At 65.0% G+C, this 57,671-nt stretch carries 49 protein-coding genes and 3 pseudogenes (2 of these 52 only partly in view); 24 read left to right on the top strand and 28 right to left on the bottom strand.

Features of this window, described 5'->3' with window-relative positions; all coding sequences use genetic code 11:
• Positions 1-438, bottom strand: partial view of an EF-hand domain-containing protein gene (locus ACQP2U_RS22390; RefSeq protein WP_433709273.1) — the 5' portion only. The gene continues 252 nt to the left of window position 1, outside the view; only the first 438 of its 690 coding nucleotides appear in the window; its start codon is at positions 436-438; its stop codon lies off the left edge, out of view.
• A 416-nt stretch (positions 439-854) separates the two neighbouring features.
• On the opposite strand from ACQP2U_RS22390, the gene lipB reads away from it, so the two are divergent.
• The 5 genes and pseudogenes from lipB to ACQP2U_RS22365 all read left to right on the top strand — a co-directional run.
• On the top strand, positions 855-1,496 hold the full coding sequence (gene lipB / locus ACQP2U_RS22385; protein ID WP_433709272.1) for a lipoyl(octanoyl) transferase LipB: 642 nt from the start codon (positions 855-857) through the stop codon (positions 1,494-1,496).
• Positions 1,497-1,971: 475 nt separating this feature from the next.
• Complete coding sequence (locus ACQP2U_RS22380) at positions 1,972-3,123, top strand: PucR family transcriptional regulator (protein WP_433709271.1); 1,152 nt, start codon at positions 1,972-1,974, stop codon at positions 3,121-3,123.
• Between the two features lie 135 nt (positions 3,124-3,258).
• Complete coding sequence (locus ACQP2U_RS22375) at positions 3,259-5,268, top strand: fatty acid desaturase (RefSeq protein WP_433709270.1); 2,010 nt, start codon at positions 3,259-3,261, stop codon at positions 5,266-5,268.
• A gap of 400 nt (positions 5,269-5,668) precedes the next feature.
• Entirely contained in the window at positions 5,669-7,015 is a 1,347-nt protein-coding gene (locus ACQP2U_RS22370) for an aldehyde dehydrogenase family protein (protein WP_433716553.1), read from the top strand.
• A 283-nt stretch (positions 7,016-7,298) separates the two neighbouring features.
• Positions 7,299-7,924 (top strand): annotated as a pseudogene (locus tag ACQP2U_RS22365) (FAD-binding protein); the annotation flags it as partial.
• A gap of 96 nt (positions 7,925-8,020) precedes the next feature.
• Here ACQP2U_RS22365 and ACQP2U_RS22360 read toward each other — a convergent pair.
• Complete coding sequence (locus tag ACQP2U_RS22360; RefSeq protein ID WP_433709269.1) at positions 8,021-8,746, bottom strand: TetR/AcrR family transcriptional regulator; 726 nt, start codon at positions 8,744-8,746, stop codon at positions 8,021-8,023.
• A gap of 96 nt (positions 8,747-8,842) precedes the next feature.
• Here ACQP2U_RS22360 and ACQP2U_RS22355 point away from each other — a divergent pair, with 96 nt between their 5' ends.
• Positions 8,843-9,967, top strand: a complete 1,125-nt coding sequence (locus ACQP2U_RS22355) for an FAD-dependent oxidoreductase (RefSeq protein ID WP_433709268.1) — start codon at positions 8,843-8,845, stop codon at positions 9,965-9,967.
• Positions 9,968-10,381: 414 nt separating this feature from the next.
• Here the strand turns inward: ACQP2U_RS22355 and ACQP2U_RS22350 are convergent, their stop codons facing one another.
• From ACQP2U_RS22350 to ACQP2U_RS22335, 4 genes are read right to left on the bottom strand one after another with little or no spacing between them, the layout of a single operon-like run.
• Complete coding sequence (locus ACQP2U_RS22350; protein WP_433709267.1) at positions 10,382-10,801, bottom strand: hypothetical protein; 420 nt, start codon at positions 10,799-10,801, stop codon at positions 10,382-10,384.
• Positions 10,798-12,945 carry an integrase gene (locus tag ACQP2U_RS22345; protein WP_433709266.1) on the bottom strand — a complete coding sequence of 716 codons (2,148 nt, stop codon included), beginning with the start codon at positions 12,943-12,945 and terminating at the stop codon, positions 10,798-10,800. Before ACQP2U_RS22345 ends, ACQP2U_RS22350 begins: the two co-directional genes overlap by 4 nt.
• Positions 12,942-14,741: a hypothetical protein gene (locus ACQP2U_RS22340; protein ID WP_433709265.1), complete on the bottom strand. Its 1,800-nt coding sequence runs from the start codon at positions 14,739-14,741 to the stop codon at positions 12,942-12,944. Before ACQP2U_RS22340 ends, ACQP2U_RS22345 begins: the two co-directional genes overlap by 4 nt.
• Positions 14,738-16,240 carry a site-specific integrase gene (locus ACQP2U_RS22335; RefSeq protein WP_433709264.1) on the bottom strand — a complete coding sequence of 501 codons (1,503 nt, stop codon included), beginning with the start codon at positions 16,238-16,240 and terminating at the stop codon, positions 14,738-14,740. The genes ACQP2U_RS22340 and ACQP2U_RS22335 overlap by 4 nt, the downstream gene beginning before the upstream one ends.
• Before the next feature lie 143 nt (positions 16,241-16,383).
• Here ACQP2U_RS22335 and ACQP2U_RS22330 point away from each other — a divergent pair, with 143 nt between their 5' ends.
• Together ACQP2U_RS22330 and ACQP2U_RS22325 are read left to right on the top strand one after the other, a co-directional pair.
• A complete protein-coding gene (locus ACQP2U_RS22330) occupies positions 16,384-16,893 on the top strand; it encodes a hypothetical protein (protein WP_433709263.1) in 510 nt (169 codons plus the stop codon).
• Positions 16,894-16,933: 40 nt separating this feature from the next.
• The gene (locus ACQP2U_RS22325; RefSeq protein WP_433709262.1) at positions 16,934-17,161 is read left to right on the top strand and encodes a hypothetical protein; all 228 of its coding nucleotides are present in this window, start codon (positions 16,934-16,936) and stop codon (positions 17,159-17,161) included.
• A 462-nt stretch (positions 17,162-17,623) separates the two neighbouring features.
• Here ACQP2U_RS22325 and ACQP2U_RS22320 read toward each other — a convergent pair whose 3' ends face one another.
• Positions 17,624-17,800, bottom strand: coding sequence for a hydroxyisourate hydrolase (locus tag ACQP2U_RS22320; RefSeq protein WP_433709261.1), 177 nt, complete (start codon positions 17,798-17,800; stop codon positions 17,624-17,626).
• A 164-nt stretch (positions 17,801-17,964) separates the two neighbouring features.
• Between ACQP2U_RS22320 and ACQP2U_RS22315 the strand changes: the two genes are divergently transcribed.
• Positions 17,965-18,654, top strand: a complete 690-nt coding sequence (locus ACQP2U_RS22315; protein WP_433709260.1) for a hypothetical protein — start codon at positions 17,965-17,967, stop codon at positions 18,652-18,654.
• Positions 18,655-18,659: 5 nt separating this feature from the next.
• Complete coding sequence (locus ACQP2U_RS22310) at positions 18,660-19,175, top strand: HAD domain-containing protein (protein WP_433709259.1); 516 nt, start codon at positions 18,660-18,662, stop codon at positions 19,173-19,175.
• A gap of 3 nt (positions 19,176-19,178) precedes the next feature.
• On the opposite strand, the gene ACQP2U_RS22305 is transcribed toward ACQP2U_RS22310, so the two are convergent.
• The 3 genes and pseudogenes from ACQP2U_RS22305 to ACQP2U_RS22295 all read right to left on the bottom strand — a co-directional run bounded on the left by ACQP2U_RS22305 (position 19,179) and on the right by ACQP2U_RS22295 (position 21,307).
• Positions 19,179-19,241 carry a hydroxyisourate hydrolase gene (locus ACQP2U_RS22305; RefSeq protein WP_433716552.1) on the bottom strand — a complete coding sequence of 21 codons (63 nt, stop codon included), beginning with the start codon at positions 19,239-19,241 and terminating at the stop codon, positions 19,179-19,181.
• 84 nt (positions 19,242-19,325) lie between these two features.
• Positions 19,326-20,031, bottom strand: a pseudogene (locus ACQP2U_RS22300) (SDR family oxidoreductase).
• Between the two features lie 31 nt (positions 20,032-20,062).
• On the bottom strand, positions 20,063-21,307 hold the full coding sequence (locus tag ACQP2U_RS22295; protein WP_433709258.1) for an NADH:flavin oxidoreductase/NADH oxidase family protein: 1,245 nt from the start codon (positions 21,305-21,307) through the stop codon (positions 20,063-20,065).
• A gap of 222 nt (positions 21,308-21,529) precedes the next feature.
• Between ACQP2U_RS22295 and ACQP2U_RS22290 the strand changes: the two genes are divergently transcribed.
• On the top strand, positions 21,530-22,114 hold the full coding sequence (locus ACQP2U_RS22290; protein WP_433709257.1) for a TetR/AcrR family transcriptional regulator: 585 nt from the start codon (positions 21,530-21,532) through the stop codon (positions 22,112-22,114).
• Positions 22,115-22,167: 53 nt separating this feature from the next.
• On the opposite strand, the gene ACQP2U_RS22285 is transcribed toward ACQP2U_RS22290, so the two are convergent.
• The 3 genes from ACQP2U_RS22285 to ACQP2U_RS22275 are packed head-to-tail and all read right to left on the bottom strand — an operon-like array spanning position 22,168 to position 25,616.
• On the bottom strand, positions 22,168-23,685 hold the full coding sequence (locus tag ACQP2U_RS22285; protein WP_433709256.1) for a class I adenylate-forming enzyme family protein: 1,518 nt from the start codon (positions 23,683-23,685) through the stop codon (positions 22,168-22,170).
• Between the two features lie 11 nt (positions 23,686-23,696).
• Positions 23,697-24,644, bottom strand: coding sequence for an alpha/beta hydrolase (locus ACQP2U_RS22280; RefSeq protein ID WP_433709255.1), 948 nt, complete (start codon positions 24,642-24,644; stop codon positions 23,697-23,699).
• Between the two features lie 6 nt (positions 24,645-24,650).
• Entirely contained in the window at positions 24,651-25,616 is a 966-nt protein-coding gene (locus ACQP2U_RS22275; protein WP_433709254.1) for an enoyl-CoA hydratase/isomerase family protein, read from the bottom strand.
• Between the two features lie 164 nt (positions 25,617-25,780).
• Here ACQP2U_RS22275 and ACQP2U_RS22270 point away from each other — a divergent pair, with 164 nt between their 5' ends.
• Positions 25,781-26,485 (top strand): TetR/AcrR family transcriptional regulator, encoded by a 705-nt coding sequence (locus ACQP2U_RS22270; protein WP_433709253.1) that lies wholly within the window; start codon positions 25,781-25,783, stop codon positions 26,483-26,485.
• On the opposite strand, the gene ACQP2U_RS22265 is transcribed toward ACQP2U_RS22270, so the two are convergent.
• Together ACQP2U_RS22265 and ACQP2U_RS22260 are read right to left on the bottom strand one after the other, a co-directional pair.
• Entirely contained in the window at positions 26,457-27,047 is a 591-nt protein-coding gene (locus ACQP2U_RS22265; protein ID WP_433709252.1) for a hypothetical protein, read from the bottom strand. The genes ACQP2U_RS22270 and ACQP2U_RS22265 overlap by 29 nt on opposite strands.
• Before the next feature lie 13 nt (positions 27,048-27,060).
• A complete protein-coding gene (locus tag ACQP2U_RS22260) occupies positions 27,061-27,966 on the bottom strand; it encodes an SDR family oxidoreductase (RefSeq protein ID WP_433709251.1) in 906 nt (301 codons plus the stop codon).
• Positions 27,967-28,135: 169 nt separating this feature from the next.
• On the opposite strand from ACQP2U_RS22260, the pseudogene ACQP2U_RS22255 reads away from it, so the two are divergent.
• A pseudogene (locus ACQP2U_RS22255) lies at positions 28,136-28,319 on the top strand (helix-turn-helix domain-containing protein); the annotation flags it as partial.
• 21 nt (positions 28,320-28,340) lie between these two features.
• On the opposite strand, the gene ACQP2U_RS22250 reads toward ACQP2U_RS22255, so the two are convergent.
• From ACQP2U_RS22250 to ACQP2U_RS22235, 4 genes are all read right to left on the bottom strand, one after another.
• Positions 28,341-28,664 (bottom strand): zinc-binding dehydrogenase, encoded by a 324-nt coding sequence (locus ACQP2U_RS22250; protein ID WP_433716551.1) that lies wholly within the window; start codon positions 28,662-28,664, stop codon positions 28,341-28,343.
• Between the two features lie 54 nt (positions 28,665-28,718).
• A complete protein-coding gene (locus ACQP2U_RS22245; protein WP_433709250.1) occupies positions 28,719-29,333 on the bottom strand; it encodes an NADP-dependent oxidoreductase in 615 nt (204 codons plus the stop codon).
• A gap of 801 nt (positions 29,334-30,134) precedes the next feature.
• Positions 30,135-31,712 (bottom strand): GMC family oxidoreductase, encoded by a 1,578-nt coding sequence (locus ACQP2U_RS22240; protein WP_433709249.1) that lies wholly within the window; start codon positions 31,710-31,712, stop codon positions 30,135-30,137.
• A 13-nt stretch (positions 31,713-31,725) separates the two neighbouring features.
• The gene (locus ACQP2U_RS22235) at positions 31,726-33,435 is read right to left on the bottom strand and encodes an aldehyde dehydrogenase family protein (protein WP_433709248.1); all 1,710 of its coding nucleotides are present in this window, start codon (positions 33,433-33,435) and stop codon (positions 31,726-31,728) included.
• Positions 33,436-33,531: 96 nt separating this feature from the next.
• Here ACQP2U_RS22235 and ACQP2U_RS22230 point away from each other — a divergent pair, with 96 nt between their 5' ends.
• The 6 genes from ACQP2U_RS22230 to ACQP2U_RS22205 all read left to right on the top strand — a co-directional run bounded on the left by ACQP2U_RS22230 (position 33,532) and on the right by ACQP2U_RS22205 (position 39,769).
• Complete coding sequence (locus ACQP2U_RS22230; protein WP_433709247.1) at positions 33,532-34,746, top strand: PucR family transcriptional regulator; 1,215 nt, start codon at positions 33,532-33,534, stop codon at positions 34,744-34,746.
• A gap of 113 nt (positions 34,747-34,859) precedes the next feature.
• Positions 34,860-34,982: a hypothetical protein gene (locus ACQP2U_RS22225; protein WP_433709246.1), complete on the top strand. Its 123-nt coding sequence runs from the start codon at positions 34,860-34,862 to the stop codon at positions 34,980-34,982.
• Between the two features lie 313 nt (positions 34,983-35,295).
• Positions 35,296-36,171: an SDR family NAD(P)-dependent oxidoreductase gene (locus ACQP2U_RS22220; RefSeq protein ID WP_433709245.1), complete on the top strand. Its 876-nt coding sequence runs from the start codon at positions 35,296-35,298 to the stop codon at positions 36,169-36,171.
• Complete coding sequence (locus ACQP2U_RS22215; RefSeq protein ID WP_433709244.1) at positions 36,161-37,639, top strand: amidase; 1,479 nt, start codon at positions 36,161-36,163, stop codon at positions 37,637-37,639. The genes ACQP2U_RS22220 and ACQP2U_RS22215 overlap by 11 nt, the downstream gene beginning before the upstream one ends.
• Before the next feature lie 70 nt (positions 37,640-37,709).
• Entirely contained in the window at positions 37,710-38,366 is a 657-nt protein-coding gene (locus ACQP2U_RS22210; RefSeq protein WP_433709243.1) for a winged helix-turn-helix transcriptional regulator, read from the top strand.
• A 569-nt stretch (positions 38,367-38,935) separates the two neighbouring features.
• On the top strand, positions 38,936-39,769 hold the full coding sequence (locus ACQP2U_RS22205) for an alpha/beta fold hydrolase (protein ID WP_433709242.1): 834 nt from the start codon (positions 38,936-38,938) through the stop codon (positions 39,767-39,769).
• A gap of 221 nt (positions 39,770-39,990) precedes the next feature.
• Here ACQP2U_RS22205 and ACQP2U_RS22200 read toward each other — a convergent pair whose 3' ends face one another.
• Positions 39,991-41,271, bottom strand: a complete 1,281-nt coding sequence (locus ACQP2U_RS22200; protein WP_433709241.1) for a family 2 encapsulin nanocompartment cargo protein terpene cyclase — start codon at positions 41,269-41,271, stop codon at positions 39,991-39,993.
• A gap of 574 nt (positions 41,272-41,845) precedes the next feature.
• Between ACQP2U_RS22200 and ACQP2U_RS22195 the strand changes: the two genes are divergently transcribed.
• Genes ACQP2U_RS22195 through ACQP2U_RS22180 form a run of 4 tightly spaced genes read left to right on the top strand, consistent with a single transcriptional unit; the run spans position 41,846 to position 44,003 of the window.
• The gene (locus ACQP2U_RS22195; protein WP_433709240.1) at positions 41,846-42,229 is read left to right on the top strand and encodes a hypothetical protein; all 384 of its coding nucleotides are present in this window, start codon (positions 41,846-41,848) and stop codon (positions 42,227-42,229) included.
• Entirely contained in the window at positions 42,195-42,476 is a 282-nt protein-coding gene (locus tag ACQP2U_RS22190; RefSeq protein ID WP_433709239.1) for a hypothetical protein, read from the top strand. The genes ACQP2U_RS22195 and ACQP2U_RS22190 overlap by 35 nt, the downstream gene beginning before the upstream one ends.
• Positions 42,460-42,729 (top strand): YciI family protein, encoded by a 270-nt coding sequence (locus tag ACQP2U_RS22185; RefSeq protein WP_433709238.1) that lies wholly within the window; start codon positions 42,460-42,462, stop codon positions 42,727-42,729. The genes ACQP2U_RS22190 and ACQP2U_RS22185 overlap by 17 nt, the downstream gene beginning before the upstream one ends.
• A 32-nt stretch (positions 42,730-42,761) precedes the next feature.
• Positions 42,762-44,003: an RNA polymerase sigma factor gene (locus ACQP2U_RS22180; protein ID WP_433709237.1), complete on the top strand. Its 1,242-nt coding sequence runs from the start codon at positions 42,762-42,764 to the stop codon at positions 44,001-44,003.
• Between the two features lie 188 nt (positions 44,004-44,191).
• On the opposite strand, the gene ACQP2U_RS22175 is transcribed toward ACQP2U_RS22180, so the two are convergent.
• The 7 genes from ACQP2U_RS22175 to ACQP2U_RS22145 form a co-directional block, all read right to left on the bottom strand.
• Positions 44,192-44,812, bottom strand: coding sequence for a hypothetical protein (locus ACQP2U_RS22175; protein ID WP_433709236.1), 621 nt, complete (start codon positions 44,810-44,812; stop codon positions 44,192-44,194).
• Between the two features lie 121 nt (positions 44,813-44,933).
• Complete coding sequence (locus ACQP2U_RS22170; protein ID WP_433709235.1) at positions 44,934-46,469, bottom strand: MFS transporter; 1,536 nt, start codon at positions 46,467-46,469, stop codon at positions 44,934-44,936.
• A 29-nt stretch (positions 46,470-46,498) separates the two neighbouring features.
• Positions 46,499-48,826 (bottom strand): hypothetical protein, encoded by a 2,328-nt coding sequence (locus ACQP2U_RS22165; protein ID WP_433709234.1) that lies wholly within the window; start codon positions 48,824-48,826, stop codon positions 46,499-46,501.
• A 582-nt stretch (positions 48,827-49,408) separates the two neighbouring features.
• On the bottom strand, positions 49,409-50,101 hold the full coding sequence (locus ACQP2U_RS22160) for a response regulator (protein ID WP_433709233.1): 693 nt from the start codon (positions 50,099-50,101) through the stop codon (positions 49,409-49,411).
• The gene (locus ACQP2U_RS22155; protein WP_433709232.1) at positions 50,098-51,333 is read right to left on the bottom strand and encodes a sensor histidine kinase; all 1,236 of its coding nucleotides are present in this window, start codon (positions 51,331-51,333) and stop codon (positions 50,098-50,100) included. The genes ACQP2U_RS22160 and ACQP2U_RS22155 overlap by 4 nt, the downstream gene beginning before the upstream one ends.
• A 91-nt stretch (positions 51,334-51,424) precedes the next feature.
• The gene (locus ACQP2U_RS22150) at positions 51,425-53,647 is read right to left on the bottom strand and encodes an MMPL family transporter (RefSeq protein ID WP_433716550.1); all 2,223 of its coding nucleotides are present in this window, start codon (positions 53,645-53,647) and stop codon (positions 51,425-51,427) included.
• Positions 53,648-53,931: 284 nt separating this feature from the next.
• On the bottom strand, positions 53,932-54,552 hold the full coding sequence (locus ACQP2U_RS22145) for a glycosyltransferase (RefSeq protein WP_433709231.1): 621 nt from the start codon (positions 54,550-54,552) through the stop codon (positions 53,932-53,934).
• 46 nt (positions 54,553-54,598) lie between these two features.
• On the opposite strand from ACQP2U_RS22145, the gene ACQP2U_RS22140 reads away from it, so the two are divergent.
• Complete coding sequence (locus ACQP2U_RS22140; protein WP_433709230.1) at positions 54,599-54,913, top strand: CU044_2847 family protein; 315 nt, start codon at positions 54,599-54,601, stop codon at positions 54,911-54,913.
• Positions 54,914-54,916: 3 nt separating this feature from the next.
• On the opposite strand, the gene ACQP2U_RS22135 is transcribed toward ACQP2U_RS22140, so the two are convergent.
• Positions 54,917-57,671, bottom strand: partial view of an NB-ARC domain-containing protein gene (locus tag ACQP2U_RS22135; RefSeq protein ID WP_433709229.1) — the 3' portion only. 1,385 nt of this gene lie beyond the right edge of the window; the window shows 2,755 of its 4,140 coding nt (coding positions 1,386-4,140); its start codon lies beyond the right edge, outside the window; it ends in the stop codon at positions 54,917-54,919.

The raw sequence follows: 57,671 nt of genomic DNA, 5'->3' as shown, positions 1-57,671 counted from the left end.
CGGCCGATAGCCCTGTTCGAATGATTCCTCAGTGACCAGCAGACCCTCCGCGAAAGCCTGCTTGTACTCGGATAGATCGACCGATCCGTCGATGTCTACATCGCCCGCCGATGCCAGGCGCCCCCACAACTGCAGGCTCAGTTGCAGCAACTGTTGCGCGGCAGGCGAATCCGGTTCGTGGCCGAACTCCGCGGCTACCGCGCGCGCCGAACTGTCGAAATCGCTGCGCTCGATCCGGCCGTCTCCGTCGAAGTCGAACGTCTCGAACCGCCGCTCCAGCTTGTGCATCAAGAACTCACTGATCTCCATGGCCTGCCCCATCCACTCGAATCCGATCGTGACATCGTCGGCACCGTGACCGGTCGGCCACCAGCGGAATTCTCCGCTGATCCCGACCGCGCCACGCCACGAATCCCGATTCCCGGCTCTCAACGACAACGCCGTTATTCCAAAGGCTTGCCGCTGTAGACAGTGACGACTCACCGGCCGGTCTTCGCATCGGGTAGCACCACGTGGTCGTATAGGCAGTGGGTGTGCAACCGGCCGACCGGTGATCACGCCGGTAGGACCGCGGTCTATAGATGAACATTGAGTCAGACGCGCGATCGCCGCCCGGCTGCACAGCGGATCGCTGGAACGCCCCGCGCGGCGGCATAGAGCGTTCGAAGTAACTCGCAGTGCTGGTTGCGCATCGTTTGGTGGCGGTTCGTGGGTATGGGCCGGCTTTCCGTTGCGATAGCGCAGCAGTTGCCCGGATCGGGACTGTGGCGGGTGGCGGCGTGGTCGATCTGGTGTCGCATCAAGGTCGGCGACACCGGTTTTCGGGTATGCATCTAGAACAGAGAGGGCCGAGTGTGAGCGAGGGTGAGCTGGAATGGGTTGATCTGGGCGAGGTCCCATATCTCGAGGCCGTTGCGCAGATGGAAACCTGGGTTCGAGAGCGGCGGGAGGGGCTGATTGCGGATCGGCTGGTATTGCTCACTCATCCCGCAGTGATCACCTATGGTGTCCGGACCCCCCGTCATGAATTGCCGCTGCAGACCGAGATTCCTCTGGTCGAGGTGAACAGAGGGGGGCAAGCGACCTACCACGGACCTGGGCAGCTGATGGGTTATCTGGTGGTCGATCTCCGTCAGCGCGGCCCCGGGGATATCGTGCGCTGGCTGGAGCAAGGCTTGATCAGCGCCTTGGATTCGCTTGGCCTGCGGGCTGTTCGGCGTGACACGCCGGCCAAGGCCCAGAGCCTGGTCGGAGTCTGGACGTTGGAGCACAAGAAGGTTGCCTCGATCGGTATGCGGATTCGCGGCGGCGTGACGAGCCATGGGTTTGCTCTGAATATCGCCCCGGACCTGACCGCGTTTTCGGCATTCACGGCCTGCGGGCTGCCTGACGTGACGATGACCTCAATCGCGGAAATGGCCACTGCCATGGGAATGCCCACCCCTTCAGAAGAGGCGGTGCGAGCGGCCGTAGCCGCAGCGCTCGGAGCAGTTTGACGTTGGCAAACCGGTGCAACAGGGTGTCCTACGTATCCGAGGTCATGCCGGTGCGGACGTGGCCGGTGAACGGGATGGGTGAGGTCGCCAGTAGAGGGTTTGGCTACCGAGACGAACCTGAATACCGGAGAACTCCTGACCGGGCTAGATGGCCGGCGATTGTTGGTCGATCGGATCTTGGTGGGTGGTCATGGACCCGCTCATGCGGCTGCCGAGATGGATGTGTCGCGGCAGTGCGCATATCCGATTGGTGGCACGGTTTCTTGGTGAGGGTCCGGCCGGACCAGCAGACAGGTCCTCGCGCCCCAGCCACGGGACAACTCTGTTGCTGCGTCGATCGTGAACGGTCGGCCGTTGCGGTTCGGTCGAAGGTTAGGGTGCAGATATGGTGGCGCTGGAGCCGGCTTACGGTGCGGAGGCTGGAAGGGGTATTGCTGCGTCTTTATTGGCGAATGTGTCCAGCCTGGCCGACGACATGCTGAGGTACATAGTCGAGCGGATACCGGAGGTCGCTGGGGATGCTGAGCTTCGCGGCCTGACCTTGGGATCGTGCTCGTCGAATCTCGAAGCGGTACTTTCGATGGTTCGCCATGGGATCGATGTAGCGGCGGCGGAGGCGCCGGTAACGGCGCTGGAACACGCGCGAACAATGGCATCACGGGGGCACAGCGTGGATGTGATGCTGCGGTTCTATCGGTTGGGACATGAGTACTTCACCGAGAAGCTTTTCGAATCGCTCACTGAACGGCTCGACGACCCCGCCGTCGCGTTGCGGACGTTTGTCGATCTCGAGCGGTACGGGTTTCGATACATCGACCGCATCTCGAGTCTTGTGGCTGACGAGTACGTCGCTGAGCTCGACCGACGCCAGAACCAGGCAAGGGCCGAGCGCGCCGATGTCGTGCGGGCCTTGCTCGCTGGGGAACGTGTCGACATCGCTCGGGCCGAACGTGTGCTCGGCCACCGGCTCACCGGTCGGCAGATCGCCTTCGTGTGCTGGGTCGACGACCGTGGCGTCGACCTCGAGGGATTCGCTCGGCAGGTTGGAAGGTTCCTTGGGGTGGGTCACTCGCTCGTCATGGCGGACGGTCCACTCGCGGTGTGGGGATGGGCATCGATCACGGGGGAGGTGAGGACTTCGCTCACGGGCATGGCGACGGAGTTTCCCGGCGAAAGTAAAAACGTTCACATCGCGGTGGGCTCGCCCTATCCGGGGGCTGCCGGCTTCCGTACCTCCCACCTGGAGGCTCTACGCACTCGCCGGGTCGTCGAACTGTCCGGTCGCGTGGCGCCATCGATTACTCAGTTCAGCGATGTCGCGTTGGTGGATGCCATCTCGCGCGACCTGGATGCGGCGCGAGCCTTCGTCGCCGCTCAGCTCGGCGCTCTCGCACGCGATGACGCGAAAGAGCGCGGCGAGCGCGCCGCACTCCTGGCTGTGCTCGACGCGCAAGGGAGTCTGGTGATCGCAGCACGCACCTTGGGAATCCACCGGAACACGGTCCTGCAGAGGGTGCGTCGTGCCGAAGAGCGCAGGGGCCGGCCCGCAACCGCCAAGATCGCCGAACTGCACGCCGCCCTCCTCGTCTGTGACGTGCTGGGGGCCTCGGTTTTGCGCGAGTCATAGCCGCACTGACGGCAGCTCGAGTGCGTCCGGATGTGCTCGCAGCACACCGGAGAGGGCTGAGATGGCCTTGTTGACCAATACCAGCCGTTTATACGTTGTGAGGCATCTCATCCCGAAGCGCGAAGGAGGAGTCCGATGTCGACGACGACTCGACACCCCCAACCCCCAGTAGCCGCCTCGCAGCACGCCTTGCCTGATCCGGGCGAGCAGGTTCCTCCGCTGTCGTGGCCGATAGTCGGCATCTTCACAGGTGCGCTTGCGCTCTTCGGTGCCTCGACCTGGGCAGCGCTCACCGACGCTTTGCCTGCGATCGCCACCATCGCCGCGAGCTCCGTGGCAATTTTCGTCCTGTTCACCGTGTTGCACGATGCCTCGCATTACTCGATCAGTTCCCATCGCTGGGTCAACGTGGCCTTCGGTCGCGTGGCAATGTTCTTCGTCTCGCCGCTGATCTCATTCAAGTCGTTCGCGTTCATCCATATCGAGCACCACCGCAACACCAATGACGGTGAGTTCGATCCCGATCACTTCGTCAGCGCGGCACCCTGGTGGCAGCTGCCGATCCGTTTCCCGGCAATGGACCTGCCGTATATCGGTTTCTTGGTGCGTAACCTGCGCCGGCGCCCACGCGCCGAGGTCCTGGAAACGGCGGCGTTGATGACCTTTTCGGTGACGGTGATCGTGGCGGCCGCTTTCGCCGGACAGCTGTGGACGCTCGCGGTGATCTGCCTGATTCCCGGGCGGGTGGCGATGTTCGTGCTCGCGTGGTGGTTCGACTGGCTACCCCACCACGACCTGGAAGACACCCAGCGCGAGAACCGCTATCGCGCGACCCGCAACCGCGTCGGCTCGGAGTGGATCCTGACTCCCCTGCTCTTGTCGCAGAACTACCACCTGGTCCACCACTTGCATCCCTCCATTCCCTTCTACCGCTACGTCGCGGTCTGGCGACGCAATGAGGCCGCCTACCTAGAGCGCGACTCGGCAATAGGCACCGTCTTCGGGCAGCAGCTCGATGCCACGCAGTACCGCGAGTGGAAACGCCTCAACGGCAAATTAGCCGCTCTGCTCCCGGTCCGAATGCCGCGTTCCTCCACGGCACGCCATGCCAGCGCCCACCTGATCCCCGTCACAAGCGTCGAGCCCCTGACTCCGGACAGTGTCAAAGTCACTTTCGACGTTCCCGATCACCTCAGCGACCAGTTCCAATTCCAGGCGGGCCAACACCTGACCGTTCGACACCGCATCGGTGGGCGGGAGGTGCGGCGAAACTACTCGATCTGCACCTCGGCCACATCAGGAGAACTGGCGATCGGAGTACGGCACATCGCGGGCGGGATGTTCTCGACCTTCGCGGTCGAAACGCTGCGAGCCGGTGACGTCCTGGAGCTGATGACGCCCACAGGTAGCTTCGGCGCACCCCTTGATCCACTCGCTCGGCGCGACTATGTCGCGGTGGCGGCAGGGAGCGGCATCACGCCCATCCTGTCCATCATGCGCACCACGATGGAGATCGAGACCGAGAGTCGCTTCATCCTCTTCTACGGCAACAGAACCGCAGAGTCGACCATGTTCGCTTCCGAACTCGATGAGCTCGAATCTCGATATGCAGACCGGTTACGCGTATTCCACATCCGCTCAGGCGAGGCGCACCACCCCGCCGCTGTTCGTGGCCGTATCGACCTGGCGAGGGTTCAACAGTTGCTCGCCATCGACGTCACTTCGATCGACCGGTGGTACCTGTGCGGCCCGAGCGATCTCGTCACGACAATGCGCGAGGACCTCGCGTCTGAAGGAGTGCCGACCGAGCGGATACACCTGGAACTGTTCCGCGGCACGAACCGATCCACACACGTCGATGCCTTCCGCGAGTCCGAAGTGACCATCACTCTGTCGGGCGCGCATCACACCGTGGAACTCGCCGCGGGCGAGACCGTCCTCGAATCCGCGCTGAGAAGCAACATCGATGCGCCGTATGCCTGTCTTGGCGGCGCCTGTGGCACTTGCAAAGCCAGAATCACAACAGGAGCGGTATCGATGGAGCAAAATTTCGCGCTTACCCCAGCCGAGATCGACGCCGGCTTCGTACTGACCTGTCAGTCTCATCCCACCACCCCGACGGTCGCAGTCGACTACGACAGCTGAGCCCAACACATGCGCGAACTCCGGCATAAGACCGCACTCGTCACCATCGCCTCGATGGGCATCGGATCGCCAGGGCGCTAGCGGCCTTGCTCACTCGCCAATGGTCTCGGTGGCCCACCCGCCCGCGAACGCCCCAACCCGTGATCACCGGGCTCGGGATCATCGTCGGTCCCCTTCGTCTCGGTAGCCAAAACCATCTACTGGAGACCTCATCCATTCCCGGTCACCGAAAACCCTGCACGACAAAAACTTTCGCGCCAGCGCCGCGGGCACGGAACTACTTCTCGAACACGGCCTGATTCCATCGCCGAAGGCGTGACGGAGCTTCTCAGAGGTAACGAAGATGTCCATACCGACTACCGCACCAGCGGTCTCCACTGTGCCCGACATCCCCGATGCGATGGCACGGGTTCGCCGCGAGTTCGCCTCGGGCCGGACCCGAAACCGCACCTGGCGTGCGGAGCAGTTGCGGAACGTGATCCGGCTGCTCGATGAGCAGGAGGATCAGATCGTAGCCGCGCTGGCCAGTGATCTTGGACGCAGCCGGGCCGAAGCCTGGATGGGCGACATATCGTCCACCAGGGGTGAGGCCGTGTTCGCCCTGAGACACCTGCGCCGGTGGATGCGCCGACGTCGGCAGCCCCTGCCGCTGGTGCAGTATCCGGGTTCGGCCTGGGTGCAGTACGAGCCGCTCGGCGTCGTTCTGGTCATCGGCCCGTGGAATTACCCAGTGTACCTGACTCTTTCGCCGCTGGTGGCCGCGCTGGCCGCGGGCAACTGCGCGATACTCGAGCCGTCCGAGTTGGCGCCGGCCACGTCGGCCCTGCTGGCTCGGCTGGTTCCGGAATACCTGGACTCCGAGGCGGTCGTCGTGGTCGAGGGTGACGCCCCGGTGACCCAGGAGCTGCTGGCGCAGGGTTTCGACCACGTACTGTTCACCGGCGGCGACCAAATCGGCAGGAAGATCATGGCCGCGGCCGCGGCGACGCTGACTCCGGTGACCTTGGAGCTCGGCGGTAAAAGCCCGGTAATCGTGACCGCCGACGCCGACATCGCTATCGCGGCCCGCCGGATCGCCTGGGTCAAGTGTGTGAACTCGGGACAGACCTGCATCGCGCCGGACTACGTGCTGGCCGATCACCGTATCCGGGATCGGCTGGTGGACGAGATCGTAGCGGCGATCGAGCAATTCGAGGGGGAGGGGGGCGCAGACGGCCGCCGGATCGTCAACGAGCGCCAATTCGCGCGACTGGCGACCTATCTCGCGCAGACGCGCGGCACGATCGCGCTGGGCGGACGGGTCACCGAGGCGTCGTTGTCGATCGAGCCGACCGTGATCGTCGACCCGGATCCCGACGATGCGGTCATGCAGGAGGAGATCTTCGGACCTATTCTGCCGGTGTTGTCGTACGAAAGCCTCGACGATGCGATCTCGTTCGTGAATTCCCGGCCGAAACCGCTTGCCGGGTACTACTTTACGAAATCGGCGGCGGTGAGCGAGCGCCTGGTGGACGAGATCCCGTCCGGCGGTGCGGTGATCAACCATGTCGCCATGCACTGCCTGGTGCCGCAGCTACCGTTCGGAGGTGTCGGCGCCAGTGGTATGGGCGCCTACCACGGCCGCTGGGGGTTCGAAGCGCTCAGTCACCGGAAAGCGGTGTTGCGCAAGACCTTCCACCCGGATCTGCAGCTGATCTATCCCCCATACAGCAAACGGGCGCTGCAGATCCTACGAAAGATCTTCTAGCTACTTGCCCCTGAAAATTCGCCCTGGGAAGGGATCATCTCTGAGATTCCGAGACTCCCGCCGATGACCGGAACCCAAACCGACAATCCTCTTGCCGCTGTTCGGGCTGATCCTGTCCCCGGCTCCTGATACCCACAGCGGTAGAAATCGCTGGGCGTGTGCGGGACAGGCTACAAGTGAAAGATCCGTGACCGCCTACCGTCGCGAGACCATCGGTTCGAATCCCTCCGACTTCCGGATGACCTCGCCTCGCCTGAATGCGATCCTGAAAGGTAAAGTGCCCATGACTTTCGATTACGACGTCATAGTCGTCGGCTCGGGCTTCGGTGGCAGCGTGAGCGCGCTGCGCCTGACCGAGAAAGGTTACCGCGTCGGTGTTTTCGAGGCCGGCCGCCGGTTCGCCGACGACGAGTTCCCGCAAACTCGTGGCGTATCCGGCGCTACCTATGGGCACCGGCGCTGGGCTGCTACGGAATTCAGCGGATGACGCTACTCGAGGACACTTTTGTGCTGGCCGGAGCCGGGGTGGGCGGCGGCTCCCTGATATACGCAAACACCCTGTACGAGCCGCCGGATACCTTCTTCGCCGACGGCCGGTGGGCGCATATTACCGACTGGAAGGCCGAGCTGGCAGCACATTACGACCAGGCGAAGCGCATGCTGGGTGTCACTGTCAATCCGGCGATCACGCCTGCGGACCGCGTCATCGCGGCGGTCGCGGAGGACATGGGAATCGCCGACACTTACCAGCGCACACCGGTGGGTGTGTTCTTCGGCGGGCCCGGGCGCCGGCCGGGCGAGGATGTACCCGACCCGTTCTTCGGCGGCGCCGGGCCGGACCGGCGCGCCTGCACCCACTGCGGCGAATGTATGACCGGCTGCCGGCACAACGCCAAGAACACACTGGTGATTCACCGACTTTGTCCGAGGAGGATCTCGATCGCGGTCGGCTGGATCGAGCTGTCGTTCCGGTAGTCGATCCTTGTGGCCACCGCGCGCCGTGGGTCAATCGAATGCGGGCCGCAGATTGTTCATGAGTAGGCCAAGGGTGAACTCGAACCGGTCGGGTCCGGTGCCGGAGATCAGCTCGGCGGCATGACGTCGAGTCAGCGGGAATTTCTCGGCGGGCAGGGCGGTGAAGCGGTCCAACAACTCCTCGTGGCTGAGCACCCATTCCTGATCCTGGCGTCGGCGCCGTCGCTGAACCAGCGACTGTTCGAGCGCATAGGCGATGACGTAGAGGGAGAGCGCATCGCGGGCCCATCCGGCCGTCCTCGGCTCGATGCCACCCGCGAGCAGGATCGCCAGGATTCCTTCGCCGACGCGCAGCGTCTCGAGATTGGTCGGCACCGTGGCCAGCGCGGCACGCGAGACGCCGGGGTATTTCAGGTACTGGTCGCGGATCTGCGTGTACACCCCGAGTAGCTGCTCGCGCCATCCGGCCGGGTCCGGTTGGGGGAGCACGACTTCGGCGTAGAGTCTGCCGATCAGCAGCTCGTCGAGGTCGTCCTTGTTGACGATGTGTGCGTACAGCGACGACGGACCGGTGTCGAGCACGGCGGCGACCCGCCGGATGGTCAGGGCGTCATACCCGTCGGTGGCGACGACTTCCAGGGCAGCATCGGTGATCCGTTCGACGGTGATCGGCTTCTTGCGCGGTGCCGGTGCGGCGGCCTCCGCTGCGGGTTGGGCGTGGCGAGCGGCGCGGCGTTGGCGGGGAGCGGCGGGCATGCCGGAACTCTACCTTGACACGATCTAAGTTCGTTAGATAGAACTTAGATCGCTATAACGAACTTAGTTCGATATCGATGTTCGCGGAGGTGTGCGATGCGAGTTGCCGTTGTCGGAGCCGGTCTGGGAGGTCTGGCGCTCGCACAGGGCTTTCGTGGTGCCGGGATCGAGGCCGACGTGTTCGAACGCGACCCGGGGATTGTCGCGCGGTTCCAGGGCTATCGGCTCGTGCTGAACCCAATCGGTTTTCAGGCGCTGCGCGACTGCCTGCCGACGCGCTGGCACCCACTGCTGAATGAGATCGTCACGGACGCCTCCGCCGAGCAGCTGATCCTGGACCCGCAATTGAACGAGATCGGCAGGCTCGGCGCGAGCCGGACTGGCATCGTCGTCGACCGCCAAGTGCTACGACACCTGCTGCTGACCGGCCTCACCGTGCACACCGACGCCGCACTCACCGGCTACGACGTCCTCGCCGGTGGCAAAGTCCGAGCCCAGTTCGCCCGCCGCGACCCGGCCACCGCCGACCTGCTCGTCGGCGCGGACGGCATCACCTCAGCGGTTCGCGGGGTGCTGTCGCCACAGACCACCCCGACCGACACCGGCGTCCGGTTCGTCATCGGCCGCACCCCACTGACCGACGAGTTCGCCGGCCTGTCCAAGGCCTACGGATCGAAGATCACCGGTGACGGCGTCAGCCTGCTGCTGGGCGCGATGCGTTTCCCCACCCCGCCCAAGCAGGCCGCCGAACAACTGGCCCCCGAAGTCTCACTGCCCGACATCGGGGATTACGTGCGCTGGGCCATGATCCTGCCGCCCAACGGTTCGCTGGCGGACCTGACCGCGCAGGACGCCGTCCTGTCCAGGATGCAAGGTTGGCACCCGCAGCTGCGCGCGCTGATCGAACAGGCCGACCCGGACAACAGCACGCCGCTGTCCATCCGGGTGGTCGAGCCCGGCCAGCGCTGGGCGCCCGGCCCAGTCACGCTGCTCGGCGACGCTATTCACGCCACCTCCCCGACCGGCGGCAACGGCGCGAACACCGCGTTGCGCGATGCCGACCTGCTGCGCCGCTGCCTGATCGAGGCCATCGAAGACCGCCAGGACCTGCACAGCGCGGTCGACGACTACGAGCGGCAGATGTTCGACTACGGCGCCGAGGCCGTGCGCAGCAGTCTCGAGAAGCTGCCCGCCTTCGCCCCCGAAGCGAAACTGTCCTGAGCCGAAATTTCAGCTCGCAGAACAGCCCTACAGTCTTTCTTCGCATCGAAGGACTCATCTCGACTGTCCGGGGTTCCGTCAGGATTCGCCGGTCAATTGCGTCAGGATTCACCGATGTAGCCACCTCGGACAGCGGCGCGGGCCCGTCAGGCGAGTTTCGCGTCGATATGGCGCAGGGTTTTCTGCAGGCGCTGACCTCGCCTAGCCACTGGCGTTGACGGGCCTCGTCAAGGCGGGCGCGGGGCATTGCATTTGTTCGAGTCGGGTGCGTTGGGTGAGGTCTAGTCGCAGGAATGGGCAACGCACGCAAGCGTGTTCATGCTGTTCCCCGGAAATTTGCTGTGTTGCCGGTGGTGCTGTTGCGCGGTTGCTGAGGCCGTGACGGCCCGAGATGTGGCTCTGGAGGGCTGGGGGTCAGTCGGCTGGGCAGTGTCGGTCGGGATCTATGACCGTGAGGTGCGCTGGGTATGACCGGCTGGCGCTGCGTCGCAAGTTGTCGTTCTCGATGGTGAGGGTGTGCAGGGCGCGGGCAAAGATTTCGTTGGCGGTGCGGTAGTTGTCGCGTTCTTCCCGAAGTTCGTCGACGCGTGCTTTCAGCTGTGCAATTTGGTTGTGTAGCTTGACTTCTCGGTCAGTTATTCCTTCGCGTGCTCGGCATTCGGCGTAGAAGCGGTCTTTGAGGTCGGTGTGTTTGTGGGTCAGCTTGTTTCGCTTCAGTCCGGCTTCCTCGGCCAGGCTGATGATGTCGAGGTTGCCGGAGGACCGGAGAGGTGTTCCGGCGAAGAGGCGGTCCATGGCGGCGATGATCGCGTCGCGTTCTTCCTGGTCGGTCACGGTTGTTCTGGCTCCTCGATGGTGGTCTTGGTGCGCTCGTGCCGGCTGGCGATGCGCTGCAAGGCCGTGATGCGCTGGGTGAGTCGTTGTTTCAACGGGATCGGTGTGAGACGGTGGGCGACTTGGTCTGTCAGCTGGGTGATCTCGTGCCGGAGTTGGTTGATGTGGGTGTCGGTTCGGGCGATGTTGGCGCAGGCGGGATCGCAGCGGTCGATGGCAGGCGGCAATTCCCGGTTGTTCCGGCGGGTCCGCTCGGGGTGGCAGAGCGCCTTGGCGGGATCGTAGTTGCAGGTCAGGAACGCGTTCGGGTTGTCGTAGACCTGGAATTCGGGTTCTTCGAGCAGAGCTTCGGCCTGCCTTGGGGTGAGGAACCTGCCTTCGAATCGGCTGCGCGCGTTGTGTGCTGCCTGGATCATGCGTCCAGCGGCCGGGCCGGAAACACCCTGCCCGTTGTGCAGTTCGCCAGCGACTGTGTCGAGGTAGTCGGCCATTGCTTGGGCGGTTTCGACGTCGAGGATTCGCCGCAGGCCCTGGCGGGCTCTGCCGGAGTAGCCTTCGCCGACAACGGATGTGCGCAGGTGCCCGTATTGCATCGCCAGGGCGACGCGGCCGCCGGGAAGGCGGCCGATGTGCCAGGCGACGGTGCGGCGGAAACGCATGACCACAACGTCACCGTCAGGATCTGTGGGGATGCGTTCGTCGTCGAGGCCGTTGCTCGTCGCGTAGTCGTTGACCCAGGCGATGAACGATCGGATACGGGTGTTCGCGGCCAAGGTTGTCATGACGTTGCCGGGGCGCCGCCGGTCGCAGCTGCCGGTGATCCAGGGCGGGTTCGTCGGAAACAGTATGGGCCCGTCAACCATCCGTTCGAGCACCCGGACGGCGGTAGCGACCGGCGGGACCACGGTCCAGGGCATGTCGCGGGCGACACCGCCCCGGGCGGGTGTCCCGTCCAGGTTGCGTGCGCCTTTGAAGAACAGGCCGTGGAGCTGGTAGCGGATGCTGCCGGTGCCATTGTCGATCGGGTCGGGACAGCAGCCGACTTGGAGTTCGAGGGCTTCACCGGGGCGGACGCCGCTGAGGTAGAGGATCACGATCATCGCCGCCGTTGCCAGGCGGGTCATGAGCAGCGGAGCTTCGTGAAAGTGGATGTGCGGCTTCCATTTCCGACCGTGAATGGCCCCGTTCACAGGTGACAACAGCGGTGCGTAGAGCCCGACCGGCACGTTGCTTTCGCGATACTTGGTGGCCTCGTATTTGGCGTGGCGTTCGCTGGTGTCGAACAGCCCAGCGAGATATTTGGCGGCGATCCCGCGTTTTCCGCGGGTGACGCCGCCGGGCAGTTCGCCATGCTCGGCGACCCAGGTCTCCAGGAACCCGCGCAGTGCGTCGGTGGCGTGGGGATTGGTGTGTTCTCGGACCCGAGCGAGGATCCGCTGCTGCTCATGCCAGGCCACGGTGATGTCGTCGGCGAGGTCGAGAAATCGCAGCGACCAGATCAGCAGTGGTGACATCACCGCCGGGTGGATGGCCGGCGTGGTGTTCTCGTTCGGTGTGGTGTCGGTGGCAAGGTAGTGCTTGACGCCTTCGTTTTCCCAGGGCGGCATCGGGATTCGATCCATGGCGAGCAGGTGCGGGGCGAATCCCCACAACAGTGTGACCGCGTTGAGTTCGTCTTGCGCGGTGGCGACCGAGCAGCCGCGACGGCCGACATAGGCGGCGTAGTCGGCGAGCAGGTCGTGGCCGACCTGGCGAAGACGGGTGACATTGTGGCCGCTGAGCCAGACGGCGAAGCGGCGCCATCCGCGGAAGACTTGCGCCATGGTGCCGGGTGCCGGCCATTCGACGCGGGCTGTGGCGGCGCGGTTGAGCAGCGCGGCCGGGGTTGGCAGGTTCACCAGGGCCCATCCGGCTCTGCGGAACGATTCGCGCAGTGTCTCGGGAAATGCTTCCCAGTTCACCGTCTGACTGCCTTCGCTGCGGCGTCTGCCGAGAAGGGTGTAGTTCCAGCGTTGATCGCCGAATCGTGATACCTGGTCCGAGTCGGTGCCTTCAGGCAACCGGTCGGTGGTGGCGAATGGGTCGTCGGGCCTGATGAGCCAGGTGTCGTCGGCCTGGCCACTGGCGGTAAGTGATGTCGTCAACCGTCGAGCCTTCGATTCAGAAGCCGGTCGATCAGTATTCGGTCGATGTTGCTGATCGTGGGCAAGGCGGCGGCTTGCTCTGCGGTGGTGGTGTGTTCGGCGAGCAGTTGGTGCAGGCGGTGAAAGTGTTGGTGCCAGTCCTGGTCCCAGACGGCTTGGTCGACGGTTCCTCGCAGTTCGTTGAGCCCGCGGTGCAGATAGACCAGGCGCGGCAGGTGCCGCCGTGTGATGACGGCGTTCTCGCAGCGCAGGCACCACAGGAACGAAGCGGTGCAGGGCGTGCCTGGTTCGTCACTGAACGGGCTGTCGAAGAAGTCCGTGCAGGCAGTCGTGGCGGTGTCCATCTCGCCGCGCTGGATCGCTCTGGCCAGGTCGGGGTCGTCGGACAGCTCGATCAGCTCATTAGCGTTGTCGCCGAGAACGATTCGCATCTTCACCACCGCGTGGGCATGGTCGAGAGCGTCGGAGAGCCCCTTGGCGATCGTTTCCTGGGCCTCCGCCCTGGCGGAGGGGTCGCGCAGCACGTAGACCGATTCGTGGGTCTGTTCGGTGTTCTGCGCCGGCTGTTTGCGGATGAGCACTTGAACGGTGCGGCGGACCCGGCGCAAGCTCACCCGCAGCGGTGTCTCGTCCGGGGCAGACAGCCCAGCTTGGACGGACCATCGGCTGATGACGCTCTGGGCTGGAATGCCTTCGCAGAACGGATCTTCGGGGGTGCCGGAGCGGCGGCTGACCAGCAGCCGATCCGTCGACCGGCCGAGCAGCTCGAGACTCTGGCGAGCCAGTTCGGTCGCTTCGATTGCCTGGCGCATCAACCGGCCAGGACTGTCGGGGCCGGTGTCGACGAGGTTGTTGCTGGTGTAGCGCAGCCGGACCGGGCGACGCCGTTTACAGATCTCCACCAGGTGGATGTCGAACTCCTCGTCGCCGACGGCTGGGTCATGATCGGGGACACGCATCCGGTGCACCACGCTTCGATTCCATCCCTCGCTGGCCACCAGCAACACCACCAGCGCGAACGCCTCGGCACTGGTCAGAAACAGTCTGGCCCAGGTTTTGTCGGCGCCGCGTCCACCCAGCACGCGGGTATACCGATGGACTACGTCCGCATGTCCTCCGTAGCGGGGGACGTCTCCAGTGCGGAGAATCGCATCCAACGCTTCGCCGAGCACCCAATCCGTGCTGCCCTCGGCGTATTCGCTGGAATACCAGCGGCGCAGATGCTCGCGGTTGCGGCGGATCCGGACCAACGCGGTGTTGAACATGGCCGCAGCCTTGGATCGGATCTGCTCGAACTGCTCGTAGGAGTAGGCGGCCTCCGTTGTATGCGGGCCCTTCGCGATCCGCTGGTCGATCGCGGTCACCGTCTCTGCAGGAAGACCGGGGATAAGCGGCAGCACCGTCCGCAGCAAAGCCTGCCGATTGCGGGCAGTGTGGTTGTGCGGCAACGACAATCGCCACGCAGCCCACATCCCCGGGCTGATCTGTGCCGCCGTCGACGGCGCATCGTCGCGACCCACCAAATACTCCAGGAACGCGCGCAGTGCCCAGTATCCGTTCCGGCAGGTCTCCCCGGATCGCCATGTCGCCGCCGGTCCAGATTTGCGGTCCAGCGCGGCAGCGAACGCGCGACGCAGCTCGATGCTGCCGGGCAACGGGGTGAAGTCGAAAGTGCCTTCCACTCCGCCGCTTTCGCCGAACACCGTGACGAGCAGCCCTGTCGGGTCCAGGGACGACGGCCGCGTGTAGCTTGCGCCGGGCAGCGCGGCTCGGCGCTGGTGACGGCGTGAGGTCACTGTTCGTCCTCGCCGAGGTCCATCACGCGTCGGCTCGACGCGGCGACCCGGGCCAGCACGGTGTCGAGGTCTTCGCTGCCCTCGAGCATCGTGGCCAGGCGGATCCCGTTCAACGGTTCGAGGTACGTCTCCCGCGTCGTCTGCTCGCTCCGGTGCCCTAGAAGGTCTTTGACCAGCGCGAACGCATCACCGTAGACCTTGCGCAGGTCGTCGCGTTCCTCGCGGCTCAACCCGAACCGCCGATCCAACGCCCGATGTAGCGTCACCAACATTTTCAGAGCGAACGAGTGACGACAGGTGTGCGGAGACGCCACGATGGGCTTGCCGAACCGGGCGCAGCGCCGATTCGCCGACCGGAATACCGCCTCCCAAGAGCGGTAATCCATCGGCATCCCGCCCTCGGTCAACCACAGTGCCAACGGCTCCAGCCCTGAGCTGCCCTCGATGAACAGCAACCGCCGGCCTCGCTCACCGATCAGCCGGATCGCTTCCTCGCCCCGACGTCCCAACCGATCCTCCCATCCGATGCGGCAGTCCTTCCCGTCCGAGATCCGGGTGACGACCCGGACGCCGCGCAGCCGGTCGTATCGGCCCCGTCGCTGCGCCCGCCGGATCGCGGCCCGCCGAGTTGTCGCCATGTAAGTGGTTACGCCCGCCAGCGCCGACGCCGACACGTAGAACATGCGCTCGCGCCGTTTGGCGATCGCCGCGGCCACAGTCCCCTCGTAGTAGACCTGGCCCGACAACGCGTGCGGCACTTCCACCGTCAGCAGGCAACCGCCTTCCCGCAATCGCAGTCCGCTGTCGAACAGCAGGTCCGCGAAGGCGGCGTTGCGGCCGTCGTTGCGGCCCCGCCACCCCACCTGCGGCAGACCGGCCGCGGTGTAGCCGCGCAGCCCGATATCCCGCCACAACCGGTAGGTGCGTGGCGTCAGCCACTTCACGTTCGACACCCGGACGTCTTTGGGCTGGTTGTTCGCGACCTCCACCATCGTGCCGTCGCGGAGCCGCACTGTGTGCGTCAGCACCGGGGAACGGTCGATGTGCCCGACCGCCACCGCCCACCCGTAGAGCAGCTTGAACGCTGCCAGCTCCCGCGCCCACTTGCTGCCCCCGATGCGGCGCGGGTTGTCCTCCGACCGCCGCCGCCACGACTCGTAATCGTCAATGTCCTCGTAATCGGCTTGGTTCCAATACTTTTCGCGCTGATGCAGGAAAGTGAAGAACAGCCGGTAGTCCTTGGCGTAGGCGTGCTTGGTCTCCTCGGCCAGAAACCCGAACCGCGACCGGCGCAGGAAGTAGGCCAGCCGGGGATCGATGCGGCCCGCCGGGTCAATCAGGATCGGCGTTCCGGGGTCGATGCTCAGCGCGCGCTCGCGGCTGTCGATGGTGGCCCATTGATCCAGTTGCGGGAGGAACCCCCGCGGCACAGGCACGTCCCGAGCCGTCCAGTACAACAGCCACTCTCCGCCGAGCAGGTCACAGGCACCAGATTCCATGCGGCGCATCACAACACGTCAGCAAGCAACACGTCTGGACCTTCCGGGGAATGCCTTCGCGATCTTTCCTATGCCCGCTGTCCGATCGTGCACCTAGGCTGTGTAAGCACGTCTCTCCCGGGACGCCGCTGAGAGGAAAGCTGTTGGAATCCATCGATATTCACGTCCAGCGCCGCATTCAGAACCAGCGCGTCGAGCGTGCAGCAGTTGCCGCCACCGAGGTGTCTTTGACGCGCCTGACCGAGCTGTTCCTCGCGACGCCGGTCGTCGATCAAGGCGTCGACCTCTTCGTGTACGGAGTCGATCCATTTCGGGTTGCACAAATCCAGGTGAAGGGAGCCACCGCCGGTCTGGCCGTGTATCAGCAGTACAGCCAGAGCCCGATAATCGTCAGCTATGTGCTGGATCCCCTCGGATCCGCTGACATCATCCTTCTAACAGGCGAACACGCCTGGGATCTGCCCAACGAATACATCGAGTACGGCGGCAAGGCCGGCGACTTCGGTCCCGACTACCGCAGCTACAACTGGAGTGCCCGGCCGACGCGGCTCGTCGAGATGCTCCAGCCCTACCGGGCGACACGGGAACGCTGGTTGGAGCTATTCGAGTTAACTGCGACGCCCCCGCACCCCTCGTCGGCCGCGAACCCGTGAGTTCAGACAGGTCCGCAACACGCTCAGACTTGCCGGGGAAGTGGATGCAGGGTGTCCCGTAGGGTCGGAAGCAGTCGCCGAGTTCGACCCGGCGCAGCAGGAAGTGCTTTTCGAACTCGGTCCATTCCTCGGGTGTGACGTGGCGGTATTCGTCGCTGTCGGGCAGGGCGCGGCGGTGTGTGATGAATTGCTGGTGATGCCTGACGACGTCCTCGGCGAAGACGGCGGTGTAGCCGCGGGTGGTGTCGAGATCGAGGTGGCCGAGTAGGGCTACGGCGGTGTGCAGCGGCAGCTCGGATCCGATGGCCTCGGTAGTGAACATGCGCCTTGTCTCGGCAGTGGCTGTGTCGGTCGGGTTCGTGTTGCGTTTGACGGGGGCGATTCTCGGTCCGGGGTTCGCGACGGTGATCGCGGGGCGTTTGGCGATAAGACCCGATCTGTTGTGATGGACATCAGCTTCCAGCTGGTCAACGTGGCCCGATGACTGTCTGCGGTGCTGGTCGCAGGCGGGTGACGTTGGAGTCCGAATCGGAAGCACTTGCGGGCCACCACATCCCGGTGGTCACCGGCGCCGATGCGCGCCAGGGTGCGACCGATCGCGGACCTGTGGTGTCCGGAGTCCGGTGTATATCGGTGGGCGCAGGTCCCGGGATCGGTGGGTGATGTTCTGCGGTAGTGGTGGCGCGGGGTCTCAGCTGGCGGGGTTCGAGCAAGATGCGTCCGACGAGGCTCAGCTCTCCCGGTACGTCGAGTACGAGAACGGCGACAACAGCAGCGCCACGTGACACTGCCGTTCGTCGGCGACGATGAAGGCAATGGTGACCTCCGGGTAGAAGGTCGCGACCCGCTCGACGGCTGGGCCGCGCGGGACGGATGGCGCGCAACGGGTGACCCAACCTTTCGGCATGCGTGGTGGTTGTTTCCAGTAAGGAGGTCGACGCCAATGACTTTCACTGGAGGTACACCGATGAACAGGGGCCGAACCGAGCAGGGGCGGACATGGTCGCGACGTTGCGCGGGATCGCGTGGGGGTGGGTTGTGAGGCTCCGGCGACGGCCGTACGGAGGATCCTTGTGTGAGCGTTCTCTTCGGCAGTGGATCATCGTCGCGCTCGGTCTGGGTGTGCTTGTCATAGCGCTCGCCTGCGCCGCTGGCCCATACCGGCAGACCCGGGAGTTCCGGGCGGCCGTGGGGTGCGGGGCGAGTGCGGCCGACTGTTTGGCCAGCGAGCGGGGTTCCATTGCGGGGCGGCGCACCTACACCACGACGACGACGCAGACCGACTCCGACGGCCACATGAGCACGACCACGACCACGAACTACGAGGTCACCTGGCAGCGGACCGACGGGTCGCGGCAGACCCGCGAGGTGTCGTCGAGCTTCTACGGTAAGGCACGGGAGGGGCAACCGGCCACACTGCGACTCTGGCGCGGGGAGGTCGTCGGAGTGGAGGTGACCGACGGGAGCGAGTGGTTTCTGCCGAAGTCCGGCGAGACGCTCGGCTACTGGCTGTTCCTGGCCTTTTTCGGCCTCGGTGTCCTGCTGTGGGGATTGTTGTTCGGCTGGTGGGACGGGTGGCTCATGCTCGCCTTCCGTACGTTCGCCTGGATGTTCATCGGCGTCGTGCCAGTAGGCATGACGACGTATGCCTTGGCCTACGGCCTGCGGCCAGGGGTCGGTCTCGGCATAGAGATCGCGATAGGCGCCTTGTGGATCGGCGTGGCCGGTTGGATACTGATCGGCTCACTCGACGGCGGGTGATGCGGGTGAGCGACCGCACGGCACTCCCACTACTTTTCCTGGATATCGACGGACCGCTGCTGCCGATCGGCCGGGATCCGCGCCCGCGACCCCCGATTCCGGATCCGGAGTGGCACTTCGCGGGGCTGAAACGCGCGGCCGGGCTTGCGCTTTCGGCGCTGCCGTGTGTGCTCGTCTGGGCGACTGCCTGGGAAGAGGAGGCGAATACGGAGATCGCGACGCGGATCGGACTGCCGCCGCTGCCCCGGGTCGCGTGGTCGCGGTCCACCGACGAACGTCAATATCGAGAAGACCGGCGGACCGGCTTGCACTGGAAGACACGAAATCTGGTGGACTGGGCGGCCGGACGCCCATTCGCCTGGATCGATGACGAGATCACCGATGCCGACCGGCACTGGGTGAGCGCGAACCATGCCGGGCATGCCCTACTCCACCTCGTCGACGCCGCCCGCGGTCTCGATGACACGGATCTCGTCATGATCGGGGACTGGCTGCGAACGGTCCGGAATCAGCAGCCGTGACGCTCAGCTTCCCCGGTACGTCGAATACGAGAACGGTGACAGCAACAGCGGCACGTCTCTCCGCACTGGTTGGCTACGGGATGAAGTTTCGACGCGTCATCTCGGCGTGATGCCGATCAGGTTGTCTAGCGGTCCCGGCAGTGTTCGGTGTCAGCTCGCCAGCTGTGGATATTGCGCCGCGATGTCCCCGGCAAGTCCTGCCTTGACCTGCCGTGAGATGTCGTCGGCGAGTACCTCATACGCTCCGGACTCGATGCCGTCGAGGGCGAGGGTGGCGACGTCGGCGGCGCTGGACTTGGGCGCGGTGACGCCGGCGGTCATGTCGGTGTCCACGTAGCCGACGTGCAGCCCGGTGACCGCGATACCGCGTGGTCGCAATTCCAGGCGCAGGGAGTTGGTCTGCGACCACAGGGCGGGCGGCCTTGGACGCACTGTAGGACCCGGCGATGCCCAGCCAGGACAGTACGGAGTGGACATTGAGGATGTGTCCGCCGCCGTTGCCTTCGATGATCGGTGCGAAGGCGCGGGTGAGATACAGCGGTCCGTAGAAGTTCGTCTCGAATTCCCGGCGTACATCGTCGAGCGCGGAGCCGAGGAAGGTCGCGCCGACCGAGGCACCCGCGTTATTGATCAGGATCGTGACGTCACCGGCAAGTTCGGCGGCGGCCGAAACCGCATCGAGGTCGGTGACCTCCAACGCGACGGGCACGGCGTCCGGGTGGGTGACATTGCGCGGGTTGCGGGCCGTGGCATAAACCTTGCCGGCGCCGCGAGCGTACAACTCCTCGACCATCGCCTTGCCGATGCCGCGGCTGCCGCCGGTGACAAGGACGACGGCGTCTTTGATCGCAGTCATCGCGGACTCCTAACTCTGTCGGGGTATCTACTTACAGGCCGCGCTTGGATCCGAAAGACGCCCGGCCGTTGCGGCGCAGCAACGCGAGAGCAGTGGCGATACGACCCCGATTCAGATCCGGCTCCAGACCGGCACCCACACGGTGCAATTGGTCTGTGTGCCAGCCGAGGTCGAGAAATCCGTCGAGCCCCTTGATATCGGTGACCTTGCTGAGGACGCCGCGCATACCGGCTTGTATCCGGTGCGCGGTGAGGGCCTGCGCGCGCCCGGCGAGGATTATGTCGGCGGCGTCGGGCGTCGTGGCGGTCGGTCGGCCGATGCCGACGACGTCGCACTCACCGGAGCGGACCGCATCGTCCATGGCGGCGCGGGACCGGAAACCGCCTGTGACCGCTAGCGGGATATCGCCGACGAGGGCGCGGACCGTGCGGGCGTACTCCAGGAAGTAGGCCTCCCGAGCCCGGGTACTGGCCGCGGCCGTGCCCATCATGGCCGGCTCCTCGTAGCTTCCACCGCTGACCTCGATCAGGTCGAGGCCCTCGCGCGCCAGTGCCGCCACGACGCCGCGGGACTCTTCCTCGGTGAAACCGCCGCGCTGGAAGTCGGCCGAGTTGAGCTTGATGCCCACCGCGAAACCGGGTGACACTCGCGCGCGGATGCGGCGGACGACCTCGAGCGCGAAGCGCATGCGTCGTTCAGGGTCACCGCCCCAGGCGTCATCGCGCTGGTTGGTCAACGGCGAAAGGAACTGTGCCACAAGATATCCGTGCGCGCCGTGCACCTGTACGCCGTCGAAGCCCGCGGTCTCGCATACGGCCGCAGCGGCCGCGAAACGTTCGATGATGTCTTCGATCTCCGTGGGCGTCAGCTCACGAGGGACGGTCGCGCCGGGCAGGTTCATGGGGATCGGGCTGGGGGCGACGGGGGTATGTCCGAGCGCGAGGGGATTCGACTGGCGACCGGGATGGTTGAGCTGTACCCAGATCGGGACGCCCGCATCCTTGGTTGTCTTGGCCCAGCGGGTCAGCGCGTCGAGGTCGCGCTCATCCTCGATGACGATGTTGCCCGGCTCGCCGAGTTGCGTGCGATCGACCATGACGTTGCCGGTGATGAGCAGGCCGTACCCGCCTTGGCTCCAGGTCGCGTAGAGCTGCTCCAAGCGGCCGTCGGGGGAGTTTTTCTTGTTGCCCAGCGCTTCGCTCAGCGCGGCCTTCATGATCCTGTTGGGGAGCACCTGGCCGCAGGGCAATGTCAGCGGGTCGTGCAGGGAGGTCATGAAAATCTTCCTTTCGATCAGGTCGGTCTCGAGCCGGATTCTTGTGCGGACAGAGGCGCGGCCTCGCTGATGGCCTCTGGGGTTTCGGTTCGAATGTGTGGATGAGCGCCGCTGGCCCGGCTATCTCCGATCCCGACCTTACATATTGGATTACGATCATAATACAATAGAGTGGGAGCGGCTAGAGGCAAAATGGCTGTGCTGGCGTCGAAGGAGTACGGGATGCGTTACGGGAGTGAGCACAAGGAAGCGACGAGGCGTCGGATCATCGAGGCGGCCGGTCGCCGGTTCAAGAGCAGCGGCATCGATGGTTCGGGGGTCGCCACGTTGATGAAGGATGCGGGGCTCACCAACGGCGCCTTCTATGCCCACTTCGCGTCCAAGGAGGATCTGGTCGCGAACGCGGTCGCCGATCAGCTGCGTGCACAGGGGGACAGCGTCGGTGCGCAGGTGCGAGACCTTGTCGGACTGGAACAGTTCGTGCGTTGGTATCTGTCGGCGGAACATCGCGACAGCCGCGAGGACGGATGTCCCTCGGCGGCGCTACTCGACGAGATCGGGCGTTGTTCGGATGCTACGAGGCGGGCGTATACCGACGGTGTGTTGATGGTCATCGATGAGATCGCCGCCCTGGTCTGGCCGGATGACCCGCAATCGGCGCGTGCGCGGGTGCTCAGTGTTTTCGCCATGATGGCCGGGACCTTGCAGCTATCTCGCGCCCTTTCCGACCGACAGCTCGCCGACGACGTGCTGGATGAGGGCATCAGGAATGTCCTCGGGCTGTTGGCCATCGCGCAAAAGCAATGACCCGCCACAGGATCTTGTGGCGGGTCATCGTGGTAACCGTGCGTGCGACGGCCTCACGCCCCGGCGGCTCGAGCATGAGTGGTTCGTAGCGAGCCCTTGTCGATCTTGCCGACCGCGTTCTTCGGAATGGCGTCCATCACGATGAACGAGGTCGGGCGTTTGTAGGGCGTGAGCCGCTCGGCGCACAGAGCTTTCAGCGCGGCGGAATCGATCGCCGAGTCCGGCCGTGGTTGCACGTAGGCGACGACGATCTCGCCCCATTTTTCGTCGGGTACCCCGATCACAGCGGCCTCGAGGACGGACGGGTCGTCGACCAGGACGTCCTCGATCTCCTTGGGGTAGATATTCTCGCCGCCGCGGATGATCATGTCCTTCGATCGCCCGACCAGCGTCAGATAGCCCTCCACGTCGACATGGCCGACGTCACCGGTGTGCAACCAGCCATCGACGATGACGCGCGCGGTGTCGTCCGGACGGCCGAGATAGCCGCGCATGACGTTGGGCCCGCGCACGACGAGCTCACCGTCAACTCCCGGCGCGACCTCGGTGCCCGAATCGTCGACGATCCGAATCTCCTGTCCCGGGAATGGAAGTCCCACTGTCCCGGCGCGGCGTGGGCCCGTGAGCGGGTTGATCGTTGTGCCGCATGTTCCTTCGGACAGCCCGTAGCCCTCGATGAGGGAAAATCCGTATCGGGCCTCGAATCGGGTCAGTAGTTCGGCCGAGGCCGGTGCCGCGCCACAGACGGCGAAACGCAGTGACGAGGTGTCGGGCCGGACACCGTCCGGGAGCGCGGCAAGAATGCTGTAGATCGTCGGTACCCCGCTGAAGAAGGTGGGACGCTCGGATTCGACGAGATCGAAGAAGGTTCGGGGATCGAACCGGCCTGCGATGACGACACTCGCACCGGCGAGCAGCGGCGTGAGGATACTGACCACGATCCCATTGACATGGAACAGTGGCAGGATCAACAAGCACCGGTCGGTCGGTCCCACCTCCAGTGCCTCGACTCCCATGAGCGCCATGGCATCGATGTTGGCGTGGTCGAGCATTACGCCCTTCGGAACGCCCGTGGTGCCACTGGTGTAGATGAGCAGGGCCAGCGTGGACGAGTCCACCTGTGGCTGCTGAACCCACTCCAGCGCCGTTCGATGCAGGAGATCCAGTGCCGACGTCGGTTCAGGGATATCCGACACCTCGGTGTGCAGGTCACCCACCGCGAGTGTGGTGATGCCGCCTACCGGAGTTATGTCGTCCTCCACCACCAACAGGCGGGCATCGGAGTCGTCGAGCTGTCGAACGACCTCGTTATCGGTCAGGCTTGGATTGACCGGGGTGATGGTGGCGCCGAGCCGCCAGGCCGCGAACAGCAGCAGCACGAACTCGAGGCGGTTGCGTAACTGAAGGGCCACGACATCACCGGGGCCGATCCCGAGCTCTCGAAGGTGACGAGATGCCGCTTGAACGCGGTCCAGCAACTCGGCATTGGTGAGCGACTGGGACCCGTCGGCGACGGCTCGTCCACGCGGGTCGAGCTCGGCGCGGCGGTCGGGCAGAGAAGCAAAATTCATCGCGAGCGTACCTACCTCGATGTGACGCGATCCGGTTCGGGAGTCGAAGGGGTGGGCGCCGAGGCGAACTGGCGGGTCAGGAACTCGACCTGGTCACGCACCAATGCCTCGAAGGCATCGCCGAGGTAGAAGTCGAAGTGGCCCGCGTCGTAGGTCTTGATCTCCCCTCGGGGCGCCGTGCGCGCGTATCTGAGGGTCTGCGCGGGCGGCGTGACACTGTCGGTGTTGCTGACGCAGAACAGGATCGGGATGGTGATGTTCTTTGCCGAACGTCCGGGTCGGTAGGCGGCGATGGTCGGAATGACCCGCGCGGCAGCCTCGTTCACGAACGTCGTCCCCTTGGGGATCAGCGCCTGGTAGCCGGGTAGCGCGTCCGGGGCGTTCATCAGGGCCGGGGAGCCGGGGGGTGCGGCCAGGGGAATCGTCACCGGTGCGCGGCCGAGGACCATGGCCGTCAGGTCTCGGACCAGCACCGGAGCAAGTTTGAGCGATGCGACCGGGCCCAACGCGAGCGCGGAGGCCAAACCGTCGGTGAACGGGCATTGGGCCACTGCCGCCCGCAGTTCGGGATGGCGGGAAGCGACAGTGATGGCGTGGCCGCCGCCGAAGGAGCTGCCCCAGACCGCGATTCGTGTGCCGTCGACGTCCCGGCGGGCCCGGGCGTAGTCGATGGCGGCATCCCAGTCGTCGAGCTGCCGCTGGATCGATAGCAGCTGGCGAGGTTGGCCGCCGCTGTCACCGAAGTGCCTATAGGTGAAGGCCAGGCAGGCGATCCCGGCCTTGGCGAAACGCTCGGCGAAGGCGTCCAGGCGCATCTCGCGGGTCGCGCCGAGGCCGTGACCGAGGACGACGACGGGTGGCGCGGTGACGCCCGTCGGCTGGTAGAGCCACGCGCTACAGGTGCTGGTGCCGGAGGAGAAGTAGACGTCCTGACGAGTGAAGGGCTTTTTGGCGGCCATGGGTGGTCATCGTCCGTTCGTCGAGCGACGCCCGGGCACAGTGCCCAGTTGGAGCGCTTGCTTGTAGATCTCGGGGTTGTAGAGGGGGAGTTCACCGTTGGATTCAGTGCTCTGCATGTAGTCGAGCATCAGCTGCTGGCCCTCTTTCGACAGCGCGGTGCCGAGGAACTCGGTGCGTTCGACGTGCAGGCCGTCCGTCAGCGACATCGACCCGCCGAAATACACCGCTCGCTTGATGGCTTCGACCGATCCCTTTGTCCGCGAGCCGAAGTGGGCTGCGAGTTCGACCGCCCGCGCGAGGACCTGGTCCTGTGGGACCACGTCGTCGACGGCCCCGTTGGCGAGTGCTTGCGCGGGTGTGAACGGCTTACCTTCGAGGATCGCGACCAAGGACTGGTGTGTGCCGATCAGGCGAGTCAGGCGCTGGCTGCCACCGCCGCCCGGCATGATGCCGAGGAGGACCTCCGGTTGGCCGATGAAGAAGTCGCCGTCGGCCATCACCCGAAGGTCGTTTGCCCAGGCGAACTCCGCCCCGAGGCCGAGAGCCGAACCGTTGAGAGCGGCGATGAAGATGACGCCACTGCGATTCATCCGAAGGAACGTCGTGTGCAGGCGCTCGAGTTCGACCGCGGGCCCCATCGGGGTCCGGTTCACCAAGGGGCCCAGGCGGGCCCGGTCCACATTCTTCGCGGTACGCGCGAGAACGGAGGCTCCGAGTCGGTTGACCGAGGGCACCGCGGCGCCTCCTTCCTGCAGCCAGCGGACATCGGCATGGCTGACGAACCGCTGGGGATGCGCCCCGGTGAAGACGACCGCGTGCACGTTCGGGTCGCCGTCGACGCGGTCCACCAACGCTTCCAGTTGATTGGCGATCTCGAGGCCGAACAATCCGTGCGGGCCGCCGTCGACGCGGGCGATCAAAACTGCGCCGCGGTCCTCTATATCGAGGTGGCCCTTGCTGTGTTGTCTCATCGACTCTGCCTCCGTACTGCAAGTGGATTGGGATCGGCAAGCCGAGCGGATGCCTGGCCGAGCCGCCAATAACGAAGTTACAAGACTAATATAACGAAGTTACAGGATGTGTGGCAATAGTCGTACCGTCGCGGGGCGGGAGGGCTGTGGAGTCAGGTGGGAATATGAGGAACGTGTCAGAGGATTCGACCAGCGAAACCGTGCCGGAACGGCTCGTCAAGGCGACCATCGGCCTGCTGGCCGAGCAGGGGCCTTCGGCCATCAAGGCGCGGACGGTCGCGTCGGCGACCGGGCTGTCGACGATGGTGGTCTACAGCCACTTCGGTGGGATCCCCGAACTCGTTCGAGCCGTCGTCGACCGGGGATTCAAGGACCTCGACCAGGCGTTTTCCCGGATGCCGGTGACCGCGGATCCCATCGCGGATCTGTTCACGATGGCGTTGACATGCCGGCGGGTCGCGCGCGAGAACCCCCACCTCTATGACCTGATGTTCGGTCTGTCCACGCGCGCGACATATCGGCCGATGGGGGATTCCGACATACGTTTCAGCGGGCGGTCGCCGGCCTTCCGGGACGCCTACGCGCACATGGTCGAGGCGTGCCAGCGGCTCCTGGACTCCGGCCGAATCGGGCAGCGGGAACCCGAAGTCGTCGCCGCCCAGTTGTGGAGCTTCGTGCACGGCTATATCACCCTCGAGCTGGCCGAGCACTTCGCCGATTTCAGCGACGCGGTTGTGCAGGTGATGCTGCCGATGGGCGTGAACCTTTCGGTCGGGCTCGGCGATGAGCGGGAACGGGCACAGGCCTCGCATGAGGCGGCCCTGCACTCTTACGACGCGCTCAATCCTCGGCCGGTACATCCTCGATGAGCAGGGCCATCGGCGTGGCCGCGCTCGCATAGTCCCGTAGCCGGGCGGCAATGGCGTCAGCGTCGGCGGCATGCGGCGACATCTCGGGATCGGTCAAGGGGTGCACCGTCACCGGCACTGTCAGGCCGAGCCGGGCACCTTCGGCGAACACCGCCGCTTCGAACGCCGCTGTGTAGCGCCGGTATCGCCGCAGCGTCTCCGGTAGCGGGCCGCCGGGCTCCTCAATTCCATTGCTGTGCAGCAGATCCCAGAGATTCAGCGGTACGACGACGGGGACCGTTCGACCCGGCGCCAGCCACTCGAGGGTGGCCGACTCGCCGCCGGCGAGGTCATGGATCCAGACTGCCTCACTGCTCCTCGATCGTCCTTCGACAAGCCGGGCGACACTGCCGACGTTGGCGGCCACGGTTTCGAGGACGCTAGCGAGGAATTCGCCGAAGTCGATCGGCTCGCCACCAGGCTCGTACAGGACCGCCTCGGTCAGGACGTCGACGGCGGCGGTACGCAGCTCGGCCCAGCGGTCGCTGGTCGGGGTAGCCGCAGGGTGGCTCTGATCAGTCATTCCAGTGGGAGCGTCAGGTCATGTCTGCTTTATGTTGTGCCGGACGGGTTTTGTCGGCTCCCGGCGTGAGTTGGTCGTGTCGCCCCAGTGCCGCGACCTCACGCTCCATGGTCGGAACCAGTTCGGCCGCCAAGCGCCTTGCCCAACGCCAGGTCAGCGGTGAGTTCACGGCGCCTTTCGCCCAGTTGGCCACGCCGACCGCGCGCGGCACATAGACGCGGGCGCGTCGGCGCGCGAGTCCATCGACGATCGCGGTGGCAGCCTCATCGACGCTCGTGGTGACATTGCCCGGATAGGGCAGCTTTTCGCGTATTCCCTGGAAGGAGGGGATGTCGGCTTCCGCACCTCGGACGAGATCGGTGTCGATCCACGAGGGGTGGACCACGCCGACCGTGATACCGAGGTGCGCCACCTCTTGGCGGTAAGTCAGGGTGAGTATTTCGACTCCGGCTTTGCTCGCAGCGTAGGAGGCCATTCCTGCCAGGGGCATGAAGGACAGTGCGGACGCGATGACCAGCACGTGACCTCGGGTGCGCTCGAGATGCGGTGTCGCGTGCTTGAGGGTGCGGAAGACGCCGTTGAGGTTGATGTCCAGAACTCGATCGAACGACGCCTCGTCCATCTGCCGCACGGTCCCGTAGGCCGCTACTCCGGCATTGGCGACAAGGAAGTCGATGCCACCCATGATCTCCGCGCAGTCATCGATCGCCGACCGCAGTGCGGTGTTGTCGCGCACGTCGGCCTCCCGCCAACATGCGGTGGGACCCAGGTCGGCAGCTAGTGCGCGCAATTTTTCGGGCTCGAGTCCGATCAAGGCCACGCGCGCGCCGCGGGCGGCGGCAAGACGTGCCACCTTCTCCCCGATGCCGCGTGCTGCCCCGGTAACTACCAGTCGTCGACCTGCCAAGCTTCGTTGCATGAGCCGAGAATAACTTCGTTATAGGTGGAAAGCAATAGGACTCGGCGATTACCGCCGCATGGTTCGAAGCCGGTGCCGCAGTCGTTCGGTGGCTGTCCGCCTATTTCGAGTCGGCGCTCAGCGAGCGCGACGCGGTGGCCTCGGAGGCGTTCGCCGACTCGGCGATATCGCAGAGCGAGAAGAGATCTCGATCCTGTACGCGGTTGGCGCGGTCCGTGAAATCGTCCGTAGGCTCGGGCGTTCCCCGTCGACGATCTCACGTGAGTCGCAACCGCGACGACGTGACTCGAGGCGGTTATCTGCACCATTGGGCTATGACCGCTCAATGGCATGCTGATCGTTACGGATCGCGCGTAGCTATCTCGGGCGTTCGTTCATTGCGTGATGACGATTTTGCCGTTGGCGTGGCCTTGTTCGACGTAGGCCATGGCGTCGAGGGTTTGATCGAAGGGGAAGGTGCGGTCGAGTACCGGCTGTAGGGTGCCGTTGTCGTATAGCGTGGCCAGTTTCTCGAGTTGGGCGCCGTTGGCCTTCATGAAGAAGAAGGAGTACCGCACTTGCTGCTTCTTGGCCTGTTTGCGGATCTTGCGGCTCAACAGGGCCATGACGGGTGCGAGCAGCGGTTGGCCGACTTGTGCGGCGAAGGAAGGGTCGGGTGGGCCGACTACGCTGAGGGCGAGTCCGCCCGGTTTGAGCACGGTCAACGACTTTTCCAGATTGGTGCCGCCGAGTGAGTCCAGTGCGAGGTGGTATCAGGTGAGTATCTCGGCGAAGTCCTGTTTGGTGAAGTCGATGACTTCGTCGGCGCCCAAGGCGCGGACTTTCTCGATGTCGTTGGTGCGTGCTGTGGTGGCGACGTAGGCGCCCAGGTGCTTGGCGACCTGGATGACGGTCGAGCCGAGGCCGCCCGCGCCGGCGCGGATGAGGACTTTCTGGCCTGGCTTGACGTCGGCGACGTCGACGAGGGTTTGCCAGGCGGCCAGTGCGACCAGAGGTACGGCTGCGGCTTGGTCGAACGACAAGGACCGCGGCTTGAGTGCGACATCGTCTTGGTCGATCGCGATGGATTCGGCGAAGGTGCCGATCCGGAGGTCTCGCGGCCTGGCGTACACCTCATCGCCGATCTTGAAGGCCCGCACGTCCGCGCCGACCTCGGTGACGACGCCGGAGACGTCGTGGCCGAGGGTGAACGGGCGCTTGTATTTCAGCAGCTGTTTGAACTCGCCGTTGCGAACCATCTTGTCCAGCGGGTTGATGCTGGCCGCGCGGACTTGGACCAGAACGTCACGACGGCCCACGCTGGGCTCGGGAACGTCTGCGGCCCGTAGTCCGTCCTTGCCGTAGGACTCGACAATGAACGCCTTCATGTCACCTGCCTTCTCATCTCTTGAGTGATGCGTGGTGTGGATAGCCCCGGCCACTTGCCGATGGAATTGCCCGGAAGGTGTGTCCGCAACGTGGATTGCAACCTGCAATCAGCGCGCCTCGGCATGGACGATGGACCTAGAATAACGAAGTTATTGTAGTGGGTCAACCCGCGCGGTGTCGGGGCCGTCGAGTGGGGAGATCGCCGATCGAACGCCTGATGGTGAGCTCGCCGGCCGTCGCGGAGCGGTGGGCCCCCGATTCGCCATCACCGAGCTGAATATCGCGGCCGGTGACGGCTCGACGCAGTGCGATTACGTTCCCGGAGGATCTGAGCTACCTGACAACGCCGAAGCGCCCTAGTTGAATTCTCCATTGCCACCGAATCAGCCAAGCCACAAACCGCTGAACTCACCTGATCCGTTCCGGATCCTGATAGTGCCACGACCCGTGTCCACCGCCCGGAGTCGAGGCATGCAGGGCAGACGCAGCCCGGCCACTCTCGATGGGCGCACGTCACGATTGTGGATCGCCGCCCACGATGGCGACGGCAGCCGCAAGCGCTGTGCGCAGCGTTGGTTGCTGAGCTGGGGCCTCAGCAACCAACCCGAGGACCCGCCCGCCCCTCCGAAAACCTGACCCCCATTCGTGCCGACCGCACGAAACGCGCGTGTCGGCAATCACCTACGCCGCTAATCGCCCGCAGCGTAGGTGGCGGCTGATTTGTGTCAGCGGGAGCGATGAGGTTCGCCCGACGGGCGCCAGTTGACGGCCAACGCCCGACAGGGGTGTCCGAGGCCCGGCTATGAGCCGCGGATCAGCTCGGCTGCTTTCTCGCCGATCAGCACGCTCGGGGCGTGGGTGTGTCCGCGAATGATGCTCGGCATCACCGAAGCGTCCGCGACGCGCAGACCTTCGACCCCACGAACCCGCAATTCCGGTGTCACTACGCTGTTTTCGTCGCTGCCCATCCGGCAGGTGCCCACTGGGTGATACAGCGTGTGCGAACAGGTAGTGAGCGCCAGTTCGAGCGTTTCCGGACCGGTATCGGGCGCGCCCGCGGGCCGAGCGACCTTGCCGAGCAGGGCTTTCAAAGCCGGCGCTTCGGCGATCTCCGCGCACATGCGCAGGCCCGCCAGGATAGCCGCGCGGTCCACTCCGCCGCTGTCGGACAGATAGCGGGGATCGATGATCGGCTTCGCCAGCGGGTTCGCGGAGCGCAGCGAGATCCGGCCTCTGCTCTCGGGTTTGAGCAGAATAGATCCCATCACCACCGCATGGCCGTACGGTTCCCCGATGCCCTCGTCGAAAAACGGTGCGGGTCCGAAGATCAGCTCCAGGTCGGGCAGATCCAGGTCCGGGCGGCTACGCACGAATCCGTAGGCCTCACCGACGTTGGAGGTGAGCATGCCGCGGTGTCTGGCAAGGTAATTGATGAGCTCCAGTGGCTTTTCGGCGGCGAATAAGCTGTCGTTGTCGACGTCGAAGCCGAGCATCGCGACCAGATGGTCCATCAGGTTCTCGCCGACTTCGGGTGCGTGGTGCACGGTGGCGATGCCGTGCTCGGCGAGATGTTCGCGATCGCCGATGCCCGACAGCATCAGCAGCTGCGGACTGTTGATCGCGCCGCCGCACAGCACCACTTCCCGGCGCGCGTGCACGACCGCACGCTGCCCGGCGGACTCGAATTCGACTGCTACAGCGCGCATGCCATCGAAGATGATGCGTGTCGCGACGGCCTCGGTGTGCAGCGTCAGGTTCTTTCGGCCGAGCGCGGGCCGCAGGTAGGCGTCCGCTGTGCTCCAGCGGCCGCCGCCCTTCTGCGTCACGACAGTCTCGCAGAACCCTTTCGGCTCGGGCAGATTCGCGCGCTCCACCGCATGCCCGGCCTCGACCGCTGCCGCCAGCCATGCCGCGGTGGAACGGCGTGGACTGCGCTGTCGCGCGATATGTAGCGGACCGTCGACACCCTCGTCGGCTTCGCGTGCCCCCTCGACTGCTTCGATCTTGCGGAAGTACCTCACGATCTCGGCGAAGGACCATTCGCTTCCGGCTCGCTCGGCCCATTCGTCATAGTCCGCGGCGAATCCGCGCACCCACATCATCGCGTTGAGGGAGGACGAGCCGCCCAATGTTTTGCCTCGGGGCCAATAGATTTCGCGGCCGCCGAGTCCGGGCTGTGGTTCGGTGCGGTAATCCCAATCCACATCGCTGCGAAACAATTTCGAGAATGCGGCGGGGATATGGATGAACTTGTTTGTGTCCTTGGGCCCGGCTTCCAACACGATGACGCTGGTGGCGGGGTCGGCAGTGAGCCGGTTGGCGACGACCGCGCCCGCCGATCCGGTACCGATGACGACGTAATCGGCGTAGGTGTCCACGTGTGCTCCTGGGTCAGCCGCGCAGCGCGGACGCGAAGATTCCGGGCAGTTTTGCCCATCCGGGTGCTCCCGCGAACGCGGCAAGCCGCCGACCGGTCGTCGCCGCGGTCGTATTGTTCACAAACCACGGTGGCTTCGGTGTCAGGGACCACTCGCCGTGCAACACCGAGCGCGGTGCGGGGCGGAACGGACCGCGCACGACCGTCCGTTCGGGCCGGTCGATCAGGAATGCGTTGTGCACCAAGCCGATTCCGCTCTGTACATCATCGATCGTATGGCCTGGATATGCACCCCAGGTTGCCGCAGCGGTGAGGAACCCGGCGCCGGTCCACGCATTGATCGCGATCGTGCCGTAGCGCAACTGCTCGATCAGTTCGTCGAATTCCGCGCCCAGCGCACGGATGGTCGCCGGATGTGCGATGACGTTCACCCCGAGCGTGCCGACGAATTCATCGTTCGCCGTAGCCGCTGCCGTACGCGCGAAATCGGCTCCGAGGCCGGACAATTCGACAACGCCGAGGACAGGTGCGAAATACTCGGTCTGCAACAGTGTTTCGCTGCGGTCGCCGCGCAGGCCGGACAGCAACACCCGACCGCCGAAATGCTCGGCGCTCGGATAGGTCGATTCGGCTGACGCGACGCGATCGTCGCTGCCCGGGTAGTACGCGGGCCGGCTCGGTGCGGCATCGTAGGCGGTGCGCAGCTCTCGAAGGAAGTCGTCCTTCTGATCCCAGTCGGACGAAATCACCACAGCCTGTGTCGCGACACAGTTGTATCCGCCGTTGTGCAAGCGCTGAGTGGCGATGTGTTCGGCCTGGAACCGCAGATCGGCCTTGCTCCACCGGCCGGGCAGCACGATGGTCGGAGAGACGCCGCCGAGTTCGCTGCTGATCGGTTTGTCGAGTCGAGGTCGACCGGCGGCCTTGCGTGCCGCGGCATCCTCGCCGCGCCCCCAGACGATCGCATCGTGTGTCGCTGCGCTGCCCGTCATATGCACGTGGGCGACGTCCGGATGCTGTACCAGGTATTCGCCGACATCGGCTGCGCCGGTGAGGATCCGGACCGCGCCGATCGCGATGAACGGCTCCAGCACCTTGGTCAACGGCTCCAATAGCGGATCGGTGATCGGGTTCAGTTTCAAGGCGACGACGCGGTTGTGCGCGATCAGTTCATAGAGCACGTCCAACGGAGCGATCGAGGTGATGTTGCCCGCACCGAGTACGACGCCTACCCCATGAGTGCGAACCGGGTCGAGTTGTGCCAGCCCCGCCGCTCGGATGGCTTCGGCGCGGCCGATGCCCGGCTGGAGCCACACCTCGGCGCTGAATCCGCTCAACAGCAACGAGTCGAAGACCGACGTGGGCAGCACGCGGACCGTCGTGCGTCCGCCGGTTGTACCGAAATGTGCGTTCTCGAGTGGGCTGCGCCCATCGGCAAGGGTGAGCAGGCTGCGCTCCAGTGCCCCGGCCCCGGCCGCCATCGCATAGGGTCCGGATATCCATTCCTCGCCGACCAGCGCCGTCCGCGGATCCAGCCGCTTGTAGCTGATCGCCGCGTCGACCCACTCGCGGGCGTATTTCGCGGTGAGCTCCCGCACGCGTCCGAGCAGCTCGGCGCGTGCGGCCAGGGAGATCGCGGCCCAAGCCTTTTCGCCCTCGGCAAGGTCGGACAGCGCGGCGTCGACGGCGCCCCGCACGTCGGTTGGCGAATCGTTGATGGTCATAGCCCGAATTGTCCGCACCAACGCCGTCGCGCACTATGGGCGACGGTCGCGGGAGTGGGTGATCGACTTTGTGCGGCGGCACAATCGAGGTGTGGCGTGGCGCACACTCCCGAGTGGTACGCTGCGCTGGTGGCCAGCCCCTTGCATTCGATCGCGGCCACCGAACTCGCGAGGCAATTGCTGGAATCGGTGGATTCGCTGGCCGACGAGCTCGCCGACCGGATCGTCGCATCCGAACGGTCGTACCTGGACTCCCAACTGCTGACCCGTGCGCAACTGCGCGGCGCCTGCCTGGACAACCTGACCGCAATGCTCGGCTACCTCGCGGGCCGCGAGCCGGTCCGACTCGAATCCGCGCGTGCGGCAGGCCGATTGAAGGCCGAGCAGGGCTTGCCGATAGCGGCGATGCTGCACGCCTATCGGCTCGGTGGTCGGCTGATCTGGGAAGAGTTGCTGGTCCGCGCGGGCGGTGTCGCCGACGGCGAGCTGCTGAAGATTCCTGCCGAGTTGTGGGCCATCGTCGACCGATACTCTGACGCCGCGGCCGAGACCTACCGCGAGACCGCAACCCTGCTCGCCCTTGCCGATATCGAGTCGCGCGCCCGGGTGATTCGGACCCTGTTCGACGACCATGCGGAGAGTCCCGCGGTGGTATTGGACGCGGCGCGCACTCTCGGCCTACCAGAGACCGGAGTGTTCGTGGTCGTCGCCGCCGAGGCCGGACCGACCCGGACGACGATGTCGGCCGCGATCACGAAGCTCAACGACCGTGGCATCGTCTCGATCTGGGATAGCTACGCCGATACCCAGAACGGAGTGATCTGCGCACACTCGGCCGCCGAAATCGACACTGCCATAGCCTTACTCGGTGCGGTGATCGAAGCTCGTGCCGGTGTCAGCCGCACATTCATCGGCCCCCAAGGCATAGCTGCCGGGCTCGACGAGGCGCGACTCGCACTGAAGTGCACACCGAGTGGCGCGACCGCGATTACCCGCTACGAAGCGGCCCCGTTGGCACTACTGCTGGTCCGGCTACCCGATGCGGCGCACAGTGCGGCCGCACAAATCCTCGGACCAGTCATACACCTGCCGGAGGCGGAGCGGACAGCTTTGTTGCAGACCCTGAACGTGTGGTTCGAATGCAAAGGGTCGACTGTGGCTGCCGCGCAGCAGATGCACTACCACCGCAACACCGTGCTCTACCGGCTGCGTAAGATCCGCGACCTCACCGGCCGCGACTGCGATGACCCGGCACAAGCAGCCGAACTCTATGTTGCGCTCCAGGCGATCCGGCTGCTGCGCCCGATGTAGTGCGCGGTGGCGACCCGATCAGCGGAGTTCGACGACTACCTTGTGCGCCCCTATTCGGCGTAAGCCACAGCGTCCGTGGTCGCCTGGAAGGGAAAGGCGCGATCCACGACGGCATGGATCGCACCGAGCGCATGTGCTATCAGCAGGCCGTCCGCGGTACAACGGGCCTTGACGACCCCTCGGCCATCGCTGGAATCGCCGAGGTGTGGTGGAGCGTGCTGCGCGCCGAACGGTGACGGCGGCATCGCGGTGTGGCAGTCGAGCCGCCATTGCGAGTGCCGAGGAATAGCCAGTGTGCGTCGTCTCGTGGTGCTAGGCGTATCACGCGCCCAGAGATTCACTATACATTTCATATAGTGACCTGTAGCGTGCGTCACATGCAACAGTCATCGACGTATCGTCATCATGCATTGCCCGGCGATCGGGTGCTGCTTTCTCGGGTACCGCACCAGACCGGGCTTCGGCGCGGAAATTACTGCGCAGCAACACCTTTGGTGACTCCCCGGGCGGTGCTGCCCCCTTCGTCGCAAATCATCGAGGAGTGGTGACATGACGCGCTATTCACTTTCCGAGAAGGTCGTCCTGATTACCGGAGCCGGTCGCGGGTTGGGTGCGGCCACCGCCGCGGCCCTGGTTCAGCGTGGAGCGCGGGTGTTGCTGGCGGATATCGATCTGGCTGCAGCACAAGAAGTTGCGGCCACACTGCCCAGTGGGCAAGCGTTGGCGCTGAAATGCGATGTCACCCAACTCGATTCCGTTCAGGAAGCTGTGCGCCGAGCACATGAGGTGTTCGGGCGCATCGACGTCGTGATCGCCAATGCCGGCATTATGGGGCGTGGTGCCACCTTCCGCGCACTCACACCTGGACAAGTGGGGAATGTTCTGTCGGTCAACGTCGATGGAGTCGTCAACACTGTGTCGGCCACGCTGGAATCCGTGATCGAGAACCGGGGACAGATCGTCCTGGTGAGTTCGGTATTCGCCTACATCAACGGCGCGGGCGCTATCCCTTACGCGATGAGCAAGGCCGCCGTCGAGCAGTTGGGCCGGGGCCTCGGTGTCGAGTTGGCCAGGCACGGTGCGTCGGCCATGACGGCCTATTTCTCACTTATCCAGACCGACATGATCCGGCAGGGCGTGGACGCGGATCCTCACGTACTCGCCCTGCTCGCCGCGATGCCCAAGTTCATCCTCAAACGAATTCAGCCGCAAACCGCAGCCGCCGCGATCGCCGACGGACTGGAACGTCGGCAACGCGCCATCACTATCCCTGGACGCTGGCGGCCAGTCGCGGCCCTTCGTGGTCTGGCCGGACCGATCGTCGACGGAAAACTTGCGCGCGATGCCACCGTGCAACGAGCCCTTGCCCAACTCGAGAATCTTGCCGCTGTCGACGAACTCCCTCGGAGGAACCATGTCGGATGATCTTGCCTTCGCACCCGCCCACGAGCTGCTGGCACATCTGCGCAGCGGTGAGGTGTCCAGTCGCGAACTCGTCGACCTCTACTTGCGGCGAATCGAGAAGCACGACCGTCGCCTGAACTCGGTGATCACGTTGGATGCCGAGCGTGCGCGTGCCGAGGCAGCAAAGGCGGACCAGGAGCGTGTCAGCGGCAATGAGTCGTTGGGACCGCTGCACGGATTGCCCATCACCGCGAAAGACAGCTACGAGACGGCAGGTATGAGGTCCGCGTGCGGTCGGCGCGACCTCGTCAACCATGTGCCGACCCGGGACGCGGAACCGATTGCGCGGCTTCGCCAAGCCGGGGCAATCATCATGGGCAAGACCAATATGCCGCCCGGAAATCAGGACGTGCAGGCGGACAATCCTGTTTTCGGTCCGACGAACAATCCATGGGACATCTCGCGCACATCGGGTGGTTCTGCCGGGGGCGGTGCGGTGGCGACCGCCGCCGGGCTCACCGCTTTCGACTTCGGCTCGGAAATCGGTGGCTCGACTCGGATCCCGTCACATTTTGTCGGCCTGTACGGGCACAAAGCGACTTGGCGGTCGATCCCGCTAGTGGGCCACCTCCCACCAGGTCCTGGGACCGGCCGGTGGGCTGAGCCCGACCTTGCCTGCGCCGGCGCTCAGGTACGCGACGCACGCGACCTGATTCCCGTCCTCGAGGCGACCACCGGCGCATTGGCGCGTGATGGCGGCTTTACCTATCAGCTCGCGGCCCCCCGAGCCACCACACTGAGCGACTTCCGCGTCGCGGTCTGGTTCGACGATCCGGACTGCCCGATAGACTCCGAGGTCAACGCCGCCATGATCAACGCGATCGACGTCTTGGAGCAGGCGGGCGCGAAGGTCGAGATCCAGCCTGCCGCGCTGCCGGTCAGTATCGGCGAGTCGCATCGAGTCTTCGAGCCACTGGTGTACGGACAGTTATCGGGCGATCGCACCGGCATCACCCCGGCCTCTGGTGCCGCGATGGCGGTGCGTATCGCGCAGAACCCACGAGGAGCGGCCACGCGCGCTTTTCGAGGCACGTTCCAGTCGCACTATGCCTGGATGCAGGCGGACGCCAAGCGTCAGGAAATACGGGAGGGGTGGTACCAGTTCTTCAGCGAGTTCGACATCGTGCTCATGCCGGTTACTCCCACTGCCGCACCTGTGCACCACAACAAGTTGATCGACCGGTTCGGTCGGCGATTCGAAGTCGACGGCAAAGCCCGCTCCTACTGGGACCAGGTCAAATGGTGTGCCATCGCCAATATCGCCGGAGCACCTGCCACGACGATTCCCACTGGTCTGGGCAGCTCCGGGCTGCCGGTGGGCCTGCAAGCGATGGGACCCGCCGGTGGCGATCTCACCACAATCGAGTTCGCGGCACTTTTGGGCGAGCAACTCGGCGGGTACCTCCGCCCTGATGGCTATGGTGCGTGACCGTGACGGCACCGGCCCAAGCGTCACGGTGGCGCAGAGCCGACTCCTGACCGTCTCTACACTCAGTCCTGTGGAGACGGGTCGCCTGTACGGACAAGGGTGTCCGCTCGCGAGCGCTTTGGACGTGCTGGGCGAACGATGGACCCTGCTGATCATTCGGGAGTTGCTCCTCGGACCGAAGCGCTTCAACGAACTCGGTGCGAAGCTGCCGGCCGCCGGACCGAACCGCTTGACGAGCCGGCTCCGTCGGCTCCAAGGTGTCGGCGTCGTGGCGAAGGCGTCCAGCGGTGCTTACGCGTTGACGGAGTTCGGTGAAGGACTGCGGACGCCCGTCATCGGCTTCGGTCTCTGGGGACTCGGTCTGATGTCAGAAGGAATCGAGCCGGAAACGGCGCGCCCCGATATGGTGGCGCTCTGTATGACGGGAGCGGTCTCCCCGAATCTGCTGTCGGGTCTGAATCTCGTGTGCGTTGTACACACTCCCGAGGTCTTCACGATGAGCGTTCGCGCGTCTGCGCTGTCGGTGGCGTCCGGGGAATCAGAGTCGGAGTCGCCGATCAGGCTCCACTGTTCGGCCGCGACCTTCATCGCGTTGACCATGGGCGCGCTCACCTTGGCGGAGGCCCGCCGCGTCGGTGCGGCCCGCGTGCTGGGAAAGGGCACAGGTCTTCCGAAGTTGTTCACGGCATTCGCGGCCACCGCCCGGGAGTTCACAGCAGCTCTCTGAGCGGATGAGCTTCAATGCTCATCCGCGGCACACGCCGCTTCGGCGTCCCTCAGCTGCCCATCAGCTGAGCGACCCGTTCCTGCACGGGTTCGCTCAACCAGGTGCGCGCCTGGCGGCTGAGCTCGTCGGCCAGTACCTCCGCGTCGCCGGACTCGATGCCATCGGGTGACCCATCGATCTCCCGAGGCCACCAAACCCAGAGACCATCAGATCGCGGAACCCTGGCGCTGCGACGCTTGCCGTGCGAACGATTGTTCCTCTGGTTGCTGGGACTGAGCGGGTTCCTCATGAAGATGTCCATGCGTCGACATCGAAAATTGTTCTGGCGCTGTCGAATTCGAATATGGATGACGGAATCGCGTTCCCCGGCGGCATACGCGAACGGCTCGAACGATCACTCCGTTCGACCGGGCGTCGCTGATTCGACAATGAAAGTACGATCATAATATTATGAATCAGTAGATGTTCTTTATCCGGCGCAACGACGAGCACGTCGGCCGCGCCGCGAGGGCTGCCCACTGGCCTGCGGCTCCCATGCACCGACCCAGTCACTACCGGAGGAAGACATCATGACTACCTGGAAGAACGCACCGACCCAGATCCTCGACGTCGACGGCGTCTCATTCGCTTACCGTGAACTCGGGCCGCCATCAGGCGTTCCGGTCGTTTTCCTGCATCACTTCACCGCGGTGCTCGATGATTGGGATCCCCGTGTTATCGACGGGATCGCGGAACAGCACCACGTCATCGCTTTTGACAATCGGGGCGTGGGTGCCACCGGCTCGTCGGTGCCGACCGATGTGGAACAGATGGGTACCGACGCGATCGCGTTCATCCGAGCGCTCGGTTGCGAGAAGGTGGACCTGTTCGGCTTCTCCCTCGGCGGCGCGGTCGCCCAGATGGTCGCTCTGCAAGCCCCTGACCTGGTGCGCCGCATGGTCCTTGCTGGAACCGGGTCGCGCGGAGGCGGTGGTATCGCGAAGATGCCGTTCATTGTCGGTGGGGCCTACCTCAAAGCCTTCCTCACCCGCAAGGATGCGAGGCATTTCCTGTTCTTCCCCCGCAATGCGGGAGGTAAGAAGGCAGCGAACGAGTACTTCGAGCGGCTTGCCGAACGGACCGGAGACCGCGACCTGCCCATCTCGCTTCGGGCCCGTGTCGCGCAATTGCGGGCAATCACCAGCGGGGGGCTGCACGCCCCGGACGACCTCTCGGTAATCACGGCTCCCGTGCTGGTGGCCAACGGCGACGACGACCTCATGGTGTCCAGCGCGCACTCCGCGGCGATGGCCGCCCGCCTGCCGAATGCAACGCTGAAAATCTATCCGAACTCTGGCCACGGTGGGGTTTTCCAGTACCACCATGAGTTCGTTCCGGCAACACTGAAATTCCTGGCTGGCTGACGAACGAACATGTGGCCGGGATCGAGCCCTACCGCCAGTCTCGAGTAGCCGATGACAGGTCGGCTCATGCCTGCTGGACGACCAGTCCTACCGGTCCGCTCGGGCGCGTCTAGAACCAGTGCGCCAGGACCACTCGAAGTGAGCTGATGGCGGATTCGGCGGGTCGGTCGATATGTGCCGCCCAGGCGATATCAAGAGGTTAGTGCCAGAGCACGACCCACCTAGCGGTAGCGCGGGTTCGTGTTGTGCCATTCGAACGAGCCGCCCATCCAATCGCGAACGCCACGCATGAACAACTGGAGCTCGGGGGAGGGGATGGCGCGCAGGGCGCGATGGTCGGCTTCGAACTGGTGCACCATTCGGTTGTGCAGGTCGACGGTGACCTCGGTGGCTTCGGCCAGCGAGCAGCCACGATCGGTGGCGATCTGCAGCACCATATTGCTGACGGGTACTTTGTCGGCGGCATCCTTCTTGATCGAGAACAGGTCGTTGACCAGGACGGCGGCGGTACCGGCGCGGAACACGGCCTGCCGGACCCGATCGTCGTAGAAGAGGTTCGCGGGCAGCTCGTACCCGGCGACGGGGTCGATCAGGGTCATCGAGGTGTAGAAGGTGTCGTGCTGGCGGGCGGCGAGATATTCCCACGCGGAAGGTGATTCGCCGGTGTGTCGCCACGCGGCGTAGGCGGTCCAGGACACGAACATCGTGAACGTCGCGTAGCAGCCGCGCTGCACCTGCCCCGGGGTGGCGTGGGCGCGCAGACTCGCGATCGCGGAACCGAAAGCACGCAGCACCTTGTCTTCTCGCAGCACCTCTTCCAGCGGAGTGGTGAACTCGCCCGCGTCGGGCAACGGATCCAAGGCCGCCATCGCCAAGGTGAGTCGTTGCGGCAGCCGGGTCGGGTCCGCACCGAGCGCCGAATCGTCGGCGTAGTAGTCGTCGGCCATCCACCAGGCGGTGTTCATCTGGGCGGGGACCAGCAGTCGGTCGGGGTCGTCGGAATCGGTGTGGGTCAGCATGACCAGCCGTCCGTAGCCGGTCCGGCGCAGCTTCTCGAGCTCCTCGTCGGTGAACCCGATCGACTCCGCCCATGTGGTGAGGCGATCGTCGATCCGGTCGGCGAGATTGTCGTCGATCCGGGTGGCGGGCGGGCAGTACAGTGGCGGCGCGGAACCGTCACCCCAGGCAAGTTCTCGGTAGGGCTCGATCTCGGCCGTCGCGTGCCGGAACGGTATCCGAAACGCGTTCTCGCCCAGGGGAGTTCCAGTGCCGCGAAGGTGCCGTAAGCCGGCGCTGGGCAGTGTGGCCGCTGGCATCGCGCCGGGCGCGGGCGGTGCTGTTGGTTCGGGCTCGGCCAGGGTCCTCGTCGAGAAGCGTGCGGCGAGTTCGGTGCCCAGGCCGTGAGGCCCGGCCAGAAGGTGCGTGAGTCGTTCGCCGGGCGGTTCCGGCTTATCGGTAACCGTGTCGCGGTGGCTGGTCTGGTCGTTGTCGAGACTTGTCACAGCACTTCTCCCGTCGCAGGGGTCCATAGATGGAGACAGCACGATGCACTCCAAACCACTATCGGCCGTCTCGCCCAGCGCCGCAGGCGATTGCGTGATTCGGATGGATTCGACACGCTGATCTCCGGCACCGGGCCTTCGTGCCGAGGTGAGAGCATTCGACCCCCTCACGGGACCTGCCCAGGAAGCTTGCAGCATTGTGGCGTCGAGCTTCCGTCACGGTGACTCTGAACGACTGGCCGTGATGCGAGAAGCGAAGCGTCACTTGGCATATAGCGGTGTTCGACAGTGCAAGAGAATGATGGAATGAGCTGCTATCTCGGTTCGGTGGGCGACTGCCCATACCAAAGCTCCAGTGCGCTCTGTCGGGCCGTGAGCTGCACGAAGTAGAGCGCTGAGAGAGCCGGCCACGTGCCGCGCCCGAAGGTCAACGGGCTGTTGTCATCTGGGCCGGGCCGAGTGCCGGCCGAACGCCACATCACCCCGCGGAGCGCGCGGTCGGCGGTTGGGATCGCTGTCATCCGATACCCCTCTGCGAGTGGGCATGTCGGTAAGGGCAGACACAATGCAGGGCATGGAAACCGGTGATGGCAAGGACCCGACCGCGCCTTCCCTCGCTGTCACCCGATGGACGGTGGGTCTGACCGGCGTAGCGATCGTGGCGACCGGTTTTCTCATCGCCGGGCTGCTGCACGAGCCGGAGCCGGAGTTGACGACCGCACCGGTCACCACCACCACGTCACAGCCGCCGGATCCGGCCGAAAACTCCTATGTCACTGCGCCGGTCACGTTTCCGGTGCAGATCCCGGTTGTGATGTCGTCGAGCCACCACAGCAAGGGCAATCGATCGGGATGGCTTACTTCGACCGTACGGATACGACAATCCGTCCTATCCGTGGTTCTCCGGCGCCAAGGCCGTGGCGATGACGCAGGCGCTGCAGGGTGCGCTCCCCGGTGATGTCGAGATCGCCTTCGCATCGGTGGATCGCTCGCTGGTGTTCCAGCCGATCCTCGGCGATCCCACGGAGGATAAGGGACTCGGCGGTTGGACCACTGCGCACGCCACGCTGCTGCGCGGCGACCGAGCGGGCACGCTGTCGGTGACCGTTCGGAAGTCCACCACGCCGATCCCGCCGTGCGTCGCCGGCAACCTCGACGAAAGGCGACACCTCCCCGACGGTGGCCGGCGTGTTGCTGGCCGGTGACGGCCTGAAGCCGAGTTCGGCCGGCAGGCGGGTGGCCTTCGACGAGAAGGGTGGCTCGTCGGTGCTCGACGGGCCGTTCGCCGAGACGAAGGAGCTGGTCGCGGGCTACATGATTTGGGAGGTGTCCTCGCTCGAGGAGGCGCTCGAGTGGGTCCGCCGCTCCCCGATCCGCAGTGGTGTCGTCGAGGTACGGCCGTTGTACACCGCGGAGGACTTCGGCGAGGCGTTGACGCCCGAGCTGAGCGAGGCGTGAGACGACCAGGCTTGTAGGGTCGAGGGTATCGGGTGACCAGTGCGACCCGGCGGACCGTGGAGGCGGTCTGGCGGATCGAGTCGGCGCGGTTGATCGCTTCCCTGGCGCGAATTGTGAACGACCTGGGCTTGGCCGAGGACTTGGCCCAGGATGCGCTGATCGCGGCGCTGGAGCAGTGGCCCGAGTCGGGCGTTCCGGACAAGCCGGGCGCCTGGCTGCTGGCTGTCGCCCGCCGGCGTGCGGTCGACACCGTCCGCCGCCAGGTGAACCTGGAGCGCAAGCTCGCACTGCTCGCCCGGGAGACGCCTGAGGGCGAGGATCCGATGGACGGGATCGAATTCGACACTCATGTCGGCGACGATGTCCTACGGTTGATGTTTACCGCCTGCCACCCGGTGCTCGGCCGCGACGCACGGGTGGCGCTCACGCTCAAGACGGTGGCCGGACTGTCCACCGACGAGATAGCCCACGCCTTCCTGATCCCGCCCACCACGCTCGGCCAGCGGATTTCGCGGGCGAAGAAGACGTTGTCGAATGCGGGGGTCCGGTTCGAGGTTCCGGTCGGCGACGAGCTGACCGCACGGCTGGCCTCGGTGCTCGAGGTGGTCTACCTCGTCTTCAACGAGGGATACGCCGCCACCCGCGGCGATTCCTGGATGCGTGCTGAGCTGTGTGCGGAGGCCATGCGGCTCGGTCGGATGCTCGCCGCGCTCGCACCCGACGAACCGGAGCCGCACGCACTGGTGGCGCTGATGGAGTTCCAGGCGTCGCGGCTCCGGGCCCGAACCGACGCCGGCGGCCGACCGGTGCCGCTGGACCGTCAGGACCGGACCCGCTGGGACCGGTTGCTCATCACCCACGCCGAGGGTGCGCTGCGGCGGGCCGAACACCTCGGCGGACGCGGGTCCTACGTGTTGCAGGCCTCGATCGCCGCCTGCCACGCCCGCGCGATGAGCGCCGCCGTTACCGACTGGCACCGCATCGCCGAGCTCTATCACGAACTCAGCGCACTCACCGGCTCGCCGGTGGTCGAGCTGAACCGGGCCGTCGCGGTATCGATGGCCGACGGACCCACAGCCGCGCTGGCCATCGTCGATGAGCTGTCCGCCCTCACCGCGCTGCGCAGCTACCACCTGCTGCCTGCCGTCCGGGGTGATCTGCTGCTCAAGCTCGAACGTCGCGACGAGGCACGCTCGGAATTCGAACGGGCCGCGGCGATGACCGGCAACCAAGCCGAGCGAACGCTGCTGCTCGACCGGGCCGCCTCCTGCTGAATCGGCCGTGACGACGATGGAATCGCAGAAAGGCCCGGGAAGCTAGCTGCAGGAGACGAATTGTTGGACAAAGATGCCCGGGACTCGGTACACCCGCCGAATTCACCCCAACATTCTGCTCGAGGCAGGGCACTCACCGCAGGAAACACCAACCACCTAGCGTGATCGAGCAGAAGCAGGGCCTCTGCTCAGCGAGTGCTGTGGCGTGACTTCATTCTCCGAACCCATTGCGCGGTGGCCGCGATGGCCGAGAACATCGCCGTCGCACCGGCCAGTAGTGCGGTATCGGTGAGTTTCGCGGTCGAGAACTCGACCTTCCGTAGCCCTGGCACTGGATATTGTCCGTTGCCCGAGGCCCATCGGATCACGTAGCCGACTTGGGTCCCCGGGTCGGTGGGAGGGCCGGAGCCGATCATGGAGCGCAGCTCTGGTCCCCTCCCGTTGAGATAGACCAGCGTGAACGTGATGAAGAGCGCCACCGCTATCGCGGAAACGGTCGTCAAGCCAGCAAGGGCCTTGGTGCGCGCCCGGATATTGATCACCGCGGCGAGGACGGTCAGGAAGATCGCGATGGTGGCGAGGATGGCCCACTTGCCGCTGAGGTTGGAGTGGGCCGGTGGATTTTTCGACCAGAGACCCACGAGCGTGGTGGTGATGTGGGTTTGGCCGAAGGCATTGCTCCAGATCGTGCCGTCGGGGCCGCCCGTGGCGAGCCACGGCTTGAACAGCAGGGTGAACGTGATGACGCTTCCGACCGCGGCACACAGGTAACCCGAGTTGTCACCGAGCAGGGTCACCAGTGGTTGCACCCTCGCGCGGAGTTTGGCGAAGTCGACCCGGCGTCTCCGAGTACCGCCCGCGGAGCTTCGCGTCGACCCTGCGTGTTGCTGCCGGTCTCGACTCGCTCGCCAAGGAGTTGGCTGCATCATCTCACTGATCCCTGTTCATTGGAGCGGTATATGACGTGCCGTCAGATATCGGCTCGCTATTGGTAGGCGCAGGTTCCGATGGTTTCGCCACGGACAGCGGATCCGCGATGTCCTCGAGGGACCGACCTTCGGCGTTCACGCCGAAGAACCAGGCGACCAGACCACCGAAGATCATGAACCCGGCGCCGATGAGGTACCCCACCGTGAGCGGGAAACGGTCGGGACTCGGGTTGTCGGCGCCGCCTACCAAATGTCCGAAGAGGAACGGCGCTACGACCCCGCCAGCGCCCTGCGCAATGGCGAAGAAGAACGAGATGGCCTGACCGCGCAATTCCAGCGGGAAGATCTCGCTGACGGTGAGATAAGCAGAGGACGCGCCCGCCGAGGCGAAGAAGAAGATGACACACCAGAAGAGAGTCTGGGTGGTGGCGTCGAGAATGCCCGCATTGAATGCCCACGCGGAAATGAAAAGCAGGAAACCGGAGCCCAGATAGGTCGCGCAGATCATCTTCCGGCGACCGATGCTGTCGAAGAGCGGGCCAAGTATCAATGGGCCGATCAAGTTACCGATGGCGAACGGGAAGAAATAGTATCCCGTGTGATCGGCTGGAACATCGTAGAAATTGGTCAGCACCAAACCGACGGTGAAGAAGATCGCGTTGTACAGAAATGCTTGCGTGGCCATCATCGTGAAGCCGAGGAAGGAACGCGATGGGTAACGGCCGAAGAAGATCCGAGCCATCTGGATATAGGAGAGCCGGTCGGTATCGACGATATCGAGGGCTTTACTGTCGTCGACCGGAGGCAGTTCGATGCCCTGCCCGCGGACTTGTGCTTCGATCTCATCGACAGTGCGTTCAGCTTCGGCGGCCCGGCCGTGGGTGAGCAGCCAGCGCGGGCTTTCGGGAATGTGGCGGCGCACGAAGATGATGATGAGTCCGAGGATGGGTCCGATGAAGAAGCCGAGCCGCCATCCCCATTCGGTTGGAACGAATCGCTCGTTGAACAGGATCAGGCTGGCCGCCGCGCCCATTGCCGCGCCGCCCCAATAGGTTCCGTTGATCGCGATGTCCACGCGGCCCCGATACCTGGACGGCATGATTTCGTCGATGGCCGAGTTGATCGCGGTGTATTCGCCGCCGATTCCGGTGCCTGCGATGAAGCGGAATAGATACAGCGACCAGGAACTCCAGGCGAACCCTGCGAGACCACTGCCGATCAGGTAGATCGCCAGGGTTAGGATAAACAGTCGCTTGCGGCCTAGCCGGTCGGTGAGCCGGCCGAAGACGAGCGCGCCGACGACCTGTCCCGCCAGATACCACGACGCCATCGCGCCGACCTGCCCACTCGTCAGGTGAAGGGTGCCGTCATGCTGCAGGGGCCCGCCCATACTGCTGACGATCTGGATCTCGATCCCGTCCAGAATCCAGGACACACCGAGACCGACGACAATGAGCCAGTGGAACTTCGTCCACGGCAGCCGGTCCATCCGGGCGGGAACGAGGCTCCGGATTACTTCTTTTTGCGATGTGGTCATTTGGCGATCACCCAGCCTGTCGAATGAAATTAATTTGTCCACGGACCTATATTGGAGCCTGCTAGCCGCAGATCGACATATGCGGCCCTATTCTTCTGCTGTATCGCTTGCTCGCGAATATTTTGATCGTCCGGAGTTCGGTAATATTGTTCTCCCGTTGCAGATAGATCCCTGGAAAGCCGGTACGCAATGTATCGGCGGGTGTCCTCATCGGCTTGCGCAAACCTATTTGGTGTCACGACATTCTGAAATTCATCATATGTCGCGTAGTTTCGCCGCACCGTATCCCAGACCAATGGATTGGTTTCCCAATCCGCATCGCTGCGATTGCGCATGGGGCGGGGGCTGAGGCGGTAGAACAGTGCTGCGGATTCTGCAAATTGGGCATTGTGGGCGCTTCGCTCGGCGATGCCATAGTGCCGGGAGTTTTCGGCCAAGTCCAAGGCGGCGGCAACTCGTTTCAGTGGACCGTATTCCATCGGGTTGTCTTCGGCGGCCTGCATGGTACGGGCATGGGCCTCGGCCACCCATCTTCGACTTTGGCTGGGAAAGCCGGCGACAGCGAGGGCGCCCATGGCGTCGGCACGGTCGGCACCGAGACTGAGGATGGTGGTCATCGCTGCCGCAGCGGCTCGCGCGTTGGTGCCGTCGAAGTCGTCCACGGCAGCCCTGGCGGCCGCATCGTGCGCATTCTTTCCCAAGGTGAGTCGGGCCATCCAGCTCCCGGCGGCCCGCTGCGGTACGTTTCCTCGAAGCAATTCGTAATTCAGATAATTCATTTCTTGCATGCGCTTCGAGTAGTACGTCAATGGCGATGGCCGACCGAACATAAAGGACGCTACGGGGTTGGCGTTGAATTCGGCGATACCACGCAGTGCCGTTCCCATGGCGTGGCCCGGTGACAGCGAGTAGCGCAGGCTCGACTCGCCGATCCCGGTGGATGGGCCGCCAGCCGGGGCCGGCCTGCCCTCGAGCGCCGCACGAATCTTCTCGGCGGTCCGGCTCTGGCCACCGAGCAGGCTGAGATCGAGACGTCGTAGCAGTACGAAGCCTGCGATCAGCACGACGCCACCGACGAAGATCGCGGCCATACCGCTGTCCGGTGCCGATCGGAAGACGTGGTCCAACACAAGGGTGTAGCAACCGAGGTATGTGGTGTAGACCACCAGCGCTCCGGCATCGCCGATCATGTCGGCCAGGTTGCGCACCAGAAATGCCTGAGTGGGGCCGTATATGAAACCGCCTGCGGCGAAACCGAAAACAGTGAGGATCGCGTGGAAGATCGACGACAGTGCGGCGAGGAAGATTTTGATCGAAAGGTAGGACATGAACAGCAGGAGAATGGTGCCGAAAATAAGAAGGGTCAGCCCGGTGCCGACCTGCCCTGGGCTGGGATTCATGATCTTGGCGTGGGCATAGGCGTCGCCGCAGTCGCGCATTCCCCGTGCGACCTGCGATTCACTGCCCGCCAGGATTCCGGACGACCAGGCCGTGCGACATCTCGGCGAATCGTCAATGACATGACCGAAATTCCATACCTGGAGGGGATGGCGAGCGAAATTGTCGGCCAAGGTGCTGTTCAGGTCGGCGACAATGGATCTGGAGTCCGGGTTGGAGTCGCCGTTGAGCCCCGCCGCGACCGAGATCCCGACGTCGCGCCCATGGGCCAGCAGGCCGTTCGGCGACAGCACGGCGGCCAGCGGATGCGCCAGAAAGCCGACGCCGGCCACCGCGACCACCAGCATGACCACGACCTGTAGTACGGCCTTGGCGTGGTATCCGCGTATCACGAACCAAGCCACGAATAATGCGCCGATCGATGCCGCCACGGCCAGCACGATCGGGGTGGCGAGCTGATCTCGCAGGCCGTCGGCGACTGCGTTCAACGGCGTGCTGAGCCAATCGAGCCAGCGAAAGCTCACCACGAAGCCGGTCAGCCAGATCGCACTGATCACGATGACCATGAATACCGTGAAAAGCAGGCCGAGCACGCTCGTAAGCACTGCCTCCCGCGGGTTGAAAATACTGCCCCCGTCGGTGGTGAACAGGTAGTCCGACAACGGAATTCCGGACGAGTCGCGGATATCCGTCCAAGCCAGTCCGTCGATCGCGGATGTGCTCCTGCCGTCGGTAATCGTGTCCGCGCGCCCGACGGCAGCACCGCCCGAGAGGGGCCAGATCGCCAGCAGAATCAGCAAGCTGATGACGAGACGGACGGTGATGCGCCGGCGGCGGGTGGCGGCGGCCCAGACCCGACATCGTCGGTGTACGGCCAGTGGCGACCAGCACATCGGATCCCATCCCTCGGACAGGTGACGACGGGAGCCCGGATCAAGTCTCGGCAAGTGCTGTCGCATGTGGCTTCACCTCGCGCGAGCCTGGAATGCCAGGTTGCATATCGGTTACGTCATCGTTGACGCACTATTAAACGTGCCGTTACTTGTTGGCTCAATGTATCGCGGCGTAACGGATACTTTCGAGCAGTGGGTAAGGGGGCCGTGAGAGCCCACCTGAGCCACGGCACAGGAGTCGATTTGGATGCTCGTGTTCGTCCGGGCTGCCGCGCGGAATATCGTCTCTGCCGCAGGCGAACTCCGCATACGCCTCGATACCGACGCCGACACCGGATGCTGGAACATCTCAGTCGGCACCACCAGAGAAGCCCGACCGCTGCCCGCCGTCAACGTGATGAACTGCCAAGCGCCCGTACGCATTCCGCACGGTGTGGTGTGCGCGGGCAGCAGTCCGGCGGCGAAGCGTTGTCGAGATTCTGACCGCCACGCTGACGGCGATATGCGCCGAACTCGATGCTCCGCAGACTTTTTCGGCAGTTCACCCGGTTCCCCGAACAGGCCACACGCGGTAACCAGGAATCGTCCGCTCACCCGCACAGGGCGTAGCAGCTCGGCCCCGCCGAGGGATTTCCGTGCAGGCGTTTGTCAAAAGTGGCGGGTGTCGTCCTGTCGTGGCGGTTCGACGCGTACCAGCCCGGACTGGAAGGCGATCACGACGAGTTGGGCGCGGTTCTGAACGCCCAATTTCGACATGGTGCGCTGGACGTGGGTGCGTACGGTCAGTGGGCTGACGTACATCTTCTCGGCGATCTCCTCATTGGACAGGCCTTGCGCGACCATGGCGAGGACTTCGCGTTCGCGGGCGGTGAGGACTTCAAGGGATCCGGTTGTGCTGGTGTGGGTTTCGGGGCGGGCGAGGTAGCGGGCGATCAGGGTGCGGGTCGCGGTGGGGGAGAGCAGGGCCTCGCCCGCGGCGACGACGCGGATGGATCGCAGGAGTTCTTCGGGGCCTACGTCTTTGCCGAGGAATCCGCTGGCCCCGGCGCGAAGGGCCGCTGCCACATACTCGTCGAGTTCGAAGGTAGTGAGGATCAGGACGCGGGTCTCCCGCAGGTTCGGGTCGGCACAGATCTCCTGGGTCGCGGCCACGCCGTCGACGCCGGGCATGCGGATGTCCATGACCACCACATCGGGTTTGGCCGCTCGGGCCAGTTCGGCTGCCGCACGGCCGTTTCCGGCGATGCCGACGACTTCCATGTCCTCGGCCGAATCGATCAGGAGCCGGAAGGTCCCCGCGAGCAGGGCTTGGTCGTCGGCCAGCAGTACCCGGATGGTCATGATCTCTTGTCCTCGTGGTCAGGTGGTTCCGGTGGCTCCAGTGGAAGTTCGGTGGTGACTTCGAAGCCGCCGTCCGGTCTGCGCCCGGCGTGCAGGTGGCCGCCGACGGAGACGGCTCGTTCGTTCATGCCGATCAGGCCGTAACCCTGGTTGTCCGAATTTTGTTCGCCGTGAAGGGGTTCGGATGCCGGACTGCCGTCGTCGGTTACGCTGATCGTCAGTAGCAGCCGGGAGTAAACGAGCCGGACCGTCGCCGCCGTGGTGCCCGCGTGCTTGGTGACGTTGGTGAGCGCCTCCTGGATGATCCGGTACGCCGTCAGGTCCGCGCCGGGTGAGAGTGGTCGCGGCACGCCGGTGATCGACAGTGACAGGGTGAGGCCTGTCCGCTCGAACGAGGTGAGCAGCTCCGATAATTGGGCCAGCCCCGGGGTCGGTTCCAGTGGGGCGTCGGAATCGTCCTCGCGCAGCAGTCCCACGGTGGCCTTGAGTTCGCGCAGTGCCGCGGCGGTGGTTCCGGCCAGTTGATCGAGCACCTCCTGTGCGTGATCCGGTTGGCTACGCAAAAGGTATGCGGCAGTGGAGGCTTGGGCGTGCGCCAAGGCCATGTGGTGGGCGACGATATCGTGCAGTTCGCGCGCGATCCGGAGCCTCTCCTCACCGACTCGCTGCCGCGCCTCCTCCTCGCGAGTACGTTCGGCCAACTCGGCTCTCGCATGCAGCGCCGCCAGATAGTTGCGCCTGTTGCGCCCGGCTTCGGCGAACGCGCCGGCCACCATTGCTCCGGCGATCAGCGTGATGCGTCCGCCGGTCAGCACCGGCGTCAGATCGTGAGCGAGGGAGGTGATCAGCAATGCGCCGCCCGAGATCAGCGGCGCGATCTTCGCCGTGCGCAGATCCGAAGACCACAATCCGAGCGAGTACGCCGCGACGAACGCCGCACCCGCCGTGAAAATCGAGACCTCGAAACCTAGAGCGCCGATCGCGATACCGCAGGCGGTGGTGACCACCAGCGCCGCACTCGGAAACCGCCGCCGCCACAGCAGCGTGAGCGAGGCCATTGCCGACAATCCGAACACCGCCAGCGAGGCCGGACGGACTACTACCGGACCTTGTCCGTGGCCTTCATCGGCCAACCGGCTCGCATACGTGGCCAGAGCGCACAGCAGAAGGGCGATGACCACATCGACGGCACGGCTGTGCCTTCGCGGCCATTGCGACCATTCGGCGGTCATCTGCGCTCCTCCTCGTCGAGAACACTAATCGCCGGATCCCGAAGCGACCGGTAGGCCGCCCACCCGGGACGGCCCACCAATGCATTCGCACTCAGACGCGGGCGGATTCGAGTTCCCGGACCGGTTCGACGGCCTCGACGCGGTTCAGGCTCTCGCCCTCCACGTCCACGTTCGGCAGGATCTTCGCCAGCCACTGCGGCAGCCACCAAGCCTTGTCGCCGAGAAGTGCGAGCACGGCCGGGACCAGCGTCATCCGGACGATGAAGGCGTCGAAGAAGACCGCCGCCGCCAGGCCGAGGCCCATCATTTTGATCATCGGTTCCCCGCCGCCGATGAAACCGGCGAATACGGCGATCATAATGGCCGCCGCCGCCACTACTACCCGTGCGCTGTGCCGGAATCCGGTGACGATGGCATCCTTGGCGCTCGCGCCGTGGGTGAATGCCTCACGCATCCGGGTGACGAGGAAGACCTCGTAGTCCATTGCGAGTCCGAATACCACGCCGATCAGGAAGATCGGCATCATGCTCATCACGGGTCCGGTCTGCTGGACTCCGATGAGGTCGGCGAGCCAGCCCCACTGGAATACCGCGACGATCACGCCGAAGGCCGCGCCCACTGAGAGCAGGAAGCCGAGCGCCGCCTTGACCGGGACCGCGATCGAACGGAATACGACCATCAGCAACAGGATCGCCAGCCCGACCACCACCGCGAGATAGGGCAGCAGTGCGTCGGTCATCTTCTGCGAGATATCGATATTCATGGCGGTCGCGCCGGTGACCAGCATGGTCGCACCGGTGGATGCTTTCAGATCGCCTGCCTCCGCGCGCAGTGCGTGCACGAGATCCTTGGTCTCGGTGGATGATGGACCCGTTGCGGGTACGACGGTGAGCATGGCGGCGTCACCGGCCTGATTGAATATCGCGGGCGCTACCGATACCACGCCGTCGGTCGTCGCCAGGGTCCTGCTCGCCTGCTCGACCGCGGCCTTGGGGTCACTGACGCCCCTGACATCCAAGGCGACGGTAAGCGGCCCATTGAAACCCGGTCCGAAACCCTCGGCCAGCGCATCGTAGGCGCGGCGCTGTGTCGTCGCGCTCGACTGCGATTCGTCACCCGGCATGCCCAGTTCGAGACTGCGCACCGGCAAGGCCAATGCACCCAAACCGACCAGGCCGATCAGCAGCACGGCCACCGGGCGGCGCACGACGAAGGTGGCCCAGCGTGTACCCATATTGGGCTTCTCCGCTTGAATCGACTTGGTGTCGAGCGTATTTCCGTCAGCCGATGGCTGCGCGGTGGCCTTGCGGAACGCCCGCGGCATCACCGCATTCTGGAAGAACCCGAGCAGCGCGGGCAGCAGGGTCAAGGCAATCGCGACGGCGACGGCGACGGTGCCCGCCGCGGCCAGACCCATCTTGGTGAGGACGGGGATACCAACGACGGCCAGTCCAGCCAGTGCGATGACGACGGTGAGTCCGGCGAAAACCACTGCCGATCCGGCGGTGCCGACGGCCCGGCCCGCCGCTTCTTCGGCCCTGTATCCCTCGGCGCGTTCGGTCCGGTAGCGGGAGACGATGAACAGCGCGTAGTCGATACCGACCGCGAGCCCGAGCATCATGGCGAGAGTCGTTGTCGTGGTGGACATGCCGATCGCCACGATCGCGGCGATTCCGACACCGATCCCGACCAGCGCGGTCAGCAATGGCAGCCCCGCCGCGGCGAACGTACCGAAGGTGACCATCAGTACGACGGCTGCGATGGCGATACCGATGGCCTCGGTGGCGGCACCCATTTCGGGCTTGGCCTGGAGGGCGGACCCGCCGATCTCCACCGTGACACCGGCAGCCTTGCCGGAATCGGTCGCGTCGGTGAGGGCCGTCTTGCTGGCGTCGGTGAGGTTGTCGCTGGTCACGCCGTAGCTCACGGTCGCATAAGCGGTCGTGCCGTTCTTACTGACCGCACCGGTCTGGAACGGGTCGAGTACGCCCTTCACCTGCGCACCGCCGGCCACATCCGTGATGATCCGCTCGACCGCTGCCTTGTTCGGCTCGGAGCCGATCTGCTCGCCGTCGGGTGCTACGAAGACGATTCGGGCTTGTGCGCCATCGGATTTTGTGCCGGGGAAGCGCTCGCCGAGCAGGTCGAACGCTTGCTGGGATTCGGTCCCCGGGATCGAGAACGTATCCGGTGGCGCCGTCGGCGCATTGGCTGCCCCGGCCACCAGGGCGGCCATGACCCCCAGCCAGAGCACAACGACGAGCCGGCGCTTCTCGAACGCGAACCGGCCGAGCCGGTACAGGAATTTCGCCATGCCGTCATGGTCGTTGCGCAGCCCAGTAGTCGGCATCATGCGTACGGAGGTCATTGCGCGTACTGCGGATGCAGTACACCCGCCCACGACGTACTCGAATCGCAGACCCCGCGTCGACACCGCTCGTAGCCACGTCACGGCACAGCCCGAGGACGCTATCCGTCGCAGCAGATACAGGTGCATGAAACTGGCTGCACCCGTAGCGGATTCGGAGCCTGCCGACCCGAACATGGCTGGTGCTGTTCGCACTGATTCATAGCGGACCAATGGCTTTCGCGACACGCTCATGGATCGCGCAGTAGGTCGAGGAGCTTGCGGTGGGCGTGGGTGATCCCGGACGGGGTGTAATGGGCGACCACCACCCCCTGGTCCGCGGCACGGCCGTCGAGGTGAGCACGCAGATAGTTGTATTCGTCGGGCAGGAAATGGGTCGGGGTGCCCAGGGCGTGGACCGCGTAGTTCAGCGCGGACTGATCCTCGATCGGAAGCGGTCGCGCGTTGTCGCGCCACAGCGTTGTCGCGAGATCGAAGACGGGGCGATGGGCGCGGCGATTCACGATGAACATGCCGGAGTTGAAGTACGTCGGGCGCGGGATGTCGGCGTCGTAGTCGGGGTAGAGCTCGATGAACTGGTCGCGGACACAGATGAACTCGGCTCGGTCCGATAGTGCGCCGGGCCGCCACTTGCGCAACACGACCGCGTCGGCGTCCAGATAGCAGATGTGGTCGGCGGCCACCAGATCGAACAGCGACAATTTGGCGTATCCGAGGAAGGCATCAGGCGGGAAGTTCCGCGGCGGTTGTTCGATGACAACGAATTCCAGCCCCGTCATGCGCTGTGCCCGGGCGGCGCTCAGCCGCGCGGTATCGCGATAGGAGCCGAGTCCGAGCATCACTCCGATCATGGGTCAAAGATAGTGCGCCGCAAGAGAGCACCGGTACCGTTGCACCATGAGCGAACTCTTGCGTTTCCGTACCGGCGACGGTGGCGTGATCGTGGTCGAGGGTGATCCGTCCGATTCCGGTGTGCAGCGGGTCGGTCGCGGTGGTGTGGTGGAGGTGAATCGCCGCTTCGAGGATGCGCTTGCTGACGTCCAGCGGGCCGCGGCGGCCGCGTTGGCGGTGTTCCGGGACGGCAGCCTGAAACCGGACGCGGTCGATCTGGAGTTCGGTATCAAGCTCAACGCCGAGGCCGGCGCGGTGATTGCCAAGACGTCGGTCGAGGGCCATCTGACAGTGAAGCTGTCGTGGAAGCCGGGGGCATGAGGCTCACTCTTCGCACAACGTGAGGATGTGTACGGCGCCCGCCGCCTCACCGCATGCGACTCCACCGTCGGGCAAGGGCGCGATCGCGGTGATACGGCCGTCGCCGCTGAAACAGGCCACCTCGCTTCCGGATTCGAGGTCGTAGACAGCCAGCAAGTCACCGGCGCCAACGGCTATGCGCCGCCCCCCGTGCAGTGCTGCGATGGCGCGCACGGGTGCACCGAGTTCGGCGAGCACGCCGATCAGCGCTCCGTCGGTAAGCCGCCACAACCGGATCGCACCGTCGCCGCCACCGGTCACGACTCGGTCCCCGATGATCAGAATGCCGGTCAGCAGCGAATCATGCGCCTGCTGCTCCCAAACCAGTTCCGGGGATCCGAGTCGCCAGGCCGACAGCACCCCAGAGACGCAGCCCGACAGGACCTGGTCGGCGGTCGTCGCCAGGCTGATGATCGGGCCGCCCCGTCCCCGATAGGTCTGGATCTGGTGGCGGGTCGTGACGTCCCACACGCTGACTTGCCCCCGGATGCCGCCGGCCACGACGTGGCGCTTATCGGCTTCGACGACCAGCATTCGTGGTGGCTCCGCCAGCTCGGCGTCGATCGCTCCCAGGTCGAGGTCCCGGATCGAATCGGCGGGGCCGAAGAACCGCATCCCGGTGGTCGAGGCCACCACCAGGCATCCGTCCGGGGCGACGGCTCCCCGCACCGCGTCGGAGGCGACTGCGCGGCGCACCACTTGCCCGGGGATGGGTTCGCCCGTCGCATCGAACCGGATCTCCGAGCCGATGTCGGCTTGATTCGAGATACCACCCAAGGCGTCACCGGGCAGCATCATTGCGGCACCCAGCTGGTCCAACACCATCCACCCGAGATTCGCCACCTCGACGACGGCGACCGCGGTGGCCGTCATCGAAACAGCTGTTGATCGCCGTCCGGTTGCCATGTCCCAGAACGAGACCGATCCGTCATCCGCAGCGGCCGCGACCGTGTGGTCGTCTACCACGGTGATCATCCCGATCCACGCGGCATGCATCGGAGCGCCCCGCTGAGTCGGCGAAACGGTCAGATCCCACACCCGCAAGTTCGATTCGTTCGCGGCAGATACCACGCGTGTTCCGTCGGAGCTGAACGCGGCGACTGCGATCCACCCCGTATGGCCACGCAGCGTCCGCGCCGATTCATCCCCGATACGGCGATCGCGCAACCGTAGGATGCCGTCGTCGGCGCCCGACAGCACCTGATATCCATCCGGAGCCACCGCCACCATCTCGACCCACCCGCTGTGCAGACCGACTTCGACTGCCGGGGAACTGGTTGCGAGGTCCAGCAACAGCACCTCCCCTGACGCACAGCCGACCACCGCATGTCCGCCGTCGGGTGTCGCCGCGACGGACCACACCTGCCCACGGCCGGGATCTTGGTCGATCCATACGGCCGATCCTTCACGGTGATCCCAGCAGTACACGGTACCGTCGTCGCCCGCGAACAGCGCGTGCCGATCGGTCAACGCCATCGCGCGCGACTGAACACCGCGCTGGCCTGTGTCGAAACACCATGTCTGCGTGCAGGTTCCGAGATCCCAGATCCGGAGCGTGCCGTCCTCGGACTTCGATGCGATCGTCCGTCCGCCACGCGTCGCGAGTACCGTGTACGCGATACCTGTATGCCCATGCAGCACCCCGATCTCCCGGCCGAGGGACCAATCCCATACGCGCACTGTCGTATCGACCGATGCCGACACCAGCAATGTGCTGCCTGGAACGAGCGCGATCGACCACACTGCGGCCTGGTGACCGCGCAGCACATGCCGGGTACTTCCGTCGGCGAGGTCCCACACGCGAATGGTGCCGTCGGCTGATCCGGACATCGCATAGCGGCCGTCCTCGGATACCGCAAGCTTCCACACACCCCCCGAATGCCCTTGCAGCACATGGTGTTCACGGCCGTCGTCAGCAAGGTCCCAGACGCGGACCACGCCATCCCAGCCGCCGGACAGCGCATACCGATCATCGGGTGTGAGCACGACATCACGGATCGGACTGGTATGCCCGACCAGCGTGAACAGCAGGGGCCCGCCCGGGGCCGTCAAACTTGCGGCCCGCGGTCGAAGCCAGGGTTCGGCGCACCAGTCGTATGCTTCGGCAACGAGTTCACGAACTCGAGGCCACTCCGACTCACCGAGACGCCCGACCATCTGGGCGGGAAGCTGCCCCCTACCGCGAGCCAGCGCATGGCTGCTCAGCCGCAACGCGTCGCCGACGGCCGCGACCGGATCCGACTGCGGCAGTAGCCGATAGGCGGCGATCAGCTCCGTCGCGTCGGCGGCCCACAGCATCGTCTGCAACCACGCCAGATGCGACAGCAGCGCGCGCAGCTCTTCGCCCGCGCCGGCCGCGGCAAGGTGATGCGGCAGGTTGCGATGGAAGTAGCCGTCATCCGGGCCATGCTGCCAACCGCCCGGCGCCTGCTCCCGATATGCCTCGACCAATCGCCGATGCAGGCGCGTCGGCTCTGAAACCTGGTGGCGCATATAGTCCATTTGCAGATCATGGATCCCGAAACGGCCGTCGCTCCCGAGATGGATCAGCGATCGGTCGGCGAGGCGGTCGAGCAGCTCCGCCACGTCCAGGTCGTCGAGTCCAGTCTGCTGCCAAAGCGTCTGTGCCGCACCGATGGTCGGATGCCTGCCGTCGAATACCGCGAGTTCGAGATAGCGGGCGCGATCGACAGGATCAAGGGCATCGACGCTGACGCTG

This window comes from Nocardia sp. CA-084685, from assembly GCF_050955785.1.
Classification (GTDB): domain Bacteria; phylum Actinomycetota; class Actinomycetes; order Mycobacteriales; family Mycobacteriaceae; genus Nocardia.
This window is presented reverse-complemented; position numbering and strand designations above follow the sequence as displayed.

Bases quoted from the DNA above. Each gene is read 5' to 3' on its own strand.
- ACQP2U_RS22380 (WP_433709271.1), top strand. From the start codon at position 1,972: ATGCTGAGGTACATAGTCGAGCGGATACCGGAGGTCGCTGGGGATGCT.
- ACQP2U_RS22375 (WP_433709270.1), top strand. From the start codon at position 3,259: ATGTCGACGACGACTCGACACCCCCAACCCCCAGTAGCCGCCTCGCAG.
- ACQP2U_RS22370 (WP_433716553.1), top strand. From the start codon at position 5,669: ATGGCACGGGTTCGCCGCGAGTTCGCCTCGGGCCGGACCCGAAACCGC.
- ACQP2U_RS22360 (WP_433709269.1), bottom strand. From the start codon at position 8,746: ATGCCCGCCGCTCCCCGCCAACGCCGCGCCGCTCGCCACGCCCAACCC.
- ACQP2U_RS22355 (WP_433709268.1), top strand. From the start codon at position 8,843: ATGCGAGTTGCCGTTGTCGGAGCCGGTCTGGGAGGTCTGGCGCTCGCA.
- ACQP2U_RS22335 (WP_433709264.1), bottom strand. From the start codon at position 16,240: ATGGAATCTGGTGCCTGTGACCTGCTCGGCGGAGAGTGGCTGTTGTAC.
- ACQP2U_RS22320 (WP_433709261.1), bottom strand. From the start codon at position 17,800: ATGCCGAAAGGTTGGGTCACCCGTTGCGCGCCATCCGTCCCGCGCGGC.
- ACQP2U_RS22295 (WP_433709258.1), bottom strand. From the start codon at position 21,307: ATGACCTCCCTGCACGACCCGCTGACATTGCCCTGCGGCCAGGTGCTC.
- ACQP2U_RS22290 (WP_433709257.1), top strand. From the start codon at position 21,530: ATGCGTTACGGGAGTGAGCACAAGGAAGCGACGAGGCGTCGGATCATC.
- ACQP2U_RS22285 (WP_433709256.1), bottom strand. From the start codon at position 23,685: ATGAATTTTGCTTCTCTGCCCGACCGCCGCGCCGAGCTCGACCCGCGT.
- ACQP2U_RS22280 (WP_433709255.1), bottom strand. From the start codon at position 24,644: ATGGCCGCCAAAAAGCCCTTCACTCGTCAGGACGTCTACTTCTCCTCC.
- ACQP2U_RS22275 (WP_433709254.1), bottom strand. From the start codon at position 25,616: ATGAGACAACACAGCAAGGGCCACCTCGATATAGAGGACCGCGGCGCA.
- ACQP2U_RS22270 (WP_433709253.1), top strand. From the start codon at position 25,781: ATGAGGAACGTGTCAGAGGATTCGACCAGCGAAACCGTGCCGGAACGG.
- ACQP2U_RS22265 (WP_433709252.1), bottom strand. From the start codon at position 27,047: ATGACTGATCAGAGCCACCCTGCGGCTACCCCGACCAGCGACCGCTGG.
- ACQP2U_RS22260 (WP_433709251.1), bottom strand. From the start codon at position 27,966: ATGCAACGAAGCTTGGCAGGTCGACGACTGGTAGTTACCGGGGCAGCA.
- ACQP2U_RS22245 (WP_433709250.1), bottom strand. From the start codon at position 29,333: ATGAAGGCGTTCATTGTCGAGTCCTACGGCAAGGACGGACTACGGGCC.
- ACQP2U_RS22235 (WP_433709248.1), bottom strand. From the start codon at position 33,435: ATGACCATCAACGATTCGCCAACCGACGTGCGGGGCGCCGTCGACGCC.
- ACQP2U_RS22225 (WP_433709246.1), top strand. From the start codon at position 34,860: ATGGATCGCACCGAGCGCATGTGCTATCAGCAGGCCGTCCGCGGTACA.
- ACQP2U_RS22220 (WP_433709245.1), top strand. From the start codon at position 35,296: ATGACGCGCTATTCACTTTCCGAGAAGGTCGTCCTGATTACCGGAGCC.
- ACQP2U_RS22215 (WP_433709244.1), top strand. From the start codon at position 36,161: ATGTCGGATGATCTTGCCTTCGCACCCGCCCACGAGCTGCTGGCACAT.
- ACQP2U_RS22205 (WP_433709242.1), top strand. From the start codon at position 38,936: ATGACTACCTGGAAGAACGCACCGACCCAGATCCTCGACGTCGACGGC.
- ACQP2U_RS22195 (WP_433709240.1), top strand. From the start codon at position 41,846: ATGGAAACCGGTGATGGCAAGGACCCGACCGCGCCTTCCCTCGCTGTC.
- ACQP2U_RS22190 (WP_433709239.1), top strand. From the start codon at position 42,195: ATGACGCAGGCGCTGCAGGGTGCGCTCCCCGGTGATGTCGAGATCGCC.
- ACQP2U_RS22170 (WP_433709235.1), bottom strand. From the start codon at position 46,469: ATGACCACATCGCAAAAAGAAGTAATCCGGAGCCTCGTTCCCGCCCGG.
- ACQP2U_RS22165 (WP_433709234.1), bottom strand. From the start codon at position 48,826: ATGCGACAGCACTTGCCGAGACTTGATCCGGGCTCCCGTCGTCACCTG.
- ACQP2U_RS22160 (WP_433709233.1), bottom strand. From the start codon at position 50,101: ATGACCATCCGGGTACTGCTGGCCGACGACCAAGCCCTGCTCGCGGGG.
- ACQP2U_RS22155 (WP_433709232.1), bottom strand. From the start codon at position 51,333: ATGACCGCCGAATGGTCGCAATGGCCGCGAAGGCACAGCCGTGCCGTC.
- ACQP2U_RS22150 (WP_433716550.1), bottom strand. From the start codon at position 53,647: ATGGCGAAATTCCTGTACCGGCTCGGCCGGTTCGCGTTCGAGAAGCGC.
- ACQP2U_RS22145 (WP_433709231.1), bottom strand. From the start codon at position 54,552: ATGATCGGAGTGATGCTCGGACTCGGCTCCTATCGCGATACCGCGCGG.
- ACQP2U_RS22140 (WP_433709230.1), top strand. From the start codon at position 54,599: ATGAGCGAACTCTTGCGTTTCCGTACCGGCGACGGTGGCGTGATCGTG.